The following is a 47,997-nucleotide window of genomic DNA, read 5'->3' as shown; positions in this document are numbered from 1 at the left end:
TTCCATCCGGGAACAAACTCCGGCACTCACGGTGCAGCACCGCGTAGATCGAGTTCGGCGCAATCCGCCCCTCGACGAAACTCACCGTGGAGGACAGCAACCCCGGCTGCATCGGAGTCTGGCCCACCGCCATCGCTCGATCTCTCCCCACGCCCGGTGACCAACACCGATCACCCTGACACACCAGGCCAGACCTGCGCGAGAGAGATCAAAAAACACCAGCCACCTAGAGCCACCCGCTCTTGCGCAGCAGCCGGAAGACGACCACCACCGCGACCCCCATCATGCCCAGCGCGAGCGGGTAGCCGAACACCCAGTGCAGCTCGGGCATGTAGTCGAAGTTCATCCCGTAGACGCCGGCGATCATCGTGGGCACGGCGATGAGGGCCGCCCACGAGGAGATCTTGCGCATGTCGGCGTTCTGCTGCATGGCCACCTTGTTCTGCTCCCGCCCCGTGAGGGCCAGGTGGGCGGTCAGGGCGCTGGTCAGCAGCTCGTTGTGCTCGTCCACCTGGGCGTCCACGCGCAGCAGGTGGTCGAGCACGTCGCGGTACTGCTCCCGGGTGGCCGAGCACAGCTCCACCCGGCCCTTGACGATCTCCTCCAGCACGGGGATCAGCGGGTCCTGGGCGGTGCGGAACTCCAGGACCTCGCGCTTGAGCGAGTAGATGTCCTCGGTGGCGTCGGCGTACTCGCCGCTGAACACCCGGCGCTCCAGCGCGATCAGGTCGCCCTCGATCTCGTGCGTGATGCGCGAGTAGTCGTCGACGACCTGGTCGCAGATCGCGTACAGCACCCCGGAAGGCCCCGACGCGAGCAGCTCCGGGTCGGCCTCGATGCGGCGGCGCACCGCCTTGAGCGGCGCCGCCTGCCCGTGCCGGACGCTGATGACGAAGTCCTTGCCGAGGAACAGGTTGATCTCGCCGACCTCGATGTCGGAGGTCTCGTCCGTGTACAGCAGCGGCTTGAGCACCACGAACAGGGTGTCGTCGTAGCGTTCGAGCTTGGCCCGCTGGTGGGCGTGGATGGCGTCCTCGACCGCCAGCGGATGCAGCTTCACCTCGCGGGTGATCAGGTCGAACTCCTCCTGCGAGGGGTCGTGCAGCCCGATCCACAGGAAGGAGTCGCCCCTGGCCCGCGCGGCGTTGAAAGCGTCGCTGATGTCGCCGGTGATGGTCTCACGCACACCGCCGCAGTAGATCGCCTGGTCCACAATCACAATCGGTATTCTCGCGTACCCGGACAAGCCACCCGTCCCGCCCGGCCCGCCCCCTGCACAATGAGGGGGAGGAGGTACACGATGGCCGACGGAGTGGTGTTCGAGCGGGTCGCCCCGGTGGTGCCGGTGCGGGACCTGGACGCGGCGATGGAGCGGTACCGGCGGCTCGGCTTCGCCGTCCGCGCCTACGAGGGTGGCGCGCGGTACGCGTTCGTCGAGCGCGACGGGGTGTCGCTGCACCTGAACGAGTGGGCCGGGCACGACCCGGGCGTCACCGGCGCGGTCGTCTACCTGTACGTCTCCGACGCCGACGCGTTGCACGGCGAGTGGGCGGCCGCCGATGCCCCGGGGCGGCTCGGGCGGCCCCAGGACACCGAGTACGGGTTGCGCGAGTTCGCCTACGTCGACCCCGACGGCACCCTGCACCGCATCGGCTCACCACTCGGCTAGACCTGGCCTGGGCTGCGGCCGGGCATCCCGGCGGCGGGTCGTGGCCTGGTAAGCGGCCGGGCATCCCGCACGGCGAGCCTGGTCCGGGCAGTGGCCAGGCACCTCGCGCGGTGATCTGGTCCGGGCAGTGGTCGGGGGCACCTCGTGTGGCGGGCCTGGTCCAGGCGGTCGCCGGGCACCCTGTGTGGCGGGTCTGGTTCGGGCGGTGGCCGGGCATCCCGTGTGGCGGGGTGCCCGTTCGTCAGAGGTCGGCCAGCAGGGTCGCCGGGCGTTCCACGCAGTCGGCGACGTACCGCAGGAAGCCGCCGGCGACGCCGCCGTCGCACACCCGGTGGTCGAACGTGAACGAGAGCTGGGTGATCTTGCGGATCGCCAGCGTGCCGTCCACCGCCCACGGCCGGTCGATGATGCGGCCGACGCCGAGCAGCGCGGCCTCCGGGTGGTTGATGATCGGGGTGGAGCCGTCCACGCCGAACACGCCGTAGTTGTTGAGCGTGAACGTGCCCCCTGTAAGGGACTGCGGGGGAAGGGCGCCCTCGCGGGCCAGGGCCGTCAGGCGAGTCAGCTCCGCCGCCAGCTCCGACAGCGACAGGAGGTGGGCGTCGCGGACCACCGGGACGACCAGGCCGCGCTCCGTCTGGGCGGCGAAGCCCAGGTGGATCTGCGGGTAGCGGACGATCTCCGCGCGGTCGACGTCCACCGTGGAGTTCAGCTCCGGGTAGCGGCGCAGGCCCGCCACGCAGATGCGGGCCAGGAGGGCGAGCAGGCCGATGCGCCTGTCGGGGACGGCTGCGCGCAGGGCGTCCTTGGTCTCCAGGAGGGCGGTGGCGTCGGCGTCCACCCAGGTGGTGGCGTCGGGGATCTCGCTCCTGCTCCGGGACAGCTTCTCGGCCACCGCCCGGCGCAGGCCCCGCAGGGGGATGCGCTCCGGCTCCTGCGGTGAGGAGGTCGCGGCCTGCCGCGGGGCCGACGCGGCGGCCCGCTGTGGAGCCGATGCTGTGGCTTGCTGCGGGGCCGACGCGGCGGCCTGCTGCGGGGCCGATGCTGTGGCTTGCCGTGGTGCGGACGCGATGGCTTGCCGTGGTGCCGACGAGGCGGGGACGTCCTGGTGCTCGGCGATGGCGCGCTCGACGTCCCGGCGCAGGATGACGTGGTTGGGGCCGCTGGGGGGTGACGCCCGCCAGATCGACGCCGTTCTCCTGCGCCAGCCTGCGCACCAGCGGAGAGATCACCCGCGGCGCCTCCCTGCGACCAGCGCCGCGCGGCGCTTCCCCGCGATCAGCCTCGCGGGTCGCCTCGCCGCGACCTGCCTGGCGCGATGCCTCCCCACGACCTGCCTCGTGCGGCGCTTCCCCGCGACCGACTCCGCGCGACGCCTCCTCACGCGGCTGGACGGCGGTCAGGCCGGCCGACGGGCCCGAGCCGGTGCGGTCCCGGCGCCGCCGCCGCTGCCCGGAAAGGTGCCCGGAAAGGTGCCCGGTGCCATAGCCGATCAGCACGTTGCCGGACCCGGCCAGCTCCTCCTCCCGATACCGCTCGGCCGCCCCGTCAACCTCAGACCCGACCGAGATCAGCGGATCCCCCACAGAAAGGGTCGTCCCCGCCGCCGCATGCAACTCCACGACCACCCCCGCATAAGGAACAGGCACCTCCACGGCAGCCTTGGCAGTCTCCACCTCCACCACGATCTGATCGACCTCGACCCGCTCCCCGACGCCGACCTTCCAGACCACCACCTCGGCCTCCGCCAGCCCTTCCCCCAGGTCAGGGAGCCGGAAGAGAGAGGTGTTCACGCCGCCCCCCGAGCCAGATGCCGCACGTCCACCCGGTCACCGAACTGCAGCCGGTCAACGGCGTCCAGCACCCGATCCACCCCGGGCAGGTGCGCGTGCTCCAGCTTCGGCGGCGGGTAGGGGATGTCGAACCCGGCCACCCGCAGCACGGGCGCGGCCAGCGAGTGGAAGCACCGCTCCTGCACCCGGGCCGCGATCTCGGCCCCCACCCCGGCGAACCCCTGCGCCTCCTGCACCACCACGCACCGCCCGGTCCGCCGCACCGACGCGACGACCGTCTCGTCGTCGAACGGCACGATGCTGCGCAGGTCCACGACCTCCAGGTCGAGCCCGTCCTCGGCGGCGGCGGAGGCGGCCTCCATGGCGACGGGCACGGAGGGCCCGTAGGCGACGAGGGTGGCGTCCCGGCCGGGCCGCCGCACGGCGGCGCGCCCGAACGGCGCGGCGGCCCGCTGTTCCAGCGCGGCCTCGGCCTTGGACCAGTAGAGCTTCTTCGGCTCCAGGAACACCACCGGGTCGGGGTCGGCGATGGCGTCGCGCAGCAGCCAGTAGGCGTCCTCGACGGTGGCCGGGGTGACGACCTTCAGGCCGGGGGTGTGGGCGTAGTAGGCCTCGCTGGAGTCGCAGTGGTGCTCGACCCCGCCGATGCCGCCCGCGTACGGGACGCGGATCACCATCGGCAGCGTCAGCTTGCCCCGGGTGCGGTTGCGCAGTTTGGCCACGTGTGAGGCGATCTGCTCGAACGCCGGGTAGGCGAAGGCGTCGAACTGCATCTCGACGACGGGCCGGTAGCCGCCCATGGCCATGCCGACGGCGAGGCCGACGATGCCGGATTCGGCCAGCGGCGTGTCGAAGCACCGGTCCTCGCCGAAGTCCCTGGTCAGCCCGTCGGTGATGCGGAAGACGCCGCCGAGTGGCCCGACGTCCTCGCCGAAGACCAGCACGCGCTCGTCGTCGCGCAGCGCGTCGCGCAGGGCCGTGTTGAGGGCCTGCGCCATCGAGACGGTGGGCATGTCAGCTCTCCTGTGCGTTCAGCTCGGCCCGCAGTTGCTCGCGCTGTTCGAGGAGTTGCGGGGTGGGCTCGGCGTAGACGTGGTCGAAGATCTCGAGGAGGTCGGGTTCGGCGTCGGCGTTCATGCGCGCCCGCAGGTCGGCGGCGAGCGACTCGCCGTCCGTCCGCGCGGACTCGGCGTCCTGGTCGGTGAGCAGGCCGCGCCCGCGCAGGTACGTCTCCAGCCGGGGCAGCGGGTCGGCGGCGCTCCAGCGCCGCACCTCGTCGTCGTCGCGGTAGCGGGTGGCGTCGTCGGCGTTGGTGTGCGCGTCCATCCGGTACGTGTGCGCCTCGACGAGGAACGGCCCCCGCCCGTCGCGCGCGTGCCCGACGGCCGCGGACAGCACGGACAGCACGGCCACGAGGTCGTTGCCGTCCACCTGCTCGGCGGGCACGCCGTATCCGACGCCCTTGTAGGCCAGGGCGGGCGCGGCGCTCTGCTTGGCCAGCGGCACGGAGATGGCGTACTTGTTGTTCTGCACGAAGAACACCACGGGCGCCTTGAGCACGGCGGCGAAGTTGAGCGCCTCGTGGAAGTCGCCCTCGCTGGTGCCGCCGTCGCCGATGAAGGCCATCACGACGCCGCCCTCGCCCTTGCGGCGCAGCGCCTCGGCCATGCCGGTGGCGTGCAGCACCTGGGTGGCCAGCGGCGTGCACTGGGGGGCGACGCGGGTGGCGACGGGGTCGTAGCCGCAGTGCCAGTCGCCGCGCAGCAGCGTCAGCACCTCGACGGGGTCGAGCCCGCGCGCGACCAGCGCGACCGAGTCGCGGTAGGTGGGGAACAGCCAGTCGTGCTCGCGCAGCGCGAGCACGCCGGCGACCTGGCAGGCCTCCTGCCCGCGGCTGGAGGGGTAGACGGCGAGCCGTCCCTGCTTGGTCAGCGCCGTCGCCTGGGTGTCGAAGCGCCGCCCCACGACCATCCAGCGGTACGCCGCGCGCAGCAGCTCGTCCGGCGGCAGGGCGTACCCGGCGGGCTCCTTCACGGGGGAGCCGCTCTCATCGACGAACCGGATGGGCGCCTGCGAGGGCAGCAGCTCCCGCACGGCTTTCGCCGACGTCTTCGTGGACATGACGACACTCACTTTCTGCTGTTCGGAGCGCTCGCCCAGGGGGACATTTGTCACAGAAAGCGTCCGTCTACCTGGCCATCCGTTCAAGACACGATGGATAATGAGCGACAAACGGTTCAAAGTGGGCTTGTGGAGGGCCAATTGTCGTCAGAAGGGACGCCTGGGAACGGCTGGCCGGGACGTTCGGCCACCGGCCTGGACGCGGTGGACCGGGCGATCATCGCCGAGCTTCTGCGTGACGGCCGCATTTCGGTCCGCACGCTGGCGGAACGCGTGCACATCTCCCGCGCCAACGCCTACGCCCGCCTCACCCGTCTCGTGGACGACGGCGTGATCACCGGCTTCACCGTCGAGCTGGCCCCGCACAAGGCGGGCCTGGGCACCAGCGCCTACGTGTCGGTGACCATCGAGCAGAACTCCTGGCGCGCGGTGCTCGCCCAGCTCAAGGAGATCCCCTTCGTGGAGCACTTCGCCATGGTCGGCGGCGACTACGACATCCTCGTCCTGGTCAGGACCCCGGACAACGAGACGCTGCGGCACGTGGTGCTGGAGCGCATCCAGGACGTGCAGGGGGTGCTGTCCACGCGGACGTGGCTGGTGTTCGACGAGGCGCGGGGAAGCGGCGCGCACTGGCGGGCGGCGGACTAAGGGGACTTCAGCGTCGTGTACTCCTGGAGGATCTCCTCCATCTGCCGCACCATGAACGTGTAGTACTCGTGCATCTCGCGCAGCCGCCCGCGCTGCGGCTCCGGCAGCTCGTCGCCGCGGGCCCGCGCGTGCTCGGCCAGCGTCAGCAGTTCCCGCGTCTGCCCCAGCATGTGCCGCAGGCAGCCGATCCAGGCATCGTGGCGCCACTCGTAGACGTACTGGCGGGAGCCGGGCTCCTTGAAGCGCCGCACGGTGCCGCTGTCGACCAGCAGCCGGGTCATCTCAGAGACCGAGCCCTTGCTGGCGTCCAGCGCGCTCTGCAGCTCCGCCGTGGACAGGGGCGCGGAGCTGAGCATCAGCACGCCCGCGGCGCGCCCCGCCATCGGCGGCCAGCCCATGGCCCGGCCGATGCGCAGGCCGAAGTCGTCGATCAGCGGGCTCAGGTCGCCGGCCAGGCTGGACACCACCCGTCTCCCAACGGTCAGAAAAAAATGAACTTTCACTCTTGACTGAACTTTTCGCTAAGGGCAGTCTACCGGCTAGCCGCGGTCCGGATTTTTCCGGCCGCTCTGAGCAGGAGGTTCGCCGTGACAGACACGGGCTGGGACATCATCGTCGTGGGCGCGGGCTCCGCCGGCGCGGCGCTCGCCGCCCGCGCCGCCGAACGAGGCGGACGCGTCCTCCTCCTGGAGGCGGGCCCCGACTACCGGCCGGCGCAGATGCACGAGGCGTGGCGGTCGCCGAACCCGGTCCGCGCCCTGCTCGACCCCACCGCCGTCGAGGGCATGGTCTGGCCGGAGGTGAGCTCCTCCCGCACCGACGCGCAGCCGCAGGCGCCGTACTGGCGCGGCAGGGGCGTCGGCGGCAGCTCCGCCATCAACGGGCAGATCGCGATCCGCCCGCCCGCCGAGGACTTCGACGACTGGGCCGCCGCCGGCTGCGCGGGCTGGTCGTGGCGGGACGTGCTGCCCTACTTCAGCAAGCTGGAGGACGACGAGGAGTTCGGCGACGAGCCCTACCACGGCCGCGGCGGCCCCACCCCGATCTTCCGCATGCCGCGCGAGCAGTGGGGGTCGGTGGACACCGCCCTGTGCGAGGCCGCGCTGGCCGCCGGGCACCCCTGGGCGCCCGACGTCAACGCGCCCGGCGCGGCCGGCGTCTCGCCGTACCCGATCAACTCGCGCGACGGGCGCAGGGTGACGGTGAACGACGGCTACCTGGAGCCGGCCCGGTCCCTGCCCGGCCTCACCGTACGCGGCGGCGCCCTGGTCGACCGGGTGCTGTTCGCCGGGAACCGGGCCGTCGGCGTCCAGGTCGTCCAGGACGGCACGGTCACCACCGAGTACGCCGGCGAGATCGTGATCAGCGCGGGCGTCGTCCACTCCCCGGCCGTCCTGCTGCGCTCCGGCGTCGGCCCGGCGGCCGACCTCGGCAGGCTCGGCATCGAGGTGAGGCAGGACCTGCCCGTCGGCCTCGGCATGCAGGACCACCCGATGATCGTCGTCAACCTGCTCCTGGCGGAGCGGGCCGCCATCCGGAGCGCCGACGACCGGCACACCAACGTCTGCGTCCGCTACACCAGCGGGCCCGCGGGCCTGCCGCTCGACATGATGTTCGTCTCGCTGAACCAGAACGTGCTGTCCATGGAGGCCGCCGACAAGCGGCTGCCCGCCGGCGGCGTGGGCGTGTGGCTCAACCAGAACCACTCGCGCGGCGTCCTGACCCTGAAGTCCGCCGACCCCGGCGCGCAGCCCGAGGTGCGCGAGCGCATGCTCTCGGACGCCCGCGACCTGGAACGCCTGCGCCACGGCGTGCGCGCGCTGGTCGAGCTGGCCAGGGGGCCCGAGGTCGCCGGCATCCTGGCCGGCTCCGTCGAGTCGGCCAACGCCCGCCTGTTCGAGGTGCTGGACGACGACGCCGCCCTCGGCGAGCACCTCCTGGCCACCGCCATGGACGCCCAGCACGGCACCAGCACCTGCCGCATGGGCGACCCCGCCGACGCCGCCACCGTCGTCGACCCGTCGTGCCGCGTGCTGGGCCTCGACGGGCTGCGCGTGGTGGACGCCTCGATCTTCCCGTCCGTGCCCCGCGCCAACACCAACCTGACAGCGATCATGGCCGGCGAGCTCATGGCCGACCGCCTCTAGGAGCACCACGTACATGAAGACCCTGCGGAACCTGATCGGCGGCGTGTGGCAGGACGCGCGCGGCCACGACTTCCACGACGTGATCGACCCTGCGACCGAGGAGGCCGTCGCCCGCTGCCCCAGCGGCTCGCCCGAGGACGTCCGCCTCGCCGTGGACGCCGCCGTCGCGGCGCAACCGGCCTGGGCCGCGACACCCGTGGCCGACCGCGTCGCCCTCCTGACCCGCTGGGCCGACACGGTCGCCGAACACGCCGCCGAGCTGGCCGAGGCCGAACGCCGCGAGATGGGCAAACCGGTCGCCCTCGGCACCGCGTTCATCGGCGGCGCCGCCCAGGCGTTCAAGGCCGCCGTGGCCGAGGCGCTGGACTACGCCTTCGAGGAGACGATCGCGGGACCCGGCGGCGGCAGCACCACGATCGTGCGCCACCCGCTCGGCGCCACCGCCGTCATCGTGCCGTGGAACTTCCCCGTGCCGATGGCCCTCGGCGCGCTCGGCCCGCTGCTCGCCGCCGGGAACACCGTCGTGCTCAAGCCGTCCGAGCGCGCGCCGCTGTCGGCGGTGCGGCTGCTGGAGCTGATGGACCTGCCGGACGGCGTGGTCAACCTGGTGCTCGGCGACGCGCGGGCCGGCGCGCCGCTGACCGCCGACGAGCGCCTCGGCCTCGTGCACTTCACCGGCTCCGTCGAGGCGGGCCGCCAGGTCGGCGCGCGCAGCGGCGAGCTGCTGCGCCGGTCCGTCCTGGAGCTCGGCGGCAAGGACCCGGTGATCGTCGACGCGGGCGTGGACCCCGTGGCGACGGCCGCCGCGGTCGCGTTCGGCGCGTTCGCCAACACCGGGCAGATCTGCACCTCCATGGAACGCGTCTACGTGCACCAGGACGTGGCGGAGCCGTTCGTCGAGGCGCTGGTCGAGGCCGCCGGCGCCTACCCGGCCGGCGACGTGCTCGGGCCGCTGGTGGACCGGCGGCAGCGCGACATCGTCGCCCGGCACGTGGCCGACGCCGTCGAGCGCGGCGCGACCGTCCGCACCGGCGGCGCGGTGCCGGAGGGGAAGGGCTTCTACTACCCCGCCACCGTGCTCACCGGCGTGGACGAGAGCATGCTGATCATGACGGAGGAGACGTTCGGGCCGGTCGCCCCCGTCACCGTCGTCCCCTCCTTCGAGGAGGGCGTGCGCAGGGCGAGCGCCTCCCGCTACGGCCTGGCCGCCACCGTCTACACCACCGACCCGGCGCACGTCGCCGCCGCGCGCCGCATCCCGGCCGGGGTCGTGTGGGTGAACGAGTGGCAGGGCGGCGGGCCCGAGCGGCTCTACGAACCGGCGGGCGACAGCGGCATGGGCGCCACGGGAGCCCGCGCCGCCTACGACGCCGCCACCCGCCCCACCTCCGTCCACGTCGCGGGGCAGGCCGTCAGAACGGGATCGGCAGGCGCGTCCTAGGCGCCCTTGGCGAGCACCTCCGCGCGGGCCAGCACGTCACCGACCAGGACGGCGACCTCCTCGGGGGTGAAGTCCATCGCGTTCTCGCCCACGGTGACCTCGAAGCTGCACCGGGAGGGGTCGGGGCCGCTGCGCACCCGCCCCCAGAGCTGCACGCCCCGCTCCTCCAGGAGCGCCTGCCCGGCCTGCTCCACAGCCCGCCTGGACGCCGGCAGGTGCACGTGGAACAGCGGCGTCTGCGGCGGATCGGGCCGGGTGCGGGCGAGGCCGCCGGCGTTGATCGCGGCGGCGACGGCGATCGCGTGGTCGCGGTAGGCGGGCATGCGCTCCGCGACGGTGTCGAGGCCCGCCATGGCGGCCAGGGCGAGCGGCCACGCGTCGGGGATGCCGCCGCCGAGCCGCTGCCGCCACACCTCGGTGGCGGCCATCGTGCGGGCGTCCCCGGCCAGCACGGCGCCCCGTACGCCCTGGAGGCTCTTGTAGAGCGAGACGTACACCGAGTCGAACAGGCCCGCGATCTCGTGCAGGGGCCGCCGGTAGTACGTCTGCGCCTCCCACAGCCGCGCCCCGTCCAGGTGCGCGGCGGCGCCGGTCGCCCGGACCAGCCCGGCCTGCTCGCCCAGCTCGTCCCACTCGGGCAGTAGGCCGCCGAGGTCGCGCTGCGGCAGCTCCCACACCACCGCCGCGAGCGGCTCGCCGATCGCCGTCAGGTCCTGCGCCGTCATCAGCTCGTACGGGTCGCCGGTGCGGCGGAAACGCAGCCCGTGGACCGCGTTGTAGCCCTGCTCCTCCCACACGTCCAGGTGCGTGAACGGATGCCCGGCGAAGGTGCGGTGCCCGCTGCGGTCGGCGTACACGCGCAGCACCGCCTGCTGCGCCATCGTCCCGCTCGGGAAGAACAGCGCGCGCTCCTTGCCGAGCAGCGCGGCCAGCCGCCGCTCCAGCACGGCCACCGGGCCGTCGGGGCCGTCCGGCGGCGTGTCGTCGTCCACCAGCGCCAGCATCCGCTCCAGCACCGCCCGCGGCCTGCGCCGGTGCGGCGCGTGCAGGAACAGGGCCCGTCGTACGGGCGGGGTGGCCTCGGCCATGATCGCTCTCCCAACGCGTGTCGCCAGTACGTTGCAGTATCCCTCCGGCAAGGATCGGCGGCTTGTCAAGGGCTGTCCTGTCCTGCCGAGGCTTGTCACACTCAGGCGGTAGCCGGACACCGTCAGCTCCGGCCGCCCCCTACGAGGAGACGCCTGTGACCGTGATCCACGATCTTGCCGCCCCCCGGGCAGGCAGCCCGCGCACGACCGTACGGGAGAGGCTGCCGTTCCTGCTCGGCGCCCTGCTGACGAGCGCGCCGATCGCGCTGGGCTGCGAGGCGGTGCTGCCCGCGGAGGAGGTCATGATGATGGGTGGCGTACCCGTACGACTACGCTCGCTGCGCCGCAAACTGGCCAGGCTGCTCTACGACCAGCGGTACGGCGTGAGCACCGCCGACTTCGCCGATCTCGCCGACTTCGGCCTCGACCACCCGGAACGCGTCTACTACTCGCCCGCCCACTGGGGCACGCTGCGCCGGGCGCTGCCCGTCGGCGACGTCGGCCGCCAGGACGTCTTCCTCGACCTCGGCGCGGGCAAGGGCCGCATGGTCCTGGAGGCGGCGGGCAACTACCCGTTCAGGCAGGTCATCGGGGTCGAGCTGTCGTCCGAGCTGACCGAGGTGGCCAGGGCCAACCTGGCGGGGACCAGGATCAGGCTGCGGGCGCGCGAGGTGGAGTTCGTCCGCTCGGACGTGCTCGACTACGACATCCCGGACGACGTCAGCGTGGTGTTCCTGAACAACCCGTTCAGGGGACGGACGTTCGCCGCCGCCATGGAGCGGCTGCTCGACTCGGCCGACAGGAACCCGCGGCCGATCACGCTCATCTACTTCAACCCGGTCGAGGAGGAGCACCTCCTGAGCACCGGCCGCTTCCGCCACCTGCGCACGGTGCGGCCCTGGCGGCGCAAGGACACGGGGGTGTTCGGCACCACGCGCGTGTACGCGGTGACGGCGTAACCGGCTCAGCCGGCGGGGGAGAAGCGTACGGGCAGCGCCGCGGGGCCGCGCGTGAACACACCCTGTTCGACCGGCACGAACCCGGGCTCCAGCGCCATGTCCGGCATGGCGTCGAGCAGCTGCCCGGCCGCCACCTCCACCTCCGTCCTGGCCAGCAGCGCCCCCACGCAGAAGTGCCGCCCGAGGGCGAAGGCGAGGTGACCGGCCGCGGCGGTGAACGCGGTCGTTTCGTCCAGCTCGGCGCGGAAGAGATCGAAGACGTCGGGGTCGGCGTAGCGGCGCTCGTCCCGGTTGGCGGCCCCGATCAGGCAGATCACGGTGGCGCCCGCGGGCACGACCCCGCCGGCGATCTCCACCTCGGCCGCGGTCTGCCGCATGATCATGTGCACGGGCGGCGTGTACCGCAGCGTCTCGGCCAGCGCCCGCCCGACGAGCTCGCGGTCCCGGCGCACCGCGTCGAGCTGGCCGGGATGGCGCAGCAGGTTCGCGAACATCGCGCCCACCGCCTTGTCGGTGGTCTCGCCGCCCGCCGCGAGCAGCAGGCTGCAGAACGCCTTGATCTCCTCGTCGCTCATGCTGGTGCCGTCGATCTCGGCCCTGCACAGCGTGGACAGCAGGTCGTCGCCCGGCCGCTCGCGCCGCTCCCTGATGATCGGGATCAGGTACGCGGCGAACTCCTCCCGCGTCCGCAGCCCGGCCGCCGTCACCCCGGGATCGCCGGTCAGGTTGCCGAGGAAGTCGATCACGGAGACGTACCAGCGCTGGAACCGGTCGTGATCGCTCTTGTCCAGGCCCAGCATGTCCACGATCACGTTGATCGGGAACCGCCGCGCGAACGCGGCGACCAGATCGACGGACCCGGCGTGACGGAACCCGTCGATCAGCTCGCGGGCGTTGCGCTCGATCACCGGCAGGAACGTGCGCCGTAGCTCGTGGCCGCGGAAGGCCGGCGCCACCAGCGCCCGCCGCACGGCGTGCTCCCGCCCGCTCAACTGCAGGAACGTGCGCCCGTGCACGGGCTCGACCTGCCACTCGTAGTTCTCGGTGGTGAACGTGTCGTCCTTGAACGCCCGCGCGACGTCCTCGTGGCGCGAGATCACGTAACTCGCCATGCCCGCGTGCCACAGCAGCGGGGCCTCGTCTCGCAGCACCTTGTAGGCGGAGTAGGGGTCGGCGGCGAACTCGGCCGACAGGATGTCCGGGACGTCACGTGCCGCATCCATGACCATGATCCGACCGTAACCCGCGCGGGGCCCGCCGTCACGGCGGACGCCGCCGCCCCGGGGCCGGCGCCGCGCGACCTGCCCGGGCACGGCCGCCCGGCCTGAGGCGCGCGTCCTCAGGCCGCACTCTCCGGCACCCAGTTGCGCACCGCCGGAACGTACCCGTCCGGCTTGTCGGCGACCTGGACCCCAGGGCTCACCAGCCAGCTCTGATACCCGGGCGTGAACATCTGGTACACCGACGCGGACGGCTCCGCGCTCGCCTCGTCGAGCCGCCGGCGCGACTCGCCGGGCAGCTCGAAGTCGAGCGCGGCCAGGTTGCCGTCGAGCTGCTCGACGCTGCTCGCCCCCACGATCGCCGACGCCACCCCCGGCCGGTTCGCCACCCAGTTCAGCGCGACCTGCGCCATCGGCCGGCTGACCTCGGCGGCGACCTCCTCCAGGGCGCCGAGGAGCCGCCACTCCCGGTCCGTCCACGAGCGCCCGGCGTACCCCTCGCCGCTCAGCCGCCCCTCGCCGGTCACGCCGCGGTCGGCCTGCCGGTACTTGCCGGTGAGGAAGCCGCTGCCGAGCGGGCTCCACGCGGTGATGCCGAGACCCAGGGTCTGGCCCATGGGGACGTGCTCGCGTTCGATCGTGCGGTCCAGCAGGGAGTAGGGGAGCTGCAGGCTGACCACCGGGGCGAGCGCGTGCGCGTCGGCCAGGGTCTGGGCGCGGGCCGCGTACCAGCTCGGCACGTCCGACAGGCCCGCGTACCGGATCTTGCCGGCCCTGGTGAGGTCGTCGAAGGTGCGCATGACCTCCTCGACCGGGGTGATCCGGTCCCAGGTGTGCAACAGGAACAAGTCGATGTAGTCGGTGCGCAGGCGGCGGAGCGACGCCTCGACCGCTCTGATCATGTGCTTGCGGCCGTTGCCCCCGGCGTTCGGGTCACCGTGATCGACGCTGTTGGTGAACTTGGTGGTCAGCACCACCCGGTCACGCACCCCGGCCTCGGCGACGAGGCCGCCGAGGATGGTCTCGCTCTCCCCGGCGGTGTAGAAGTCGGCGGTGTCGATGAAGTTGCCGCCGGCTTCGAGGTAACGGCGGAAAAGGGAGCGGGCCTCGTCCGCGGACTTGCCGTACGCGGCGTGGAAGCCGCCGGTGCCGAAGTTCATGGTGCCGAGGGCAAGACGGCTGACGCGCAGGCCGGAGCGGCCGAGCAGGAAATACTGGTTCATTGACATGCGGTCAGCATGCGTCGCACAAAATGGACTCGCAAGTCCAGAAAAGGGTAGGGTGGATCACCATGGAGGTGGATCATGCCCACGCTGACCCGTAAGGGAGCCGCCACGCGGCAGCGCATCCTCGAAGGCGCGGCCGAGCTCATCCGCGAGTACGGCGTGGCCGCCACGACCCTCGACGACGTGCTGTCGGTGACCGCGACCAGCAAGAGCCAGCTCTTCCACTACTTCCCCGGCGGGCGGGAGGAACTGCTGCTGGCCGTGGCCAGGTACGAGGCCGACCGCGTGCTGGCCGACCAGCGGCCCCAGCTCGACGAGCTGACCTCCTGGCCGGCCTGGCAGGCGTGGCGGGACAAGGTCGTCGGCCGCTACCGCAGGCAGGGGCGCCTGTGCCCGCTCAACGCCGTCACCTCGCACCTGGGCGAGCGCACACCAGGAGCGCAGGCCGTGGTGTCGGAGTTGATGGCCCGGTGGCAGAGCGAGATCGCCGCCGGCGTCCGGCACATGCAGGGCACCGGCGAGATCGATCCCGGCCTGGACCCGGAACGCGCCGCCGCCGCGATTCTGGCGGGCATCCAGGGCGGGGTGCTCATCCAGATGTCCACCGGGCAGACCACCCACCTGGAATCCGCCCTCGACCTGGGCATCGCCTACCTGCGGTCCACCCGCGACCAGGCTCCGCAGGCGACGGGGGGCCGCACCGCGCCGTAGACGCCCGCGCCGCCGCACAGCGGCGGCGTCCTCGGCGGGCGCCGCGCCCAAGCGAGTGGCGGCTGACCGTCGCCCATGCCCACAGTGGCCCCATGCCGCAGAACACCTTCGACACCCGCCTGGCCGAGACCTACGAGGCGAAGTGGCCAGAGCTGTTCGACCCCGCGGTCGTGGACCCGGCGGTCGACTTCCTCGCCGGCCTGGCAGGCGGCGGCGCCGCCCTGGAGCTGGGCATCGGCACCGGCCGCCTGGCCCTGCCGCTCAGCCGCCGCGGCGTCCCCGTCCACGGCATCGACCTGTCCACCGCCATGCTCGCCCAGCTCCGCGCCAAGCCCGGCGCCGAGCACGTCGGCGTGACCACCGGCGACTTCGCCACCACCCGCGTGCCGGGCACGTTCAGGCTCGCCTACCTGGTCCGCAACACGATCACGAACCTGACCACCCAGGACGAGCAGGTCGCCTGCTTCCGCAACGCGGCGGCGCACCTGGAGCCGGGCGGCGGCTTCGTCATCGAGGTGTACGTCCCGGAGTTGCGACGGCTCCCGCCAGGCCAGACCGTCCACCCGTTCGCCGTGACCCCTGAGCACCTGGGGTTCGAGGAGTACGACGTGGCCGCGCAACTCGCCGTCTCCCACCACTACTGGACGGTGGACGGCCAGGTCGAGACCTACTCCTCGACCCACCGCTACGTGTGGCCGGCCGAGCTGGACCTCATGGCCCGGCTGGCGGGGATGACGCTGCACGAGCGCTGGGCCGGCTGGCGGCGCGAGCCGTTCACCGGCGACAGCAGGAGCCACGTCTCGCTCTGGCGGAAGCCGCCACTCAGAACGGGTAGCGCGGCGGCTCGCCCCGCAGGGTGATCCAGCGCGTCTCGGTGAACGCCTCGACGTTGGCCGCCGCCCCGCCGAAGCGGGAGCCGGTGCCGGACGCGCGGACGCCGCCGAACGGGGCGTTGGCCTCGTCGTTGACCGTCTGGTCGTTGATGTGCACGATCCCGGTCGGGATGCGCTCGGCCACGGCCAGGCCGCGCATCACGTCGCGGGTCACGATGCCCAGCGACAGTCCGTACTCGCCGGCGGCGGCCAGCTCGGCGGCCTCGTCGGCGGAGGAGACGCGGGTGACGGGGGCGACGGGGCCGAAGACCTCCTCGGCGAACGCGGGCGCGGTCAGCGGCACGTCGGCGAGCACCGTCGGCCGGTAGAACAGCCCCTCGTACGTGCCGCCGGACGCGGGCCTGGCGCCCTGGCCGACGCTCTCCGTGACCAGGCGGTGGATCTTGTCGCGCTGGCCGGCGTCGATGACGGGCCCGAGCGCGACCTCGCCGGCGGCCGGGTCGCCGACAGGGAGCGCGCCGGCCTTGGCGGCCAGGCGTTCCACGAAGTCGTCGTAGAGCCGGTCGGCGACCAGGTGGCGGCCGGTGGTCATGCAGATCTGGCCCTGGTGGAAGAACGACCCCCAGGCGGCCAGGTTGACCGCCTCGTCCACGTCGGCGTCGTCCAGCACCAGCAGCGCGGAGTTGCCGCCGAGCTCCAGGTGGGCGCGCTTGAGGTGCTTGCCGGCCAGCTCGCCGATGCGGCGGCCGACGGCGGTCGAGCCGGTGAAGGAGATGACCCGCACGTGCGGGTCGGTGATCAGCGCCTCGCCGACGTCGGGGCCGCCCGGCAGCATCTGCAGCACGCCCGGCGGCAGCCCGGCCTCCTCGAACACGCGGGCCAGCAGCGTGCCGCCGGTGACCGCCGTCCGGGGATCCGGTTTGAGCAGGACGGCGTTGCCCAGCGCCAGCGCCGGGGCGACCGAACGGACGCCGAGGATGATCGGCACGTTGAACGGCGAGATCACCGCCACCACCCCGGCCGGGACGCGCCGCGCCAGCGACAGCCGAGGCTGCTCCGACGGCAGCAGCTCGCCGATCGCCCGGCCGGGCAGCGACGCCGCCTCGTAACACTCCTCGGCGGCCACGTGCAGCGCGAAGCCCGCCATGCCGGGTACCGCGCCGACCTCGCGCACGTTCCAGCCGCTGATCTCGTCGGCGTGCCGCTGCCACAGGTCGCCCGCCCTGCGCAGGACGGCGGCGCGCGCGGTGTGCGGCAGGGCGGCCCACTCGCGCTGCGCGGCGGCGGCGCTCGCGGCGGCCTCGGCGACGTCCTCGGGGGTCGCCAGCCCCATCCGGCCGAGCTCGCCGCCGGTGGCGGGCTCGACCACGGCGTAGTGGCCGCCGCGGGCGGGGGCCCAGGTGCCGTTCTTGAAGATGTTCGCCTGCCAGGTGACGGTGTCGAGCAGTCCCACGGGCGGTTCCTCCTTGGGTGAATGGGTGTTCAGGGGCGGGGCAGCGGTGGGGTCAGGTTCTCGACGAGGCGGGCGGCGGACAGGACGGTCGCGTCCCGCCCGGCGGCCCCCGCGAGCTGCAGCCCGACGGGCAGGCCCTCGCCCGCGAGGGCGAGCGGCACCGAGACGGCGGGCAGCCCGGCCGCGTTGAAGATGGAGGTGAGCCGCGTCAGGACCAGCTCGATGGGCCACTCCCGGCCCGCCACCCTGACGCTCATCGCCCCGATCGGCGGCGCGGTGACCGGCACGGTCGCGCAGGCCACCACGTCGCAGGAGGCCAGCGCCCGCCGCAACACGGCCACCATGCGCCCCACGGCGGCCTCGTCCAGCGCCGCCTCCTCGTCGGCGGGCGGCGGCATCCGCATCAGCTCCGCGACGTCCGGCCCGAACAGCTCAGGGTCACGCTCGAACGCGTCCCGGTGAAAGCGGCCCGCCTCGGCGTGGATCCGCCCGAGCACCGCTCCCGGCAGCCGCGGCTCGTCCGGGACGACCACGTCCGCCACCCGCACGCCGTGCGACTCCAGCCGCGCGCGGGCGACCGCGAGCGCCGCCCGCACGCCCAGGTCGAGCACGTCCTCGAACCAGCCGCCGAGCCACCCCACCCGCAACCCCGACGACGGCGGCGGCGGTGCGGCGCCGCCGTTGGAGAAGGCGGTCATCAGCCTGGCGACGCCGTCCACCGTCGGCGCCAGCACCCCGAGGTGGTCCAGCGTCGGCGCCAGCGGCATCACCCCGTCGAGAGGGATGAGCCCCCGGGTCGGCTTGAACCCCACGCACCCGCTCAGCGCGGCCGGGATCCGCACGCTGCCCGCCGTGTCGGACCCGAGCGCCCCCAGGCAGCTCCCGGCGGCGACGGAGGCCGCCGACCCGCCGGACGAGCCGCCCGGGATGTGCCCCCGCCGGTACGGGTTGTGCGTCGCCCCGAAGAACGGGCTGTCGGTGCGCCCGCCCCAGGCCAGCTCGTGCGTGGTGTGCTTGCCCAGGATCACGACCCCGGCCGCCAGCAGCGCCCGCACCGCGCCCGCGTCCCGCGCGGGCACGTGCCCGGTGAAGCGCGGCGACCCGTACCCGGTGGGGACGCCCGCCGTGTCGATCAGGTCCTTGATCCCGACGGGCAGCCCGTGCAGCGGCCCGCGCGGCGGCTCCCCGGTGAGCGCCGCCGCCCGCGCCCTGGCCCGCTCGGCCGTGACCGTGGCGTAGGCGTGCAGCCGAGGCTCGGTGACCTCGATCGCGGCCAGCATGCGCTCGGTCACCTCGGCGGGCGACTCACGCGGGGTCACGTGGCCCCCGTACGAGATAGCCGATCGGGAACAGGCTCAGCCCCCGCGCCAGCCCCCACAGCCCGCGCGGCAGCCACAGCGCCGCGGCGATGCCGACGAGGCCGAGCAGCACCAGGTACCAGGACCCGAAGTCGGCCAGGAGCTGCTGCAGCCCGAAGAAGATGACCGCGCCGATCAGCGGCCCCTCGATGGTGCCGATGCCGCCGATCACCACGATGAAGATCATGTAGGCCGACCACTGCACGCTGAAGACCGAGTCGGGGTTGACGCTGAGCGAGCTGACCGTGATCACCCCGCCGGCCGCGCCGCACCCGGCCGCCGAGACGAGGTAGACCAGCAGCTTGGCCCGCCGCACGTCGATGCCGGCGGAGGCCGCGGCGGTCTCCTCGTCGCGCACGGCCATCAGCGACAGGCCGAGCCGGCCGCGCAGCAGCAGGTAGCAGCAGCCGATCGTGGCCAGCGCCAGCCCCAGCGCGACCCAGTACGTCAGCGCCCCGCGCAACGTCTGGTCGATCCCGGACAGCCCGGTCAGCCCCTTGCCGCTGGCGCCGCCGAGGCTGTCCACCCGCACGACCAGCAGCCGGTAGACCTCGGCGATCACCCAGGTGCCGACGGCGAAGTAGTCGCCGCGCAGCCGGAAGGCCAGCCACGAGGTGGGCAGCGCGAACACCGCGCACGTCACGGCGGCCAGCGGCACCGCCAGGTACGGCTGCACGCCCAGGTCGGCCAGCGCGATCACGCTGTAGGCGCCGATGCCGAGGTAGGCCTGCTGCCCTACCGACACCAGCCCGCCGAACCCGGCCAGCAGGTTCCACATGCTCGCCAGCGCGATCAGCACGAACAGGTTGATCAGCGTGTCGGTGACGGTGGAGAACACCAGGAAGGGCAGCGCCGCCAGCAGCGCGGCCACGGCCACCAGTCCGCCGGCCGACACCTTGGAGGCCCGGCCGGCCCTGCTGACGTGCACGTTCCGCGCCGCGGTGGCGCCGAGGAGGTGGGAGATCGTCATGCGGTACGTCCCGCGAGCAGACCCTGCGGCCGGAAGGCCAGCACGGCGAGGAAGATCAGATGACCGGCGAGCAGGGTCAGCGCGGGATCGACCTGCGCGCTCACCGACTGGGTGACGCCGAGCACCATGCCGCCGAGCAGGGTGCCCCACAGCGAGCCGAGCCCGCCGATGACGACCGCCTCGAAGGCGAAGATCAGCCGGGACGGCCCGATCGACGGGTCGAAGGAGGACCGGATGGCGAACATCAGCCCGGCCAGCGCCACGGTCGCGAACGCGATGGCGGTGGCGACGCCGTAGACGTGCCTGCTGTCGGCGCCCATGAGGCTCGCGGTCTCCCGGTCGTCGGAGGCGGCGCGCAACATCCGGCCCAGCCCGGTCCGCGCCAGGAACAGCCCGATGCCGATCAGCGTGGCGCAGGCCAGCAGGAACGTGGTCAGCGCCAGGTAGCCGATCGAGATCGCGCCGTTGATCGTGAACGAGCCCGTCGCGAAGGCGCCGCCGTCCAGCGTGCGGGTGTCGGCGGAGAACAGCTCAAGCAGCACGTTCTGCAGCACGATCGACAGCCCGAACGTGACCAGCAGCGTGGCCAGCGGCCCCGACGCCAGGCTGCGCTGCAGCAGCACCCGCTGCGTCAGGTAGCCCAGCACCGCGAACAGCGGCACCGTGATCACGATGATCGCCCACAGGGGCAGCCCTGTCCCGCTGACCAGGGCCAGGGCCAGGAACGACGCGACGACCGCGAGGTCACCGTGGGCGAGGTTGACGATCCGCATGACGCCGAACATCAGCGACAGCCCGGTGGCGAACAGCGCGTACAGGCCGCCGAGCAGCAGCCCCTGGACGATGGCGTTGAGCCAGCCCATGTCAGTGGGATCCCTCCTGTGCGATGCCGAAGTAGGCGTGCTCGACCTGCTCCGCGGTCAGGTCGCCCGGCCGGCCGCGCAACACGGAGCGGCCTTCGAGCAGGCAGTGCACGCGGTCGGCGACCCGCATGGCCTGGGTGACGTCCTGCTCGACGATCAGCGCGGTGGTGCCCGCGCCGACGATCCGCGGCAGCGTCTCGTAGATGCGGCGCACCACCACCGGCGCGAGCCCCAGCGACAGCTCGTCCACCAGCAGCAGCTCGGGGTTGGACAGCAGCGCCCTGCCGATGGCGACCGCCTGCTGCTCGCCGCCGGACAGTTGCGCCGCGTTCTGGTCGCGGCGCTCGGCCATCCACGGGAACAGCTCGTGCACGGCCGCGACTGTCCACGGTCCTGTCCGCTTGCGGTACGCGCCGACCAGCAGGTTCTCCTCGACCGTCAGGGACGGGAACAGCCGCCGCCCCTCCGGCACCAGGGCGATGCCCGCGGGCACCCGCTGATGGGCGGGCAGCCGGGTGATGTCACGTCCGCGCAGGTGGACGGTGCCGGACGTGGGCGGGTTCAGCCCGGCCAGGGCGCGCAGCAGGGTGGACTTGCCCGCCCCGTTCGCGCCGATGATGGCCAGCACCTCGCCCTCGTCCACGTCCAGGCTCAGCCCGTCCACCGCGCGGAGCTGCCCGTGGTGCACGGTGAGGTCGCGGATCGACAGCAGCGTCACGAGCCCTCCTCCTCGCCCGGCAGCCCGGTCTCGGGTCCCGCGCCCAGATACAGCTCGCGCACCCGCCGGTCGGCGAGCACGCGCAGCGGCTCGCCGTCGGCGACCACGTCACCGCCGGCCAGGCAGATCATCCGGCCGACGGTCCTGATCAGCGCGTGCACGACGTGCTCGATCCAGACGATGCCGAGCCCCTCGGCGTGCAGGTCCTTCACGACGGCGACCAGCTCCAGCACCTCCGGCTCGGTCAGCCCGCCGGCCACCTCGTCCAGCAGCAGCAGCCGCGGCCCGGTGCCCAGGGCGCGGGCCACCTCCAGGCGCTTGCGCGGCAGCAGCGCGAGCCGTCCCGCCGGGGTGTTGGCCACCTCCGCCAGGCCGGTGCGTTCCAGCACGTTCATCGCGTGCGCCTGCGCCCGCCTGCCCTTCAGCGCGGCGCCCTGGTGGGCGCAGACGAGCACGTTCTCGAAGACGGTGAGGTGCTCGAACGGGCGCGGCACCTGGAAGGTGCGGCCGATCCCGGCCCTGGTGCGGGCGTGCGGCGGGACGCCGGTGACCTGCCGGCCCTCCAACCACACGGCGCCGCTGTCGGGCCGCAGGTCGCCCGCGATCATCGCGAACAGGGTGGACTTGCCCGCGCCGTTCGGCCCCACGATGCCGAGCGCCTCGCCCGGCTGCACGGACAGGGTCAGGTCCCTGGCGACGGTCACCTTGCCGAAGCTCTTGCTGATGCCGTCGAGGCGCAGCAGCGGTGTGGTGGTCATCACGCGTTGGTGGGCCGCAGGTCGCCGCCGACGGGGACGTCCTTGTTCGCGCTGTTGTCGACGATGACCACGTCCCAGGGGAACTTCTCGCCCTTGCGCCACTGGCCGCCGACCGGGTGCATGAGCGCGATGCCGGGCTGCGGGCCGGTGGTGAAGTCGAGGTTGCCGCTCATGCAGCCGAGCTTCATGCCGCGCAGCTTCGAGGCGACCTCGTCGCGGTCCTTGGGGTCGCCCGCCTCCTTGAACGCCTGCACCGCGATCTCGAACAGCGAGTAGACCGAGCCGAGCGCCTGCGTCCACTGCTTGCCCGAGGAGGCGGCGAAGTCGTCGGCGAGCTGCTTGGCGCTCTTGCCGTCCAGCGTGGACTTGTAGGGGTGGGCGGGGCTCCACCAGATGTCGGTGGCGAGGTTGTTCGTCAGCTCGCCGAGCGCCTCCGCCTCGGACGGGAACAGCATGACCTTCGCGACGGTGGCCAGCTTCGGCTTGAACCCCTGCTGCTGGGCCTGCTTCCAGAAGGTCTGGAAGTCCGGCGGGATGGGGGTGCAGGTGAACAGCTCGGCCTCCGACTCCTTGAACGTCGCGATCTGCGCCGTGAAGTCGGTGGCCCCGTTCTGGTACGCGCCGCCGTCGATCGGCGTGTAACCGGCCTCCTTCATCATCGGGGACAGCCCCTTGCGGAAGGCGTTGGCGTCGGTGTCGTTCGGCCACAGCGCCGCGACGTTCTTGTTCGACACGTCCATGCGCTGCCACATGGGCACGAAGCAGTCGGCGAACTCCTGCATGCCGAAGAAGAACAGCGTCGTGTACGTGAAGCCCTGCCCCTCCTTGCCGCCCCTGCCGTTCCACCACGCCTCCCAGGGGGCGATCGTGGTGACGTTCGGGATGCCGTTGGCCTCGCACTGGTCGGCGACCGGGTTGGTGGTGTCGGGCGTGGACGAGCCGACGATGAGGTCCACCTTGTCGCTGTTGATGAGCTGCCGGGTGACCTCGGTGGCGCGCTGCGGGTTCGACTGGGTGTCCTTGACGACGATCTCGATGCGGCGCTTCTTCCCGCCCGCGGTGAAGCCGTTGCGCAGCGCCTCCTGGACCTGCTTGACCACGAAGTTGTCGGCGGTGGCGAACCCGGCCAGCGCGCCCGTCTGCGGGCTGACGTAGCCGATCTTCAGCACGTCGGACGCCGAGTCGCCCGCGCCCCTGATCCCGCCGCAGGCGCCTGCCAGCGAGACGCCGCCGACGGCGGCGGCCGTTCTGAGGAAGGAACGGCGGTTCATGCCGCCCGTCACGGTTTCGCTCACGACAACTCCTGTTCGCCGCGGCGTCCGGAGGGGGGATGACCTGCCGCGGTTGCTCTGGGGGGTGACCGCCGCGCGGCCGGAGCCTCACGGGCCGGGCGGCGGAAAGTTGAGGTGACGCTACGTTTGGCGCCACACCAGGGCAACAGGTGGTTCCGAGGGTTAGAACGCGACTTTCCTCAGCGGAACACTGCCTCCTCGGGGACGGTGCGCTTCGGCTCTCGCCGGGACCGTGCGCTTCGGAGACCTCAGCGGCGGTGGCGGTGGCGGCGGTGGCGGTGCCGGGAGGTGGTGGCGGTGCGGTGCCGGGAGGCGGCGGCGGTGGCGGCGGTGGCAGCGCCGGGAGGCGGCGGCGGGGGCGCCGGGAGGTGGCGGTGCGGCGCGGGCGATCTCAGGGGCGGTGGCCGAGGCGGCGGGTGATCTCAGGGGCGGTGGCCGAGGCGGCGGGAGATCTCGGCGGCGGTGCGCCGCAGCGGCGGCTCGATGCGGGCCGCCAGCGCCTCCACCGCCGTGGGCGCGACCGTCAGGTGCACGGCCACGTTGACCGCCGCGACCACCTCGCCCGAACGGTCGCGCACCGGCGCCGCGAACGAGCGCAGCCCCGGCGCCAGCTCCTCGTCGTTGACCGCCACCCCGCTCTGGCGCACCTTGGCCAGCGCCGCCGTGAGCTGCTCCCTGTTCGTGATCGTCTTGGGGCCGCGCCGCGCCATGTCGGTGTGGTCGAGGATCTGCCGCAGCGCCGCCGCGTCCTTGAAGGCCAGCAGCGCCTTGCCCATCGACGTGCAGTACGCCGGCAGCCTGGAGCCCACGTGCAGGTTCAGGTCCATGGCCAGCGAGCTGCGCCGGCCGCTGCGGCGGCGGTCGACGTAGACGATGTCGGGCCCGTCGCACAGCCCCATGCTCACGGTGTAGCCGGTCTCGTCCGCCAGCGCCTGCAGCAGCGGCCCCGCGACCCTGCCCAGCTCCATGGAGTCGATCGCGGCGAAGCCCAGGTCGGCGGCGCGCGGCCCGAGGAAGTACTTCTTGGTCTCCGGGTCCTGCTGCATGTAGTCGAGCTTGGTCAGCGTGGCGACGTAGCGGTGGGTGGTGCTCTTGTTCAGGCCCACCGCCCTGGCCAGGTCGGCGATCCCGAGCACGGAGCGGCTGCCGGTGAAGGCGGACAGGATGCGCAGCCCGCGTTCCAGCGACACGGAGAACGAGGCGTCCGCGGCCGTGCGGCCGCGCGGGCGGGGGGAGTCGTCGTCGGTCACAACGGTCAGAATAAGGTCTGGGTGTTTGAGATATTCGAACGTCGCTGGGAACGCCGCCGCGGTGGTGGCACCCTTACGAGCCGGGCGTGACGACGACACGAGCGAGGAGAGACGAGCCTGATGGCCGGAGCGCAGCTCATCGGGGGCGGCTGGGACAGGCCGCGGATCGGCCACTTCATCGGCGGGCAGTGGTGCGACGCCGTGTCAGGGCGCTGGTACCAGAACCGTTCCCCGTGGTCCGGCGCGACGCTCGGCGAGGTCGCCGCCGGTGACGGCGAGGACGCCGACAGGGCCGTCGCCGCCGCCCACGAGGCGTTCGGCGGGTGGGCCCGGGCGCTGCCGGGGCAGCGGCAGCAGGTCTTCCTGCGCGCCGCCGCCGTCCTGGAGCGGCGCGGCGCGCAGGTGCTCGGCGCGCTGGCCGCCGAGACCGGCTGCGGCCGGCACTTCGGCGAGATCCAGCTCGACTTCGCGGTCAAGCTGCTCCGCCAGGCCGCCCACCTGGCCTACCAGCCGGCGGGCGAGCTGCTGCCGTCCGACGTGGCGGGCACCCAGGCGATGGCCGTACGCCGCCCGGTGGGCGTGGTGGCGGCCATCGCGCCGTGGAACGCCTCGCTCACCCTGTCGGGCAGGGCCGTGGTCGGGCCGCTCGCGCTCGGCAACACCGTGGTCCTGAAACCGTCCGAGGAGTCCCCGTACACCGGGGGAGCGCTGTGGGCGGAGATCCTCCAGGAAGCGGGCCTGCCCGCCGGCGCGCTCAACGTCGTCACCCACGCGCCCGGCGAGGCCGGCGCGGTCGCCGACGCGCTGCTGGCCGCCCCGCTCGTCAAGCGCATCAACTTCACCGGCTCCACCCCGACCGGCAGGCGGCTCGCCGAGAAGGCCGGCCGTCATCTGAAGCGCGTCGTGCTGCAGCTCAGCGGCCAGAACCCGCTCATCGTCGCGGGCGACGCCGACCTCGGCTACGCGGTCGACGCGGCCACGTTCGGCGCGTTCGTCCACCAGGGGCAGGTGTGCATGTGCGCCCGCCGCGTCTACGTCGAGCGCCCGCTGGCCGCCGAGTTCGCCGAGCGGTTCGCGGCCAGGGTGGCGGCGCTGCCCACCGGCGACCCCGCCGACCCCGCCACCGTCGTCGGCCCCGTGATCAACGAGTGGGCGCTGGCCCTGCTCGACCGCCGGGTCAAGGAGGCCGTCGGGCTCGGCGCCCGCGTCCTGGCCGGCGGCGTGCCCGCGCCGCCCTGCTACCCGGCCACCGTGCTCACCGGCGTCCCGGACGAGGCGGAGATCGCGCAGGGCGAGACGTTCGGGCCGGTGGTGGTGCTGGAGGAGGTCGAGTCGGCCGAGCACGCCGTCGCCCGCGCCAACGCCTCCGACTTCGGGCTCGTCGCCTCGGTCATCACCGGCGACAGCCGCCGCGGCCTGCGGCTGGCCGCCGCGCTGGACGTCGGCATCGTGCACGTCAACGACCAGCCCGTCAACGACGAGCCGCACATGCCGTTCGGCGGGGTCAAGGACAGCGGGTGGGGGCGGTTCGGGATGGGGTTCGCGGCGGAGGAGTTCTGCGAGCTGCAGTGGGTGACCGTCCGCGACCAGGACCGGGCCTTCCCCTTCTGAGGACGCGAAGGTGGCGCGGCGGCCAGGAGGTCGCCGCCGCGCCACAAGCCGCGGGTGGGTCAGCTCGCGCTGCAGGAGACCGTCGGCCAGGTGTAGTTGCCGTTGTGCTGGATGGTGACGCCCCAGTTGTTGCCGCTGCCGTTCGGCCTGGCGGTGAGCACCTGGGCGCTCGGGTAACTGGCGCTGATGTTCCAGGTGGACAGCACCTTCGCGGGGGAGGGCACGTTCATCGTGACGGTCCAGTTGCTGGAGCCGCTGACCGAGACGTTCAGGTTGTAGCGGTCGCTCCACTGCTGGCCCGCGGAGAGCGTGGCGGTGCAACCCCCGCCGCCGCCACCGCCCCCACCACCGCCACCGCCACCGCCGCCTCCGCCGGAGGAGCCGCCGACCGTGATGTTGGAGCTGCCGCTGCTCTGGTAGCCCTCGGTGGCGAGGATCTGGTAGTCGTGGCTGCCCAGGCTCATGCCGTAACGCGCCCACGCGTCGAAGTGGTTGCCGGCCGTGATGGTGCCGCCGGTCTTCTTCGACTGGCGCACGCTCCAGTACTGGTTGAAGGTGCGGGTGCCCTCGATGGACGGGGCGTTGTACCTGGTCGTCTGGTAGATGTCGTACGTGCCGCCGTCAGTGGTGACCGTGCCCTTGAACGTACCGGTGGGCCGGTAGGTGCCCCAGTTGTCGACGATGTAGTACTCGATGAGCGGGTTCCTCGTCCACCCGTACAGGGTCAGGTAGGCGTTGCCCGACGGGTTGAAGCTGCCCGAGTAGCTCACCGTCCTGCGGCCGCCCGGGTTCCAGCCCTTGCCTGCCACGAAGTTGCCGGTGTTGCGCCACGAGGTGCTGTAGTTGCCGCCGGACCCCAGCTCCATGGACACGGTGCCCTGGCTGTCGGTCCAGAACGAGTAGAAGTACCCGTTGTTGGTGCCGGTCTGGTTGGTGGTGATGGCCGCGTGCGCGACGCTGGGCAGCATCGCGACGGCCAGCGCGGCGGCCACGGCGCAGATCCGGGCTGCGAGCCGCCTGGTTCGGTGGGGGGCGTCGTTCATCTGCGTGCTTCCTTCTCGTGAAGGCGGGCATCGACGAAACTATCGGAACAGTGGCGAAAGTATCAGGCGGGTTGCGGTGAGCTGTCAATGAATCCCGTCAAGATGTGAGGCTGCTGACCGGCGGCATGGCTGCCTGGCAGGGCATCTCGGCCGTGAAAATTTCAATGCCACTCCGAAACTTGCTATTGCGCTTGTATTTCCTAGGAGCATTAGGTAGAAACTAATGGCTCTAGGAAAGGGGTGAAGCGCCTTGGCGCGCATGGGGCTGACGACCGAGCGGGTGACGCTCGTCGGAGCCGAGCTGGCGGACGAGGTCGGGTTCGAACACGTGACCATGTCCGCGGTGGCCCGGCGGCTCGGGGTGAAGGACGCCAGCCTGTACGCGCACGTCCGCAGCCTCGACGACCTGCGAGGACGGATCGCGTTGCTGGGCGCCGACGAGAAGACCATCCGCATCGCGGAGGCCACCGCCGGGCGGGCCGGCAGGGACGCGCTCGTCGCGTACGCGAACGCGTGGCGCGGCTACGCCCACGACCACCCCGGCCGCTACACCGCCACGCAGCTCCCGATGGAGATCGACCCCGAGCTGGTCGCCCGGGCTTCGGGGCCGCGGCGCGCGATCGAGCTGACCTACAGCATGTTGCGCGCGTACGAGCTGGTCGAGCCCGACCTGACGGACGCGGTCCGGCTGATGCGCAGCACGCTGCACGGGTTCGTCAGCCTTGAGGCGGCGGGCGGCTTCGCGCACGCGCGGCCGGCGGAGGCCACCTGGCTGCGCTGCCTCGACGCCCTGCACACCCTCCTGGAGCACTGGCCCGCAGGCGACACCTCAGAAGGAGATCCAGCATGACCAGCCCCACCGTCGGCCACCTGCGAGTGGACGGCGCCGACCTGCGTTACGAGGTGCGCGGCAGCGGCCCGCTCCTGCTGCTCATCCCCGGCGGCACGGGCGGCGCGTCCTCCTTCGACGGCGTCGCCGGCGACCTGGCCGGCGAGTACACCGTCGTCACCTACGACCCGCGCGGCCTGACCCGCAGCCCGCTCGACGACCCCGAGGCCCGGCAGTCGGTCGCGCAGCACGCCGATGACGCGTTCCGGCTGCTGGAGCTACTGTCTCCTGGGGAGCCCGCCCTGGTGGCCGGGTGCAGCTCCGGGGCGATCGTCGCGCTGCACCTGCTCGTCACCCATCCGGAGCGGGTCCTGCGCGTGGTGGCGCACGAGCCGCCGGTGGTGGAGGTGCTGCCGGACGCCGCCGACCACCGGGCGCTGCTCGCCCGGGTGGACGAGACGTTCCGGACGGAGGGCCTGATGCCCGCGGCGGCCCTGTTCGCGGCGGGCCTGCGCCGCCCCGGCGACGAGCCCCCCACCCCAGAGCCCGCCCCTGCTTACCAGCCCGCCTCCGAGCAGCCCGCCGCCCGTCCGGAGGCTGAGCTGCCTCCCGAGGCGGCGGGGCGGGCCGAACGCACGATGGCGGACATGCCGTACTTCCTCGGACGGATCGTGCCGAGCTTCATGGCCTACACCCCCGACGTGGAACGCCTCCACACCCTCTCCGACCGCCTCGTCCTGGCGGCGGGCGAGGAGTCGCGCGGCGAGCTGCCCTACCGCCCCGCCGCCTTCCTGGCCGACCTGTTCGGCACGGAGCTGGTGCACTTCCCTGGCGGCCACGTCGGCCTCACCACCCACCCCGCCGAGTTCGGCGCCCTCCTCCGCAAGGTGCTGACCGCATAGGCAGAACCTGCAAACGGTTGCACCCCCGATCCAGGGCCGATGTGCCGCACACCCCTGGATCAGTGCAAGGGGTTGACATAGCATCCGGGATGTCTCGAACCGGTGCCGGTCAGGAAGGCCCCCCGATGCAGAGCCGTTCATGGAGCCGCCGCGACGCCTTGCGCGCCCTGGCCGCATCCGCCACCGCCGTCCCCCTCACACTGAACGGGGGAGAGGCGCAGGCGTTATCCGACCCGTGGGCACGAGCCAACCGCATCGCGGCCAAGGTACGCGGCCCGAAGTTCCCCCACCGCCGGTTCGACATCCGGAAATATGGTGCCGTAGGGGATGGGGTGACGGACTGCACGGCGGCCATCCGTACCGCGATCAAGGCCTGCAACGCGGCGGGCGGCGGCCACGTGGACGTCCCGGAGGGCCGGTTCCTGACCGGCGCCGTGCACCTGCTGAGCAACGTCGACCTGCACGTGGCCGAGGGCGGCACGTTGCTGTTCAGCACCGACCCGAAGGCGTACCTGCCGCTGGTGCTGACCAGGTTCGAGGGCGTCGAGCTGCTCAACTACTCGCCGCTGATCTACGCCTACGGGCAGCACGACATCGCCGTGACCGGAAAGGGCGTGCTCGACGGGCAGGCCGACGACGACCACTGGTGGCCGTGGAAGGGCTCGGGCGACCACGGCTGGGAGCCGGGGGAGCCGCGCCAGGCCGAGGCCAGGGCCGCCCTGTTCGCGCAGGCCGAGCAGGGCGTGCCGGTCGGGCAGCGGGTGTACGGCGAGGGCGGCTACCTGCGCCCGTCCTTCATCCAGCCCTACCGGTGCGGCAACGTGCTGGTCGAGGGCGTCACGATAGTCAACTCGCCGATGTGGGAGATCCACCCCACCCTGTCGGAGAACGTGCTGGTCCGCGGCGTCACCGTCCGCACGCACGGCCCGAACAACGACGGCTGCAACCCCGAGTCCAGCCGGCTGGTGGTCATCTGCGACTGCACGTTCGACACCGGCGACGACTGCATCGCGATCAAGTCGGGCCGCAACGCCGACGGCCGCCGCGTGAACGTGCCCAGCGAGCACATCCTGGTCGAGGGCTGCACGTTCCGCGAGGGGCACGGCGGCCTGACGATCGGCAGCGAGATGTCCGGCGGCGTGCGCGAGGTGTTCATCAGGGACTGCACGATGTCCAGCCCGGACCTGGACATCGCGCTGCGCTTCAAGACCAACTCCGTGCGGGGCGGCTTCATCGAGGGCCTGTACGCCAGGGACCTGGAGATCGGCCAGGTCGGCGGCTCGGTCATCGACGTCAACTTCAACTACGAGGAGGGGCCGGGGCACGGTTTCAACCCGGTGGTGGGCGGGATCGACGTGCGCGGCATGACCGTGCGGACCGCCAACCGGGCGCTCAACCTGCGCGGCTACGCCGACGCGCCGATCCGCGGCGTCACGCTGACCGACGTGGACTTCGGCGCCATCGCGACGCCCAGCGTGGCCGAGCACGTCGAGGGCCTCGTCCTGCGGAACGTGCTCGCCAACGGCGCGCCGCTGGTCATTCCCTGACGGATTGACAACTCCCTTGTAAAAGCCGACACTCGCGGCACCCGCGTGAATGCCCGGTCAGCCTGCTGCGCGCTGATGTTAGCGCTATCAGCATTTCCCTCGGAAACAAGGTGATCGACCATGGGAACGACATGCTTACGCGCCGCCGGTGCCGTCCTGCTCACCGTCCTCGCCTGGAGCCTGCACGGCACCACCCCCGCCCCCGCCCACGCCGCGACGACCGACTTCCGCGGCGTCAACTGGGCCGACGAACGCGACAACTTCGTGGACGGCGTGCTCGTCCTCGGCGGCCTGAGCACCTCCGACAGCTACGCGACGACGCAGGCCAAGGCCGACCGGATCCTGTCCGGCTTCCAGGCCAACCTCGGCGCCAACACCGTCCGACTGCCCGTCAACCACGCCACCGTCTCCGGCGCGTACTGGAACTCCTACACCGGCGCCATCGACACCGCCGTGAGCAAAGGCATGAAAGTCATCCTGAGCTACTGGGAAAGCGCCGGTTCGCGTAATGGCACGGTGGACGACCTCGGCCAGTTCTGGTCCATGTGGCAGACCATCGTCGCGAAATACGGCGGCACCTCGCTCGTGCATTTCGAGCCGATGAACGAACCCTACGCCTACAGCGACGCCGACTGGAAGAACCTCGCCGCCCAATGGCTGAGCAATCACCCGGGCGTCCCGCGCGGCCGGGTCATCATCAGCGGCGCCGGCTACAACCAGCGGCTCATCACGATCGGCAGCGACAGCCGCTTCGACGGCACCCTCATCTCCCGCCACATCTACCAGTTCTTCGACACCGCCCGCACCACCGAGGACTCCTGGCGCGAAGCGCTGCGCACCAGCGTCGGCAGCTACGCCGGCCGCGTCGTCATCACCGAATGGGGCGCGCCCATGACCGACGGCCGCGACTACAACGCCCCCGGCGACGGCGACAGCTTCGTCGCGTTCGTCCGTGGCGTGGCGGCCGAGGCCCGCGCCCTGCAACTCGGCACCGTCTACTGGCCGGGCGTGCGCCCCAACGACTGGTACCGCCTGCAGACGATCAACGGCACGGGCACCGCACTCTCCCTCACCACGACCAGCGCCTCGGGCCGCGACCAGCTCCGCCAGTCCTGGGGCCTGGACGCCGCGACCCCGTACCACCGCGTCACCGCCCGCCACAGCGGCAAGGTGATGGACGTCGTCAGCGCGTCCACGGCGAACAACGCCGAGATCAAGCAGTACACGTGGAACGGCGGCGGCAACCAGAAATGGCTCTTCCAGGACGCCGGCGGCGGCTACTTCCGCCTGATCAGCCAGAACAGCGGCAAGTGCCTGGACGTGGCCGGCGCCTCCACCGCCGACGGCGCCAACGTCATCCAGTACACCTGCGGCACCGGCGCCAACCAGCAGTGGCAGTGGGCGGCCACCGGCTCGTACTTCCAGCTCCGCGCCCGCCACAGCGGCAAGTGCCTGGACGTCGCCGGCGCCTCGACGGCCGACGGCGCCGACATCCACCAGTACACCTGCGGCACCGGAACCAACCAGCAGTGGTCCCGCGCCACCGCGCCCTGATACCACCGCGGGCGTACGCTCCGACCTGGTGATCGTGCACCCCTAGGGCGAACCCCCGAGGCTCCCGGCAGTACACGCGTACCCCGCCGTACGTGCGGCGACGTACGCCAGATGCCTCCCACAGCCCGACGCCGCCCGCCGCCGATTTCGCGAGTCTTGACCCAGACGCAACGAGATCGCCGACGAGGGAGCACGACATGAACACCGCCACCATGATCACCAAACTGTCCGGCTGGCTGGCCCGGCACAGCATCGACGTCCTGCGGGTCAGCCTCGGGCTGGTCTTCGTGGCGTTCGGCACGCTCAAGTTCTTCCCCGGGGTGAGCCCGGCGGAGGCGCTGTCGGTGGCCACGCTGGAGAAGCTGTCCCTGGGCCTGCTGTCGGGTTACGCGGCCCAGGCCGTGATCGCCGCCATGGAGGTCTTCATCGGCCTCACCCTGGTCACCGGCAAGCTGCTGAAGACCGGGCTGGTGGTGATGACGGGCGCGCTGGCGGGCTTCTTCGCGCCGTACGTGTTCTTCTTCACGAACCTGTTCCCCGGCGCGCCCACCCTTGAGGCCCAGTACATCTTCAAGGACATCGTGCTGGCGGCGGCGGCCATGGTGATCGGCGCCCGAGCCTTGGGCGCCCGCCTGGTTCCGGCGCGGGACCGGGTGGCGTGAACCCGCACAGAACGCGAACGGCCGCCGGGCCGCGAACCCCCGGCGGCCGTCTCTCATTCCGACGGCCGACCCCAGCCCCGACCGCCGGCCCTCAGCCCCGGCCCTCAGCCCCGGCCCTCAGCCCCACCCCTGCGACGGGCCCTCCGGCAGGTCCATCGACGCGAGCTTCTCCGGATCGACCACCACCCCGAGGTGCGCGATCCTGCCCTCGACCACGGTGAACGTCATGACCGACAACGGGCTGCCGTCCTCCCGCCACGACGCGATCGCGGGCAGGCCGTCCACGAGCACCCACCCGCCCCGCGTGGCCGCGCCGGCGGCCAGCTTCGCGCTGGAGGCGACCTCGGTGGCGCCGAGCGTGACGACCACGCCGCCGGGGGTGTCCACGGTGAGGGTCACCTCGGGGTCGAGCACCCGCAGCAGCCCCTCGAAGTCGCCGAGCCGGGCCGCCGCCAGGAAGGCCTGCACCGCCACCCGGTGCTCCCGCCCCGTGGACGCCGGCCGGTCGGTCGCCCGAACCTTCCTGCGGGCGCGGCTGGCCAGCATCTTGGCCGCGTCGGTGGACCTGCCGAGAATCTGGCCGATCTCGTCGAACGGCACCGCGAACAAATCGTGCAGCACGAACGCCAGCCGCTCGCTCGGCCCCAGCGACTCCAGCACGACCAGCAGCGCCAGCCCGACCGAGTCGGCGAGCGCCACGTCGTCCTCGGGCGCGCGGCCGTCGCCGGCCGTCACCTCCAGCTCCGGCAGCCGGTCGTCGAAGGACGCCTCGGGGCGGGACTGGCGTGAGCGCAGCACGTCCAGGCTGATCCGGCCGACCACGGTGGTCAGCCAGCCGGCGAGGTTGCCGATGGCCGCCGCGTCCTGGCGGGACAGCCGCAGCCAGGCCTCCTGCACCACGTCGTCGGCGTCGGCGTGCGAGCCGAGCATGCGGTAGGCGACCGCGCGCAGCCGGTCGCGCTGCGCCTCGAACGCCATGGCCACCAGATCCGCCGGGCTGCTGTCGGACATCTCGTTACCTTTCTACGAACTGCTCCGTCATGGGTGATGACGGACCCGGACGGGTTCACGTAACCGATGAAGGAGCACCAACGATGGAAGCACGTCTCAAGAGCCGGCCCAACGCCGACGTGACCACCGCGATCCAGCACCTGTACAAGGCGATCCACTCCGGCGGCGTCGAGCCGCTCCTGATCGACCTGGTCCACCTGCGGGTCAGCCAGATCAACGGCTGCAGCCCCTGCGTGTACGCCGCCGTCCACTCGGCCAGGAAGCACGGGGAGAGCGACGAGCGGCTGCACAGCGTGGCCGCCTGGCGCGAGACGCCGTTCTTCACGGAGGCGGAGCGGGCGGCGCTCGCGCTGGCCGAGGCCGCCACCCGGATCCAGGACGGCGCGCCGGGCGTCACCGACGAGATCTGGGACGCCGCCGCCGCGCACTTCGACGACCAGCAGCTCTCCTCGATCCTGCTGGAGGTGTCGCTGACCAACCTGTTCAACCGGATCAACCGGGCGACGGGGGAGCAGGCCGGGAAGACCTGGTAACTCGGCCCGGGCGGCCCGACGGGGCAGGCGGGTCGGCGGGGTCAGGCGGGTCGGCGGGCCGGGCCGGTCGACTCGCGCCAGATCACCCGCGTGATCGGCTCGTCGTCCTCCTCGGGCGCGGGCTCCCCCCGCAGCGCGGCCAGCAGCCGCGCCAGCACCCGCCGCCCCAGCTTCTCGTGATCGACGTCGACGGTGGTGAGCGACGGCGGCACGAACGCGGTGACGGGGTTGTTGTCCCACCCCGTGATGCTCAGATCCGCCGGCACCCGCCACCCCCGCTCCCACGCCCCCCGGATCGCCCCCGCAGCCACCAGATCGTTGGCCCCGATGACCGCCGTCACCCCACTGCCGGCGGGCAGCTCCAGCATGGCCCGCCGCGCCGCCTGCGCCGACCACTCGCAGTCGACGACCCCGTACGACTCCAGCCCCAGCCGATGCAGGGTGTCGAGGTAGACCTGCCTGCGCTCGCCCGCCGAAGCGTGCGCGTAGGCGCCCGCCAGGTGCAGGAACCGCCGGTGCCCGTACTCCGCCAGCCGCTCGATGATCGCGGCCATGTGGGAGGCGTCGGCGAGCTCACCCACCCCGCGCATGTGCTCGTCGTAGTCGGGTGACACGACGATCGGCACGCTCCCGGCGCGCTGGACGGGAAGCGTCATCGACGTCAGCGACAGGATGCCCTCGAACAGCCCGGAGTCCGACAGCTCCAGGGCCCGCTGCGACCACGTCTGCGGGGGGCCGCCGAGCGTGACGACCTCGACCACGTACCCGGCCTCGTGGGCCGACTCGGTCGCGCCCGCCAGCAGCTCCAGCGAGCTGACGGCGGTGCCGGTCGGCAGGAGGATCGCGAGCCGGCCGGTGCGGCGGTCGCGCATGGCGCGGGCGACGAGGTTGGGACGGTAGTCGAGCTGCTCGATGGCCGTCTTGATGCGCTCGCTGGTGGCCGGTTTCATGCCGTCGCCGTTGAACTTGAGGAAGCGCGACACCGTCTGGTGGGAGACGCCGGCGAGCCTGGCGACCTCCATGATGGTCGGCCGCTTCGTCGTCGCGCCCTGGCTCACGTGGTACTCCTGGCTCGTGCCGTCCTCTGGTAGGTACGGTACAGGCATTCCGTACCTCACTGATGAACGTTCACACTCACGGCTGCATGTCCGCCTTGACCCTGCGGGTGTACGTTCACTAGCGTCCTGAGATGAACGTTCACTTTTCACCTGAAGGACCTTCGTGACCCACCCCGTGGATCAGAACCCCACTGCCCCCGCCCCCGCGTCCCACACCAGCACCGAGCCGGGCGCCGGCGTGGTGCCGCAGTTCGACGCCCCGCCCCCGTCGCGCGCCCGCCGCCGTTACGCGGTCGCCGGCACCGGGCACCGCGCCGGCATGTACATCGACGCGCTGACCGGCGACCACGCCGACGTGGGCGAGATCGTCGCCTGGCTCGACCCGAACCCGGCCCGCATCGACTACTACGACGCTCACGCGGGCGCGCGCCTGGGCCTCGGCGGCCCCGCGAAGCTGCCCCGCCACACCCCGGACGACCTGGAGCGGATGGTCGCCGAGCAGCGCGTGGACGTCGTGATCGTCACCAGCCTGGACCGCACCCACGCCGAGCTGGTCGACCGGACGCTGCGCGCCGGCGCGGACGTCGTCGTCGAGAAGCCCCTGACCATCGACGTGGACGGCTGCCGCCGCATCACCCAGGCCGTCGCCGACACCGGCCGTGACGTCGTCATGACGTTCAACTACCGCTACGCGCCCCGCAACTCCACCCTGCGGGAGGTGATCGCGTCCGGCGCGATCGGCGAGGTCACCAGCGTGCACTTCGAGTGGGCGCTCGACACCGTCCACGGAGCCGACTACTTCCGCCGCTGGCACCGCGACAAGGCCAACTCGGGCGGCCTCCTCATCCACAAGGCCAGCCACCACTTCGACCTGATCAACTGGTGGCTCGACGACACCCCCGCCAAGGTCTACGCCTCCGCCGCGCTGCGCTTCTACGGCGACGAGAACGCCGCCGCCCGCGGCATGGGCGAGCGGCCGGAACGCGGCACAGGCACCCACGGCGACCCGTTCTCCCTCGACCTGCGCGCCGACCCCCGCCTCGACGCCCTCTACCTGCAAGCCGAGCAGCACGACGGCTACCGCCGCGACCAGGACCCCTTCGCGCCGGGCGTCACCATCGAGGACAACATCGCCGTCCTCGTCGACTACCGCCGGGGCGCGCGGCTCAGCTACTCCCTCAACGCGCACAGCCCGTGGGAGGGGTACCGGGTGACGGTCAACGGGACGGCCGGTCGCGCCGAGCTGGAGGTCGTCGAGCGCGGCTTCATCGAGCTGGACGCCGACGGCAACGCCGTCCTCGACCCGTCGGCCACGCCGCTCGGCGCGCACGACCCGCGGCGTCCCGAAGGCGAGCGTCTCGTCGTGCAGCGGCACTGGCAGCGGCCCGAGGAGGTGCCGATCCCGGCGGGCATCGGCGGTCACGGCGGTGGGGACGCCATCCTGCTCATGGACGTCTTCCGCCGCGACCTGCGCGTCGGCCCCGACCCGCTCGGGCGGGCCGCCGACTACCGCGACGGGCTGCGCGCGGTCGCCGTCGGCATCGCCGCCAACCAGGCCCTCCGTACGGGCCTGCCGGTGGTCGTGGACGAACTCGGCCTCGGCGCGGAAATCTGACGCCGACCGCTGCCGATCCCGGGGCGGGATGGGGCATGCTGCGCGAAGCCGCCACGCTCAGGCGCGCGAGCCGTGCCACGTGTGCGCGGCGCTGAGGTGTGGGCCGTGCTGCGCGTGTGCGGCGCTGAGGTGCGGGCCGTGCTCAGCGCGACCCGCCCCATCTCAGCGCGCGTGCCCTCCGGCAGCTCGCGACGCCTACTGATCGAGCACCCGCGTGAACCGGACCGCCTCCTCCCGATACCCCACAGCCGCATAGAACCGCCGCGCGGTCGCGTTCCCCGCCGCCGTCTCCAACGTCAGGTGACGCACCCCCCGCCCCCGCGCCCACTCCTCCGCCGCCCCCAGCAACCGCCGCCCCACCCCGCCCCGGACGGCGTGCGGCGCGACGACCAGCTCACCGATGTAAGCCTCGACGGGCCCGGTGAAGTGCCGGTGCGTGTTGACCGACACCAGCCCGACGACCTCACCCCCGGCCACGGCCACGAACACGGCCCCCCGCTGCTCGGGCGCGACGGGCGCGAAGAACCCGGCCAGCCACTGCCGGGCCGCCTCCACCACGGCGTCGGGATCGCGCCACTCCGCCACCCCCTCGCAGAGCCGGGCGGCGAGCTCCATGACGGCGTGCCGGTCCTCTTCTCGAACAGGCCGGATCTGGACGCTCATGCGCATCAGCATGTCACCCGGGTCAAACGGGTTGTCGTGCCATGACCCGCCGCGTCGCGGTCAGCTCTTGAGGCGGGCCAGGGAGGCGTCGAGGTGGGTGCGCATCGCCGCCGCCGCGCCCAGCGCGTCGCCCGACGCGATCGCGTCGCGGATCCGCCGGTGTTCGGCGAGCACCTGGTCGAGGTGCCCCGGGTCGGGTTCGGGCCCGGCGTACGGGCGGGTGATCGCACCGGCCCCCAGCGTGTCGAGCAGGTCGAGGTAGAACCGGTTGCCGGTGGCGGCGGCCACGGCACGGTGGAAGGCGAAGTCGGCCTCGACCGCGTCGCTGGCCCCGCCCCGCACGGCAGCCGTCCTGCGCAGGGCGGCGTCGACGGCGGCGAGCGCGGCGGGCGTGCGGCGGGCGGCGGCGAGCGCGGAGGCCTCCACCTCGATGCCGCGCCGCAGCTCCAGGAGGTGCACCCGATCCTGGGGGGTGCGCACGGTGCCGAGCGCGTGCGTGAAGTCCTGCGCGGCGGGCCTGGCCAGCACGGACGAGCCGCGCCCCCGCCGCGTCTCGACCAGCCCCGCCGCGCGTAGCCGGGAGATGGCCTCGCGGACGACGGTGCGGCTGACGTCGAACCGCACGGCCAGCTCGCCTTCGGACGGCAGCAGCGCGCCGGGCTGCCACTCCCCGCCGCCGATGCCGCGCCGCAGCTCGCCCTCCACCCGGTCGGCGAGGCTCGCCCCGTGATCGTCAGCCACGGTCCGGCCCCAGAATCTCGGCGGAGGAGGACAGCAGGTCGCGCAGCGCGGGCCGCCAGTCCCGTACGTGCTCGGGAAAGGCCCGTTCGAGCACGTCCAGCATGATCGAAACGGACGCGGAGGCGCCCGGGGAGGCGCCGAGCAGGGCGGCGAGGCCGCCGTGGGACGACGTCACCACCTCGGTGCCGAAGCCGGCGATAGAGCCCCGGCCGTTCACCCGCTTGACGACCTGCACCCGCTGCCCGGCGGTGACGAGCTGCCAGTCCCGCGCCCGCGCGTCCGGGACGAACCGGCGCAGCGCCCGCATCCGTCCGGCGTGGGTCTGGGTGAGCTGGCCGACGAGGTAACGCACCAGGTCGTGGTGGTGGCGGGCGGCGCCCAGGAGCGTGCCGAAGTTGTGCGGGTTCACCGATCGGGGCAGGTCGGACAGACGGCCGCGTTTGAGGAAGCGGGCGGAGAACGCGGCGAAGGGGCCGAACATCAGGTACGTGCGCCCGTCCACGACGCGGGTGTCGAGGTGCGGCACCGACAGCGACGGCGCGCCCGGCTCGGCGTGGCTGTAGACCTTGGCGTGGTGGCGGGCCACCAGATCAGGGTCGGCCGTGCGCAGGAACCGGCCGCTGATGGGGAAGCCGCCGTAGCCGCGCGTCTCGGGCACGCCGGCGCTCTGGAGCAGCGGCAACGTCCCGCCGCCCGCGCCGAGGAAGACGAACGGGGCGCGGACGACGTGGTCGCGCGCGCCGTGGAGGTCACGGACGCGCAGCAGCCAGGACCGCCCGTCGCGCCGCAGCGCCCGCACCTCGTGGCCGGTGCGCACGTCCCCGCCCAGGGCGGCGAACAGCCGCCGGGTGAGCACCCCGTAGTCGACGTCCGTGCCGCCACGGGTGCGGCAGACGGCCACCGGCTCGCCCTCGGGCCGCCCGTCGAACATCAGCGGGAGCCACCGCGCCATGACGCCCCTGTCGGCGGTGAACTCCATCCCCTCGAACAGCGGATGCCCGCGCAGCGCCGCGTGCCGCAGCCGCAGGTGTTCCACCCCGGCGGCGCCGTGGGCGAACCCGTAGTGCGGGACCGGCCGGATGAAGCCGGCGGGGTCGCCCAGCGCGCCCTCCTCGACCAGGCGCGCCCAGAGCTGCCGGGACAGCCTGAACTGCTCGGCCACCGTGACGGCGCCGCTCACGTCGATCGACCCGGCGCCGGTCAGCGGCGTGTAGTTGAACTCGCAGAGCCCGGCGTGGCCGGTGCCCGCGTTGTTCCACGCCGAGGAGCTCTCCAGGCCGAGGCCGTCCAGCCGTTCGAGGACGAGGATCGACCAGTCGGGCCGCACCCGCCGCAGCAGCACGCCGAGGGTGGCGCTCATGATGCCGCCACCCACCAGCACCACGTCGTACTTCACTGGACGTTCTCCTCCACGGCGGTACACAACCTGTCATACAGGACATTAGCCTGTATGACAGGTCGCCGCGTCAGCCGGTGCGGCAGGTGATCGAGGGCCAGGTCCAGGTGCCGTTGTGCTGGACGGTGAAGCCGAAGGTGTTGCCGCTGCCGTTCGGCCGCATCGTCATGACGTAGCCGGTGGAGTCCCACGAGGGGGTGCCGTTCCAGGTCGCGATGATCTTCTGAGGCGCTCTCAGGGTGACCGTGACGATCCACGAGCTGGAGCCCGAGACGGTCACCGACAGGTTGAACCGGTCGCTCCACTGCTGGCCCTGCGTGATCGTGGCCGTGCAGCTGCCGCCGCCGGGCGGCGGGGACGACGGCGGGTTCGAGCCGCCGTCGGGGGCGACGGCCCGGCCGGTGGCGGGGGAGATCATGCCGGCGCACAGGTTGCGGCTGCGCAGGTTCGCGGCGATCTGCGGGACGGCCGCCAGCGTCGTGGCGTACTGGTCGTGCATGAGGATGACCTGGCCGTTCTGCAGCCGGCCCGCGGCCTGGACGATCTGCGCCGTGCTCGCGCCGTTCCAGTCCTGCGAGTCGACGTCCCAGAGCACCTCGGTGAGTCCGAGCTGCTGCTCCACCGACCGCAGGGTGGCGTTGGTCTCCCCGTACGGCGGGCGGAACAGCCGCGGCGCCGAGCCCGTGGCCTGCTGGACGACCTGCTGGGTGCGCTGCAGCTCCGACGTCATCTGCGCGCTGCTGAGCTGCGTCATGTGCGGGTGCGACCAGCTGTGGTTGCCGATCCACATGCCCGCGTCCCGCTGCGCCCTGACCAGGCCCTGGTTGTTCTGGGCGTTCTGCCCGGTGTTGAACATCGTGGCGCGCAGGCCGTTCGAGGTGAGCGCGTTGAGCAGGTTGGCGGTGTTCCCGGCGTTGGGGCCGTCGTCGTAGGTCAGGCCGACGTAGCCGCCGCTGCAGTCGGCGGCGGCCCGGGTGCGGTCGGCGGCCAGGGCCGAGGTGGCGGTGACGGCCAGGCAGACGGCGAGGAGGGCGCCCAGGAGCCCGGCGGCGAGGGTGGAGCCGCGTTTCCGATCGGTCATCGCTGATCCCTTGATCGTTGGGGGGTGGCCTGCGGTCATTGTGAAGACGGCCCCGAAACGTGTCAACGATGGTAAGAAATATTTCGACATCAAGTGGCTTTGCGAAAGCATATGAGCTGCTAGATGCTTCCGAAACATTTCACAGCCCTCATGAAAGACTCATTCCAACGCCCTTGCGGGAGTGGAAGACTGCGCAAGATCGCCGCCGAGCGAACCGGGCCGCGTTCGAGGAGCGGTTCCGGCGGCCCTGATCGTCACAGCCGGTCGTACGGCACCGCGTGGCTCGTGTGCCCCTCGACCCCGGTCGTGGTCGTCGCCATGAACAGGGAGTTGAGCAGCGCCTCCTCCACCGCGTCCATCACCGCCGCGAACACCGGGCTCAGCACCGCGTCGGGCAGCGCAGGAGCGGGGTCCGCCGTGCTGAACGCGATCGCGTAGTCGCCGCTCCCGTGCGAGTACGACGCCCCCACCCGGCCCATCGCGAAGATCGCCCGGCGGGCGAGCCGGCCGAGCTGCCGCGCGTCGAGCGGCGCGTCGGTGGCCACCACGATCACGCACGAGTTGCCCGGCGGCTCCACGCGGCCCGCCCCCGGCACCAGCTCCTCCACCGGCATCGGGACGCCGCGAACCGTCAGTGTCCCGCCGAAGTTGGCCTGCACCAGCGCCCCGACCGTCACCGGGCCGCCGCCCGCGTCCAGCCGCCTGGACGAGGTGCCGATGCCCGCCTTGTAACCCAGCGCAGTCGTCCCCGTGCCCGCGCCCACGCATCCTTCGGCGGGCAACCCGCCGTGCGCGCCCTCCAGCGCGTCGAGGACGTGGCGCTCGGTGATCGGGCGGCGCCGGATGTCGGACAGGAAGCCGTCGTTGGTCTCCCCGACGAGCGGGTTGAAGGAGAGCTCGCCCGGGTGCAGCCCCATCAGGTACGTGAGCACCGCGTCGGCCGCCCTGAACACCGACAGGGTGCCGGTCAGCACGATGGGCGACTCCAGCACGCCCAGCTCGTCCACCTGGGTCGAGCCGACCAGCTTGCCGTAGCCGTTGCCGGTGTGGACGGCGGCGGGCAGCGCCCGCACGGTTGCGGGGACGATCGCGGTGACCCCGGTGTGCAGGTCGGCGCCGTCGTCGATGGTCGTGTGCCCCACCAGGACGCCCGCCACGTCGGTGATCGCGTTGAGCGGCCCGGTGGGCAGCGGGCCGGGGAGCACGCCGAGTGCGCGCGCCCGCGAGCGCCCGTTCACGCTTCCTCCAGGTATGGCCGGAAGTGGTCGGCCACGAGGTCCGCGACGGCGTCGGCGCCGAGCGTGCCGTCCACCTCGATCACCCGGATGCCGAGGCGGCGCGCGGAGCGTACGGCGTCGTCGGCGACGAGGCGGTCGCGTTCGAGCCGGTTGCGCTGGGCCAGGTCCGGGTCACTCACACCGGCCCCCACGGCGGCGGCCCGGGGCAGCTCGCGCGCCTGCCGGTCGCGGAACTCGGCGGTGGGCACCATGACGACCATCCGCCGGGGCGAGTCCACGATCGGCGCGACCAGCTCGGGCCGCAGCCCCCAGCCCTCGGCCACGATGGGCCGCCCGGAGACCAGGCCGCGCAGGTCGTCCAGCGCCCACTCGAACCGGACGGGGAAGCCGGCCAGCGTCTCGGCGGCCATGTCAGCGGGCGTGCCGCGCACCCACATGGTGTCGGGGTCGGGGCCGCCCGGCGGCTCGCCCAGCCTGAGGCGGCGGGCGACGCGGCGGTCGTCGTGGCCGCGGGCGTCGTGGTAGTCGTAGTGGTAGGCGGTCAGCCCGTGCCGCAGGGCCAGCAGCCGGGCCACGGTCGACTTGCCTGCCCACTGCCCGCCGCCGATCCACAGCGCGCCGCGCAGCGTGCCGAAGGGGTCCCAGGTCACGAAGGTTCGCTCTCCTCGTCTGTACGTGGTGGACGTTCTTCACACCTCGTCCGTGAGCGGGTCGTCTGCGAGTCGTTCGAAGACGAGCTGGGTGCGCCGCACGGCGCGCACACCGTACACCCGCGAGATCAACTCAGGCGTGAGCACCTCGCCGGGCGGCCCGCCGGCGACGATGCGGCCGGCGTCCATGACGTAGAGGCGGTCGCAGAAGGCGGCGGCCTGGTTGAGGTCGTGCAGGACGGCCAGGGTGGCGATGCCCAGCTCACGCACGAGGTGCAGCAGTTCGAGCTGGTGGCGGATGTCCAGGTGGGAGGTGGGCTCGTCCAGCAGAAGCAGCCGCGTCTCCTGCGCCAGGGCGCGTGCCAGCAGGACGCGTTGTTTCTCGCCGCCCGAGAGGGTGGCGAAGACCCGGTCGGTGTAGTGGGCCAGGCCGACGCGGTCGAGTGCCCCGGCGCACAGCTTCTCGTCCGCGGAAGCGTCGGGCCTGTACGGCGTGCGCCCCATGGCGACGATCTCTGCCACGGTGAAGTCCAGGTCGGCCGGGGTCTCCTGGGCGACGACGGCGATGCGCCGGGCGGCCTGGCGGGCGGGCAGCCGGTGCACGTCGTCGCCGTCCACGGCGATGAGCCCGGCGGCGGGCCGCAGCGCCCGGTAGATCGTGCGCAGCAGGGTGGACTTGCCGCAGCCGTTCGGCCCGACGAGCGCCACGAACTCGCCGTCGTCCACCACCAGGTCGGCCCCGTGCACGATGGGATGGCCGTCCACGCCGACGGACACCCCGCGCAGGTCGAGCTTCACTGGACGCTCACCGCCCGCTCCACCGAGCGGCGGCGCAGCAGCCACAGGAAGAACGGCACGCCGAACAGCGCGGTGACGATGCTCAGCGCCAGCTCCTGCGGGGCGTTGACGGTGCGGGCGGCGATGTCCACCAGTTGCAGGAAGACCGCGCCGAGCAGCGCGGTGACGGGCAGCAGCCGCCGGTGGTCGGCGCCGACGAGCAGCCGCGCGGCGTGCGGCACGATCAGCCCCACGAACGCGATCGCGCCGCTGGTGGACACCAGCACGCCGACCAGCAGCGAGGTCAGCACGAACAGGGTCAGCCTGAAGCGGTTGACGTTCACGCCGAGCGAGACGGCCGTCTCCTCCCCGGCGGCGATGGCGTTCAGCGGGCGGTGCTGCAGCAGCAGGTACGTCACCCCGGCGGCCAGCACGACGGCCGGCAGCGGCAGCATGTGCCAGCGGGCCCCGCCGAGGCTGCCCATCAGCCAGAACAGCACCTGCTGGGCGGCCCGCCCGCTCTGCGCGAGTTGCAGCACGAAGCTGTATCCGGCCTGGAACAGGTAGGCCAGCGCCACCCCGGCCAGCACGAGCCGCGACGGGGTGATCCGCCCGGACCGCTGCGCCAGCACGTACACCAGGCCGAGGGCGAGCAGCGAGCCGGCGAAGGCGGCGGCCGACAGCGACAGCCCGCCCAGCGCCGAGGCGCCCAGGATGAACACGCACACCGCGCCGAACGACGCGCCGGAGGAGATCCCGAGCAGGAACGGGTCCGCGAGAGGGTTGCGCACGAGCGCCTGCAGCACCGTTCCGACGACCGCCAGCCCGGCCCCGACGAGCAGCGCGAGCAGGGCGCGCGGCAGCCGGAACTCCCACACGATCTGCTCCTGCACCGGCGACCAGGTGCGCGGCGCCAGGCCGGGGACGAGCCGGTCGGCGACGATGCCCCACGCCTGCGGCAGGGCGACGTGCACCGCGCCGATGCTCACCGCCAGCCAGGTCGAGGCGACGGCGGCGACGGCGAGGGCGACGACCAGCGGTACGAACCGGCCGCCGCGCCGCCGGGCGGGTGCGGCGCGCACCGGCGCCACGTCCTGGGCGGTCATTGGGCGAAGGCGTCCGGGTGCAGGAACCTGGCGATGTCGGTGATGGCCAGGATGTTGCGGTAGCCGGGGTGCTGGGCGGCCACGGGCAGGGCCAGGTAGCGCTTGTCCTCGGCGGCGGGGCTGTTCTTCGCGATCGCGAACGCCTCCTCGGCCTTGGCCGGTGAGCTGGGCATGTCCTCGCCGCGCAGCGTGGCGTAGTCGCTGACCAGGACGGCCTCGGGCTGGGCCGCGCTGACCCGCTCGACGCTGACCTCGGTGTAGTCGCCCTTGACGTCCTTGAGGACGTTCACGCCGCCCGCCGCGGTGATCATCTGGTTGGTGATGCCGGATCCGCCGTAGGCGTTGACCGGGCCCTTGCCGCCGTCGGTGGCCAGCACCTTGACCGGGGTGCGGCCCTCGACGCGCTTCTTGACGTCCGCCAGGCTGCCCCGCAGCTCCGCGACCAGCTTGTCGGCGCGGTCGGAGACGCCGAAGATCTTGCCCAGGTTCTGGATGTCGGTGAAGGTCTTGTCCAGGGTGTACTGGAGCGTCTCCTCGGGGCTGCACCACCCGCCGAGGATGTAGACCGGGCTGCCGGCCGCGTCCAGCTCCGCCACGCCGGCGTAGCCGCCGGCGGCGTCGAAGGAGGCCATCGCGTTGTCCAGGACGAAGTCCGCGCCCTGGGCCAGCATGACCTCCTTCTGCGGCAGCATGATCGTCTCGGAGATCTGCGGGATCCGCTCGTACTGCTCCTTCTGGCCGGGCAGGAACGCGCTCTCGCCGAAGAAGGTGCGGCCGGCGATGCGGTCGCCGAGGCCGAGGGAGAGCAGGGTCTCCAGGGAGGGGTGGTACCCGGTGACCACCTTGGACGGCGGTCTGTCGAAGGTGAGCTTCCGCCCGCAGTTCTCGACCGTGACGGGGAACCCGGCCGCCGGGGCCGCCGCCTGCTGCTGAGGGGCGGGGGCCTGGCCGCACGCGGCCAGTGCCACGGCGGCCGTCACGAGGGCTAGCAGCCTGAGTGTGGGGCGGAGCGGGCGGGTCATGGGTCTCCGTCGGTGAGGTGGTTGATCGGCACCATTGTGCACATAATCCGCAATTGCCATCAAATTGCATCTAGGGGGTTGGGTGGGTGTTGGTTTGACGAGGGGGTGGGGAGTGTGGGATATTGATGGCGGCAGATGGGGTTGACACACTAAATAGGTGTGGACTTCCGTTTGCCTATTGCGTTATGCTGCCGTCCTTCGCCTTCGTATCCTCCGGAAGGACATCTGTTGGCAGCCTCGCGCAACGCCTCTCCCATACCCGCCGGTCCTCGCCGTGTCTCCTTCGCGCGCATCCAGGAGCCCCTCGAAGTTCCCGACCTTCTCGCCCTGCAGACCGAGTCGTTCGACTGGCTGCTCGGCAACGAGAGGTGGAAGGCCCGGGTGGAGGCGGCTCGCCAGGCGGGGCGCAGGGACGTGCCGGCCCAGTCGGGCCTCCAGGAGATCCTTGAGGAGATCAGCCCGATCGAGGACTTCTCGGGATCCATGTCCCTGTCGTTCCGCGACCACCGCTTCGAGCCGCCGAAGTACTCCGTGGACGAGTGCAAGGAGAAGGACATGACCTTCTCCGCCCCGATGTTCGTCACGGCGGAGTTCATCAACAACACCACCGGCGAGATCAAGAGCCAGACCGTCTTCATGGGCGACTTCCCGCTCATGACCCCCAAGGGCAGCTTCATCGTCAACGGCACCGAGCGCGTCGTGACGTCGCAGCTCATCCGCTCGCCCGGCGTCTACTACGAGCGCAACGTCGACAAGACCTCCGACAAGGACCTGTTCGGCTGCAAGGTCATCCCGTCCAGGGGCGCCTGGCTGGAGTTCGAGATCGACAAGCGCGACAACGTCGGCGTGCGCATCGACCGCAAGCGCAAGCAGCCCGTCACCGTCCTGCTCAAGGCACTGGGCTGGACCAGCGACCAGATCCTGGAACGCTTCGGCCAGTACGAGTCGATGCGGGCCACCCTGGAGAAGGACCACACCGCCGGTCAGGACGACGCCCTGCTCGACATCTACCGCAAACTGCGGCCGGGCGAGCCGCCGACCAAGGAGTCGGCGCAGACCCTGCTGGAGAACCTCTACTTCAACCCCAAGCGGTACGACCTCGCCAAGGTGGGCCGCTACAAGGTCAACAAGAAGCTCGGCCTCGCCCTCGACATCGACGTCACCGTCCTGACCGAGGACGACATCGTCGCGATCATCGACTACCTGGTGCGGCTGCACGCCGGCGAGGAGTCCACCGGCCTCCCCCTGGAGACCGACGACATCGACCACTTCGGCAACCGGCGGGTGCGCAGCGTCGGCGAGCTCATCCAGAACCAGATCAGGCTGGGCCTGGCCCGCATGGAGCGCGTCGTGCGCGAGCGCATGACCACGCAGGACGTCGAGGCCATCACGCCGCAGACCCTGATCAACATCCGCCCGGTCGTGGCGTCGATCAAGGAGTTCTACGGCACCTCCCAGCTCTCCCAGTTCATGGACCAGACCAACCCCCTGGCCGGTCTGACGAACAAGCGGCGGCTGAACGCGCTCGGCCCCGGCGGCCTGTCGCGCGAGCGGGCGGGCATGGAGGTGCGCGACGTGCACCCGTCCCACTACGGCCGGATGTGCCCGATCGAGACCCCGGAAGGCCCCAACATCGGGCTCATCGGCTACCTCGCGTGCTTCGGCCGCCTCAACGCCTTCGGCTTCATCGAGACGCCGTACCGGAAGGTCGTCGAGGGCAAGGTCACCGAGCAGATCGACTACCTGACGGCCGACGAGGAGGACCAGTTCGTCATCGCGCAGGCCAACTCGCCGCTCACGGCCGACGGCGGCTTCGCCGACCACCGCGTGCTCGTCCGCACCAAGGGCGGCGAGACCGAGTACGTGCGCTCCGGCGAGGTCGACTACATGGACGTGTCGCCGCGCCAGATGGTGTCGGTCGCCACCGCGATGATCCCCTTCCTGGAGCACGACGACGCCAACCGGGCCCTGATGGGCGCGAACATGCAGCGGCAGTCCGTGCCGCTGCTGAAGAGCGAGGCGCCGCTGGTCGGCACCGGCATGGAGTACCGCGCGGCGGCCGACACCGGCGACGTGATCAGCGCCGAGAAGGCGGGGGTGGTGGAGGAGGTCTCCGCCGACTACATCACGGTCATGAACGACGACGGCAGCCGGACCACCTACCGGGTCGCCAAGTTCAAGCGCTCCAACCAGGGCACGTCGTACAACCAGAAGCCGATCGTCGCCGAGGGTGACCGCGTCGAGATCAACCAGATCATCGCCGACGGCCCGTGCACCGACAACGGCGAGATGGCGCTGGGCAAGAACCTGCTCGTGGCGTTCATGCCGTGGGAGGGTCACAACTACGAAGACGCGATCATCCTTTCTCAGCGGCTGGTGCAGGACGACGTCCTGTCCTCGATCCACATCGAGGAGCACGAGGTCGACGCCCGCGACACCA

General features: G+C 72.2%; 44 protein-coding genes and 1 pseudogene. 16 read left to right on the top strand and 29 right to left on the bottom strand.

The features are described 5' to 3' along the window. Positions 1-226: 226 nt before the first annotated feature. Positions 227-1,219 carry a magnesium/cobalt transporter CorA gene (gene corA, locus ABD331_RS57400; RefSeq protein WP_344495477.1) on the bottom strand — a complete coding sequence of 331 codons (993 nt, stop codon included), beginning with the start codon at positions 1,217-1,219 and terminating at the stop codon, positions 227-229. 81 nt (positions 1,220-1,300) lie between these two features. On the opposite strand from corA, the gene ABD331_RS57395 reads away from it, so the two are divergent. Further along, on the top strand, positions 1,301-1,669 hold the full coding sequence (locus ABD331_RS57395) for a bleomycin resistance protein (protein ID WP_344495475.1): 369 nt from the start codon (positions 1,301-1,303) through the stop codon (positions 1,667-1,669). A 241-nt stretch (positions 1,670-1,910) separates the two neighbouring features. On the opposite strand, the gene ABD331_RS61235 is transcribed toward ABD331_RS57395, so the two are convergent. From ABD331_RS61235 to pdhA, 4 genes and pseudogenes are all read right to left on the bottom strand, one after another. Beyond that, positions 1,911-2,564: a dihydrolipoamide acetyltransferase family protein gene (locus ABD331_RS61235; RefSeq protein WP_425566286.1), complete on the bottom strand. Its 654-nt coding sequence runs from the start codon at positions 2,562-2,564 to the stop codon at positions 1,911-1,913. Between the two features lie 298 nt (positions 2,565-2,862). Next, positions 2,863-3,402: pseudogene (locus ABD331_RS61230) on the bottom strand (biotin/lipoyl-containing protein); the annotation flags it as partial. Positions 3,403-3,458: 56 nt separating this feature from the next. Next, the gene (locus ABD331_RS57385; RefSeq protein ID WP_344495473.1) at positions 3,459-4,475 is read right to left on the bottom strand and encodes an alpha-ketoacid dehydrogenase subunit beta; all 1,017 of its coding nucleotides are present in this window, start codon (positions 4,473-4,475) and stop codon (positions 3,459-3,461) included. 1 nt (position 4,476) lies between these two features. Further along, positions 4,477-5,583: a pyruvate dehydrogenase (acetyl-transferring) E1 component subunit alpha gene (gene pdhA, locus ABD331_RS57380; protein WP_344495471.1), complete on the bottom strand. Its 1,107-nt coding sequence runs from the start codon at positions 5,581-5,583 to the stop codon at positions 4,477-4,479. Between the two features lie 141 nt (positions 5,584-5,724). Between pdhA and ABD331_RS57375 the strand changes: the two genes are divergently transcribed. Continuing rightward, positions 5,725-6,231, top strand: a complete 507-nt coding sequence (locus ABD331_RS57375) for an Lrp/AsnC family transcriptional regulator (protein ID WP_344495469.1) — start codon at positions 5,725-5,727, stop codon at positions 6,229-6,231. On the opposite strand, the gene ABD331_RS57370 is transcribed toward ABD331_RS57375, so the two are convergent. Next, positions 6,228-6,695, bottom strand: coding sequence for a GbsR/MarR family transcriptional regulator (locus ABD331_RS57370; protein ID WP_344495467.1), 468 nt, complete (start codon positions 6,693-6,695; stop codon positions 6,228-6,230). The genes ABD331_RS57375 and ABD331_RS57370 overlap by 4 nt on opposite strands. 123 nt (positions 6,696-6,818) lie before the next feature. Between ABD331_RS57370 and ABD331_RS57365 the strand changes: the two genes are divergently transcribed. Both ABD331_RS57365 and ABD331_RS57360 read left to right on the top strand, forming a co-directional pair. After that, positions 6,819-8,378 (top strand): GMC family oxidoreductase, encoded by a 1,560-nt coding sequence (locus tag ABD331_RS57365; RefSeq protein WP_344495465.1) that lies wholly within the window; start codon positions 6,819-6,821, stop codon positions 8,376-8,378. Between the two features lie 13 nt (positions 8,379-8,391). Continuing rightward, complete coding sequence (locus ABD331_RS57360) at positions 8,392-9,819, top strand: aldehyde dehydrogenase family protein (protein WP_344495463.1); 1,428 nt, start codon at positions 8,392-8,394, stop codon at positions 9,817-9,819. Here ABD331_RS57360 and ABD331_RS57355 read toward each other — a convergent pair. Then, entirely contained in the window at positions 9,816-10,907 is a 1,092-nt protein-coding gene (locus tag ABD331_RS57355) for a threonine aldolase family protein (protein ID WP_344495461.1), read from the bottom strand. The two genes, ABD331_RS57360 and ABD331_RS57355, sit on opposite strands and share 4 nt — an antisense overlap. Before the next feature lie 155 nt (positions 10,908-11,062). Between ABD331_RS57355 and ABD331_RS57350 the strand changes: the two genes are divergently transcribed. Then, positions 11,063-11,866 carry a methyltransferase domain-containing protein gene (locus ABD331_RS57350; RefSeq protein WP_344495459.1) on the top strand — a complete coding sequence of 268 codons (804 nt, stop codon included), beginning with the start codon at positions 11,063-11,065 and terminating at the stop codon, positions 11,864-11,866. Positions 11,867-11,871: 5 nt separating this feature from the next. On the opposite strand, the gene ABD331_RS57345 is transcribed toward ABD331_RS57350, so the two are convergent. After that, entirely contained in the window at positions 11,872-13,089 is a 1,218-nt protein-coding gene (locus ABD331_RS57345) for a cytochrome P450 (RefSeq protein WP_344495457.1), read from the bottom strand. A gap of 116 nt (positions 13,090-13,205) precedes the next feature. Beyond that, positions 13,206-14,315 carry an aldo/keto reductase gene (locus ABD331_RS57340; RefSeq protein ID WP_344495455.1) on the bottom strand — a complete coding sequence of 370 codons (1,110 nt, stop codon included), beginning with the start codon at positions 14,313-14,315 and terminating at the stop codon, positions 13,206-13,208. A gap of 75 nt (positions 14,316-14,390) precedes the next feature. Here ABD331_RS57340 and ABD331_RS57335 point away from each other — a divergent pair, with 75 nt between their 5' ends. Together ABD331_RS57335 and ABD331_RS57330 are read left to right on the top strand one after the other, a co-directional pair. After that, positions 14,391-15,023, top strand: a complete 633-nt coding sequence (locus tag ABD331_RS57335; protein ID WP_344495453.1) for a TetR/AcrR family transcriptional regulator — start codon at positions 14,391-14,393, stop codon at positions 15,021-15,023. Between the two features lie 92 nt (positions 15,024-15,115). Next, positions 15,116-15,883 carry a methyltransferase domain-containing protein gene (locus ABD331_RS57330; RefSeq protein WP_344495451.1) on the top strand — a complete coding sequence of 256 codons (768 nt, stop codon included), beginning with the start codon at positions 15,116-15,118 and terminating at the stop codon, positions 15,881-15,883. On the opposite strand, the gene ABD331_RS57325 is transcribed toward ABD331_RS57330, so the two are convergent. The 8 genes from ABD331_RS57325 to ABD331_RS57290 all read right to left on the bottom strand — a co-directional run bounded on the left by ABD331_RS57325 (position 15,846) and on the right by ABD331_RS57290 (position 24,518). Further along, entirely contained in the window at positions 15,846-17,309 is a 1,464-nt protein-coding gene (locus tag ABD331_RS57325; protein WP_344495449.1) for an aldehyde dehydrogenase family protein, read from the bottom strand. The genes ABD331_RS57330 and ABD331_RS57325 overlap by 38 nt on opposite strands. Before the next feature lie 29 nt (positions 17,310-17,338). Beyond that, the gene (locus tag ABD331_RS57320) at positions 17,339-18,628 is read right to left on the bottom strand and encodes an amidase (RefSeq protein WP_344495447.1); all 1,290 of its coding nucleotides are present in this window, start codon (positions 18,626-18,628) and stop codon (positions 17,339-17,341) included. Continuing rightward, positions 18,615-19,637, bottom strand: a complete 1,023-nt coding sequence (locus ABD331_RS57315; protein WP_344495444.1) for a branched-chain amino acid ABC transporter permease — start codon at positions 19,635-19,637, stop codon at positions 18,615-18,617. The genes ABD331_RS57320 and ABD331_RS57315 overlap by 14 nt, the downstream gene beginning before the upstream one ends. After that, entirely contained in the window at positions 19,634-20,500 is an 867-nt protein-coding gene (locus tag ABD331_RS57310) for a branched-chain amino acid ABC transporter permease (protein ID WP_344495442.1), read from the bottom strand. The genes ABD331_RS57315 and ABD331_RS57310 overlap by 4 nt, the downstream gene beginning before the upstream one ends. 1 nt (position 20,501) lies before the next feature. Next, positions 20,502-21,218: an ABC transporter ATP-binding protein gene (locus tag ABD331_RS57305; RefSeq protein WP_344495440.1), complete on the bottom strand. Its 717-nt coding sequence runs from the start codon at positions 21,216-21,218 to the stop codon at positions 20,502-20,504. Further along, a complete protein-coding gene (locus ABD331_RS57300; RefSeq protein WP_344495438.1) occupies positions 21,215-21,976 on the bottom strand; it encodes an ABC transporter ATP-binding protein in 762 nt (253 codons plus the stop codon). The genes ABD331_RS57305 and ABD331_RS57300 overlap by 4 nt, the downstream gene beginning before the upstream one ends. Then, the gene (locus ABD331_RS57295) at positions 21,976-23,271 is read right to left on the bottom strand and encodes an ABC transporter substrate-binding protein (protein WP_344495436.1); all 1,296 of its coding nucleotides are present in this window, start codon (positions 23,269-23,271) and stop codon (positions 21,976-21,978) included. Before ABD331_RS57295 ends, ABD331_RS57300 begins: the two co-directional genes overlap by 1 nt. Before the next feature lie 419 nt (positions 23,272-23,690). Next, entirely contained in the window at positions 23,691-24,518 is an 828-nt protein-coding gene (locus tag ABD331_RS57290; protein WP_344495434.1) for an IclR family transcriptional regulator, read from the bottom strand. A 120-nt stretch (positions 24,519-24,638) separates the two neighbouring features. On the opposite strand from ABD331_RS57290, the gene ABD331_RS57285 reads away from it, so the two are divergent. After that, complete coding sequence (locus tag ABD331_RS57285) at positions 24,639-26,129, top strand: aldehyde dehydrogenase family protein (RefSeq protein WP_344495432.1); 1,491 nt, start codon at positions 24,639-24,641, stop codon at positions 26,127-26,129. 59 nt (positions 26,130-26,188) lie between these two features. Here the strand turns inward: ABD331_RS57285 and ABD331_RS57280 are convergent, their stop codons facing one another. Further along, the gene (locus tag ABD331_RS57280; RefSeq protein ID WP_344495430.1) at positions 26,189-27,172 is read right to left on the bottom strand and encodes a glycoside hydrolase family 11 protein; all 984 of its coding nucleotides are present in this window, start codon (positions 27,170-27,172) and stop codon (positions 26,189-26,191) included. Between the two features lie 250 nt (positions 27,173-27,422). Here ABD331_RS57280 and ABD331_RS57275 point away from each other — a divergent pair, with 250 nt between their 5' ends. The 5 genes from ABD331_RS57275 (at position 27,423) to ABD331_RS57255 (ending at position 32,666) form a co-directional block, all read left to right on the top strand. Then, on the top strand, positions 27,423-28,022 hold the full coding sequence (locus ABD331_RS57275; protein WP_344495428.1) for a TetR/AcrR family transcriptional regulator: 600 nt from the start codon (positions 27,423-27,425) through the stop codon (positions 28,020-28,022). After that, the gene (locus ABD331_RS57270; protein ID WP_344495426.1) at positions 28,019-28,903 is read left to right on the top strand and encodes an alpha/beta fold hydrolase; all 885 of its coding nucleotides are present in this window, start codon (positions 28,019-28,021) and stop codon (positions 28,901-28,903) included. Before ABD331_RS57275 ends, ABD331_RS57270 begins: the two co-directional genes overlap by 4 nt. A 125-nt stretch (positions 28,904-29,028) precedes the next feature. Next, entirely contained in the window at positions 29,029-30,450 is a 1,422-nt protein-coding gene (locus tag ABD331_RS57265) for a glycoside hydrolase family 28 protein (RefSeq protein ID WP_344495424.1), read from the top strand. Positions 30,451-30,570: 120 nt separating this feature from the next. Next, on the top strand, positions 30,571-32,004 hold the full coding sequence (locus tag ABD331_RS57260) for an RICIN domain-containing protein (protein WP_344495422.1): 1,434 nt from the start codon (positions 30,571-30,573) through the stop codon (positions 32,002-32,004). A 197-nt stretch (positions 32,005-32,201) separates the two neighbouring features. Continuing rightward, positions 32,202-32,666: a DoxX family protein gene (locus tag ABD331_RS57255; RefSeq protein WP_344495420.1), complete on the top strand. Its 465-nt coding sequence runs from the start codon at positions 32,202-32,204 to the stop codon at positions 32,664-32,666. A gap of 117 nt (positions 32,667-32,783) precedes the next feature. Here the strand turns inward: ABD331_RS57255 and ABD331_RS57250 are convergent, their stop codons facing one another. Next, positions 32,784-33,677 carry a sigma-70 family RNA polymerase sigma factor gene (locus ABD331_RS57250; RefSeq protein ID WP_344495418.1) on the bottom strand — a complete coding sequence of 298 codons (894 nt, stop codon included), beginning with the start codon at positions 33,675-33,677 and terminating at the stop codon, positions 32,784-32,786. 83 nt (positions 33,678-33,760) lie between these two features. Between ABD331_RS57250 and ABD331_RS57245 the strand changes: the two genes are divergently transcribed. Then, positions 33,761-34,210: a carboxymuconolactone decarboxylase family protein gene (locus ABD331_RS57245; protein ID WP_344495417.1), complete on the top strand. Its 450-nt coding sequence runs from the start codon at positions 33,761-33,763 to the stop codon at positions 34,208-34,210. A gap of 41 nt (positions 34,211-34,251) precedes the next feature. Here the strand turns inward: ABD331_RS57245 and ABD331_RS57240 are convergent, their stop codons facing one another. Continuing rightward, positions 34,252-35,268: a LacI family DNA-binding transcriptional regulator gene (locus ABD331_RS57240; protein ID WP_344495415.1), complete on the bottom strand. Its 1,017-nt coding sequence runs from the start codon at positions 35,266-35,268 to the stop codon at positions 34,252-34,254. A gap of 163 nt (positions 35,269-35,431) precedes the next feature. Between ABD331_RS57240 and ABD331_RS57235 the strand changes: the two genes are divergently transcribed. Continuing rightward, entirely contained in the window at positions 35,432-36,883 is a 1,452-nt protein-coding gene (locus tag ABD331_RS57235) for a Gfo/Idh/MocA family protein (protein WP_344495413.1), read from the top strand. A 195-nt stretch (positions 36,884-37,078) separates the two neighbouring features. Here ABD331_RS57235 and ABD331_RS57230 read toward each other — a convergent pair whose 3' ends face one another. From ABD331_RS57230 to ABD331_RS57190, 9 genes are all read right to left on the bottom strand, one after another. Then, positions 37,079-37,546, bottom strand: coding sequence for a GNAT family N-acetyltransferase (locus tag ABD331_RS57230; RefSeq protein ID WP_344495411.1), 468 nt, complete (start codon positions 37,544-37,546; stop codon positions 37,079-37,081). Positions 37,547-37,606: 60 nt separating this feature from the next. Continuing rightward, complete coding sequence (locus tag ABD331_RS57225; protein WP_344495409.1) at positions 37,607-38,287, bottom strand: FadR/GntR family transcriptional regulator; 681 nt, start codon at positions 38,285-38,287, stop codon at positions 37,607-37,609. Continuing rightward, on the bottom strand, positions 38,280-39,683 hold the full coding sequence (mqo, locus tag ABD331_RS57220; protein ID WP_344495406.1) for a malate dehydrogenase (quinone): 1,404 nt from the start codon (positions 39,681-39,683) through the stop codon (positions 38,280-38,282). The genes ABD331_RS57225 and mqo overlap by 8 nt, the downstream gene beginning before the upstream one ends. 70 nt (positions 39,684-39,753) lie before the next feature. Then, positions 39,754-40,764: a polysaccharide deacetylase family protein gene (locus ABD331_RS57215; RefSeq protein ID WP_344495404.1), complete on the bottom strand. Its 1,011-nt coding sequence runs from the start codon at positions 40,762-40,764 to the stop codon at positions 39,754-39,756. 254 nt (positions 40,765-41,018) lie between these two features. After that, on the bottom strand, positions 41,019-42,002 hold the full coding sequence (locus ABD331_RS57210; protein ID WP_344495402.1) for a P1 family peptidase: 984 nt from the start codon (positions 42,000-42,002) through the stop codon (positions 41,019-41,021). After that, positions 41,999-42,652 carry a hypothetical protein gene (locus ABD331_RS57205; RefSeq protein ID WP_344495400.1) on the bottom strand — a complete coding sequence of 218 codons (654 nt, stop codon included), beginning with the start codon at positions 42,650-42,652 and terminating at the stop codon, positions 41,999-42,001. Before ABD331_RS57205 ends, ABD331_RS57210 begins: the two co-directional genes overlap by 4 nt. 39 nt (positions 42,653-42,691) lie before the next feature. Next, complete coding sequence (locus ABD331_RS57200) at positions 42,692-43,450, bottom strand: ABC transporter ATP-binding protein (protein ID WP_344495398.1); 759 nt, start codon at positions 43,448-43,450, stop codon at positions 42,692-42,694. Next, positions 43,447-44,535: a FecCD family ABC transporter permease gene (locus ABD331_RS57195; protein WP_344495396.1), complete on the bottom strand. Its 1,089-nt coding sequence runs from the start codon at positions 44,533-44,535 to the stop codon at positions 43,447-43,449. The genes ABD331_RS57200 and ABD331_RS57195 overlap by 4 nt, the downstream gene beginning before the upstream one ends. Beyond that, entirely contained in the window at positions 44,532-45,557 is a 1,026-nt protein-coding gene (locus ABD331_RS57190) for an ABC transporter substrate-binding protein (protein WP_344495394.1), read from the bottom strand. Before ABD331_RS57190 ends, ABD331_RS57195 begins: the two co-directional genes overlap by 4 nt. 228 nt (positions 45,558-45,785) lie before the next feature. Here ABD331_RS57190 and rpoB point away from each other — a divergent pair. Beyond that, positions 45,786-47,997: DNA-directed RNA polymerase subunit beta (gene rpoB, locus ABD331_RS57185; RefSeq protein WP_344495392.1), on the top strand; the 2,212-nt coding region annotated here is incomplete at its 3' end.

Origin of the sequence: Nonomuraea monospora (assembly GCF_039531895.1) — a bacterium.
Lineage (GTDB): Bacteria > Actinomycetota > Actinomycetes > Streptosporangiales > Streptosporangiaceae > Nonomuraea > Nonomuraea monospora.
Note: the sequence above shows the minus strand (reverse complement) of the source record. Positions and strands in the feature narration are given on the sequence as shown.

Bases quoted from the DNA above. Each gene is read 5' to 3' on its own strand.
- ABD331_RS57385 (WP_344495473.1), bottom strand. From the start codon at position 4,475: ATGCCCACCGTCTCGATGGCGCAGGCCCTCAACACGGCCCTGCGCGAC.
- ABD331_RS57280 (WP_344495430.1), bottom strand. From the start codon at position 27,172: ATGAACGACGCCCCCCACCGAACCAGGCGGCTCGCAGCCCGGATCTGC.
- ABD331_RS57270 (WP_344495426.1), top strand. From the start codon at position 28,019: ATGACCAGCCCCACCGTCGGCCACCTGCGAGTGGACGGCGCCGACCTG.
- ABD331_RS57245 (WP_344495417.1), top strand. From the start codon at position 33,761: ATGGAAGCACGTCTCAAGAGCCGGCCCAACGCCGACGTGACCACCGCG.
- ABD331_RS57300 (WP_344495438.1), bottom strand. From the start codon at position 21,976: ATGACCACCACACCGCTGCTGCGCCTCGACGGCATCAGCAAGAGCTTC.
- ABD331_RS57230 (WP_344495411.1), bottom strand. From the start codon at position 37,546: ATGAGCGTCCAGATCCGGCCTGTTCGAGAAGAGGACCGGCACGCCGTC.
- ABD331_RS57315 (WP_344495444.1), bottom strand. From the start codon at position 19,637: ATGACGATCTCCCACCTCCTCGGCGCCACCGCGGCGCGGAACGTGCAC.
- ABD331_RS57360 (WP_344495463.1), top strand. From the start codon at position 8,392: ATGAAGACCCTGCGGAACCTGATCGGCGGCGTGTGGCAGGACGCGCGC.
- ABD331_RS57395 (WP_344495475.1), top strand. From the start codon at position 1,301: ATGGCCGACGGAGTGGTGTTCGAGCGGGTCGCCCCGGTGGTGCCGGTG.
- ABD331_RS57355 (WP_344495461.1), bottom strand. From the start codon at position 10,907: ATGGCCGAGGCCACCCCGCCCGTACGACGGGCCCTGTTCCTGCACGCG.
- ABD331_RS57250 (WP_344495418.1), bottom strand. From the start codon at position 33,677: ATGTCCGACAGCAGCCCGGCGGATCTGGTGGCCATGGCGTTCGAGGCG.
- ABD331_RS57190 (WP_344495394.1), bottom strand. From the start codon at position 45,557: ATGACCCGCCCGCTCCGCCCCACACTCAGGCTGCTAGCCCTCGTGACG.
- ABD331_RS57335 (WP_344495453.1), top strand. From the start codon at position 14,391: ATGCCCACGCTGACCCGTAAGGGAGCCGCCACGCGGCAGCGCATCCTC.
- ABD331_RS57310 (WP_344495442.1), bottom strand. From the start codon at position 20,500: ATGGGCTGGCTCAACGCCATCGTCCAGGGGCTGCTGCTCGGCGGCCTG.
- ABD331_RS57330 (WP_344495451.1), top strand. From the start codon at position 15,116: ATGCCGCAGAACACCTTCGACACCCGCCTGGCCGAGACCTACGAGGCG.
- ABD331_RS57340 (WP_344495455.1), bottom strand. From the start codon at position 14,315: ATGTCAATGAACCAGTATTTCCTGCTCGGCCGCTCCGGCCTGCGCGTC.
- ABD331_RS57345 (WP_344495457.1), bottom strand. From the start codon at position 13,089: ATGGATGCGGCACGTGACGTCCCGGACATCCTGTCGGCCGAGTTCGCC.
- ABD331_RS57285 (WP_344495432.1), top strand. From the start codon at position 24,639: ATGGCCGGAGCGCAGCTCATCGGGGGCGGCTGGGACAGGCCGCGGATC.
- ABD331_RS57255 (WP_344495420.1), top strand. From the start codon at position 32,202: ATGAACACCGCCACCATGATCACCAAACTGTCCGGCTGGCTGGCCCGG.
- ABD331_RS57260 (WP_344495422.1), top strand. From the start codon at position 30,571: ATGGGAACGACATGCTTACGCGCCGCCGGTGCCGTCCTGCTCACCGTC.
- ABD331_RS57215 (WP_344495404.1), bottom strand. From the start codon at position 40,764: ATGACCGATCGGAAACGCGGCTCCACCCTCGCCGCCGGGCTCCTGGGC.
- ABD331_RS57195 (WP_344495396.1), bottom strand. From the start codon at position 44,535: ATGACCGCCCAGGACGTGGCGCCGGTGCGCGCCGCACCCGCCCGGCGG.
- ABD331_RS57265 (WP_344495424.1), top strand. From the start codon at position 29,029: ATGCAGAGCCGTTCATGGAGCCGCCGCGACGCCTTGCGCGCCCTGGCC.
- pdhA (WP_344495471.1), bottom strand. From the start codon at position 5,583: ATGTCCACGAAGACGTCGGCGAAAGCCGTGCGGGAGCTGCTGCCCTCG.